This is a genomic window from Arthrobacter sp. NPDC056691 (genome assembly GCF_042791415.1).
Lineage (GTDB): Bacteria > Actinomycetota > Actinomycetes > Actinomycetales > Micrococcaceae > Arthrobacter.
Genome location: NZ_JBHTXX010000021.1, coordinates 1 through 57,671, shown reverse-complemented (window position 1 = coordinate 57,671; position 57,671 = coordinate 1). Strand labels below are relative to the sequence as shown.

General features: G+C 65.6%; 49 protein-coding genes (1 of these 49 running past the window's edge). 27 read left to right on the top strand and 22 right to left on the bottom strand.

All coding sequences use genetic code 11. The features are described 5' to 3' along the window. Positions 1 to 526, bottom strand: the beginning of a protein-coding gene (locus tag ACFRAU_RS16450; protein WP_378000724.1) for a flavin monoamine oxidase family protein. The gene continues 902 nt to the left of window position 1, outside the view; only the first 526 of its 1,428 coding nucleotides appear in the window; its start codon is at positions 524 to 526; its stop codon lies off the left edge, out of view. Between the two features lie 145 nt (positions 527 to 671). Between ACFRAU_RS16450 and ACFRAU_RS16445 the strand changes: the two genes are divergently transcribed. After that, positions 672 to 1,379, top strand: coding sequence for a TetR/AcrR family transcriptional regulator (locus ACFRAU_RS16445; RefSeq protein ID WP_378000723.1), 708 nt, complete (start codon positions 672 to 674; stop codon positions 1,377 to 1,379). A gap of 72 nt (positions 1,380 to 1,451) precedes the next feature. Then, positions 1,452 to 3,032: a hypothetical protein gene (locus ACFRAU_RS16440; protein WP_378000722.1), complete on the top strand. Its 1,581-nt coding sequence runs from the start codon at positions 1,452 to 1,454 to the stop codon at positions 3,030 to 3,032. A 5-nt stretch (positions 3,033 to 3,037) separates the two neighbouring features. Here ACFRAU_RS16440 and ACFRAU_RS16435 read toward each other — a convergent pair whose 3' ends face one another. Continuing rightward, positions 3,038 to 5,305, bottom strand: coding sequence for a putative bifunctional diguanylate cyclase/phosphodiesterase (locus ACFRAU_RS16435; protein WP_378000721.1), 2,268 nt, complete (start codon positions 5,303 to 5,305; stop codon positions 3,038 to 3,040). Between the two features lie 335 nt (positions 5,306 to 5,640). Here ACFRAU_RS16435 and ACFRAU_RS16430 point away from each other — a divergent pair, with 335 nt between their 5' ends. Continuing rightward, positions 5,641 to 5,871, top strand: coding sequence for a hypothetical protein (locus ACFRAU_RS16430; RefSeq protein WP_378000720.1), 231 nt, complete (start codon positions 5,641 to 5,643; stop codon positions 5,869 to 5,871). 93 nt (positions 5,872 to 5,964) lie between these two features. Here the strand turns inward: ACFRAU_RS16430 and ACFRAU_RS16425 are convergent, their stop codons facing one another. The 5 genes from ACFRAU_RS16425 to ACFRAU_RS16405 form a co-directional block, all read right to left on the bottom strand. After that, the gene (locus ACFRAU_RS16425; RefSeq protein WP_378000719.1) at positions 5,965 to 7,083 is read right to left on the bottom strand and encodes an NAD(P)/FAD-dependent oxidoreductase; all 1,119 of its coding nucleotides are present in this window, start codon (positions 7,081 to 7,083) and stop codon (positions 5,965 to 5,967) included. 74 nt (positions 7,084 to 7,157) lie between these two features. Next, entirely contained in the window at positions 7,158 to 8,201 is a 1,044-nt protein-coding gene (locus ACFRAU_RS16420; RefSeq protein WP_378000718.1) for a Gfo/Idh/MocA family oxidoreductase, read from the bottom strand. Then, the gene (locus ACFRAU_RS16415; RefSeq protein ID WP_378000717.1) at positions 8,201 to 8,992 is read right to left on the bottom strand and encodes an amino acid ABC transporter ATP-binding protein; all 792 of its coding nucleotides are present in this window, start codon (positions 8,990 to 8,992) and stop codon (positions 8,201 to 8,203) included. The genes ACFRAU_RS16420 and ACFRAU_RS16415 overlap by 1 nt, the downstream gene beginning before the upstream one ends. Continuing rightward, positions 8,989 to 9,777, bottom strand: coding sequence for an amino acid ABC transporter permease (locus ACFRAU_RS16410; RefSeq protein WP_378000716.1), 789 nt, complete (start codon positions 9,775 to 9,777; stop codon positions 8,989 to 8,991). Before ACFRAU_RS16410 ends, ACFRAU_RS16415 begins: the two co-directional genes overlap by 4 nt. Before the next feature lie 105 nt (positions 9,778 to 9,882). Beyond that, positions 9,883 to 10,749, bottom strand: coding sequence for an ABC transporter substrate-binding protein (locus ACFRAU_RS16405; protein ID WP_378000715.1), 867 nt, complete (start codon positions 10,747 to 10,749; stop codon positions 9,883 to 9,885). Between the two features lie 178 nt (positions 10,750 to 10,927). On the opposite strand from ACFRAU_RS16405, the gene ACFRAU_RS16400 reads away from it, so the two are divergent. Beyond that, entirely contained in the window at positions 10,928 to 12,082 is a 1,155-nt protein-coding gene (locus ACFRAU_RS16400; protein WP_378000714.1) for a LacI family DNA-binding transcriptional regulator, read from the top strand. Here the strand turns inward: ACFRAU_RS16400 and treS are convergent. Both treS and ACFRAU_RS16390 read right to left on the bottom strand, forming a co-directional pair. Further along, a complete protein-coding gene (treS, locus tag ACFRAU_RS16395; RefSeq protein WP_378000756.1) occupies positions 12,022 to 14,229 on the bottom strand; it encodes a maltose alpha-D-glucosyltransferase in 2,208 nt (735 codons plus the stop codon). The genes ACFRAU_RS16400 and treS overlap by 61 nt on opposite strands. Before the next feature lie 432 nt (positions 14,230 to 14,661). Next, a complete protein-coding gene (locus ACFRAU_RS16390; RefSeq protein ID WP_378000713.1) occupies positions 14,662 to 14,985 on the bottom strand; it encodes a hypothetical protein in 324 nt (107 codons plus the stop codon). Positions 14,986 to 15,521: 536 nt separating this feature from the next. Here ACFRAU_RS16390 and ACFRAU_RS16385 point away from each other — a divergent pair. Next, positions 15,522 to 15,761: a DUF4041 domain-containing protein gene (locus ACFRAU_RS16385; protein ID WP_378000712.1), complete on the top strand. Its 240-nt coding sequence runs from the start codon at positions 15,522 to 15,524 to the stop codon at positions 15,759 to 15,761. Here ACFRAU_RS16385 and ACFRAU_RS16380 read toward each other — a convergent pair. Next, positions 15,742 to 15,936 (bottom strand): hypothetical protein, encoded by a 195-nt coding sequence (locus tag ACFRAU_RS16380; RefSeq protein ID WP_378000711.1) that lies wholly within the window; start codon positions 15,934 to 15,936, stop codon positions 15,742 to 15,744. The two genes, ACFRAU_RS16385 and ACFRAU_RS16380, sit on opposite strands and share 20 nt — an antisense overlap. Here ACFRAU_RS16380 and ACFRAU_RS16375 point away from each other — a divergent pair. Continuing rightward, positions 15,931 to 16,761 (top strand): FCD domain-containing protein, encoded by an 831-nt coding sequence (locus ACFRAU_RS16375; RefSeq protein ID WP_378000710.1) that lies wholly within the window; start codon positions 15,931 to 15,933, stop codon positions 16,759 to 16,761. The genes ACFRAU_RS16380 and ACFRAU_RS16375 overlap by 6 nt on opposite strands. A gap of 495 nt (positions 16,762 to 17,256) precedes the next feature. On the opposite strand, the gene ACFRAU_RS16370 is transcribed toward ACFRAU_RS16375, so the two are convergent. Next, entirely contained in the window at positions 17,257 to 17,649 is a 393-nt protein-coding gene (locus ACFRAU_RS16370) for a putative quinol monooxygenase (protein WP_378000709.1), read from the bottom strand. A 375-nt stretch (positions 17,650 to 18,024) separates the two neighbouring features. Between ACFRAU_RS16370 and ACFRAU_RS16365 the strand changes: the two genes are divergently transcribed. Next, positions 18,025 to 18,930, top strand: a complete 906-nt coding sequence (locus ACFRAU_RS16365; RefSeq protein WP_378000708.1) for an NAD(P)-dependent oxidoreductase — start codon at positions 18,025 to 18,027, stop codon at positions 18,928 to 18,930. Positions 18,931 to 19,093: 163 nt separating this feature from the next. Here ACFRAU_RS16365 and ACFRAU_RS16360 read toward each other — a convergent pair whose 3' ends face one another. Next, positions 19,094 to 19,819: a FadR/GntR family transcriptional regulator gene (locus ACFRAU_RS16360; protein WP_378000707.1), complete on the bottom strand. Its 726-nt coding sequence runs from the start codon at positions 19,817 to 19,819 to the stop codon at positions 19,094 to 19,096. Between the two features lie 105 nt (positions 19,820 to 19,924). Further along, positions 19,925 to 21,145 carry a mandelate racemase/muconate lactonizing enzyme family protein gene (locus tag ACFRAU_RS16355; RefSeq protein ID WP_378000706.1) on the bottom strand — a complete coding sequence of 407 codons (1,221 nt, stop codon included), beginning with the start codon at positions 21,143 to 21,145 and terminating at the stop codon, positions 19,925 to 19,927. 188 nt (positions 21,146 to 21,333) lie between these two features. On the opposite strand from ACFRAU_RS16355, the gene ACFRAU_RS16350 reads away from it, so the two are divergent. The 3 genes from ACFRAU_RS16350 to ACFRAU_RS16340 all read left to right on the top strand — a co-directional run bounded on the left by ACFRAU_RS16350 (position 21,334) and on the right by ACFRAU_RS16340 (position 25,429). After that, on the top strand, positions 21,334 to 22,692 hold the full coding sequence (locus ACFRAU_RS16350) for an MFS transporter (protein WP_378000705.1): 1,359 nt from the start codon (positions 21,334 to 21,336) through the stop codon (positions 22,690 to 22,692). A gap of 368 nt (positions 22,693 to 23,060) precedes the next feature. Next, positions 23,061 to 24,230 (top strand): mandelate racemase/muconate lactonizing enzyme family protein, encoded by a 1,170-nt coding sequence (locus ACFRAU_RS16345; protein ID WP_378000704.1) that lies wholly within the window; start codon positions 23,061 to 23,063, stop codon positions 24,228 to 24,230. A gap of 215 nt (positions 24,231 to 24,445) precedes the next feature. Beyond that, positions 24,446 to 25,429: an acyl-CoA thioesterase gene (locus tag ACFRAU_RS16340; protein WP_378000703.1), complete on the top strand. Its 984-nt coding sequence runs from the start codon at positions 24,446 to 24,448 to the stop codon at positions 25,427 to 25,429. Between the two features lie 624 nt (positions 25,430 to 26,053). Here the strand turns inward: ACFRAU_RS16340 and ACFRAU_RS16335 are convergent. Together ACFRAU_RS16335 and ACFRAU_RS16330 are read right to left on the bottom strand one after the other, a co-directional pair. Beyond that, positions 26,054 to 26,944, bottom strand: a complete 891-nt coding sequence (locus ACFRAU_RS16335) for an aldose 1-epimerase family protein (protein ID WP_378000702.1) — start codon at positions 26,942 to 26,944, stop codon at positions 26,054 to 26,056. Between the two features lie 62 nt (positions 26,945 to 27,006). Beyond that, on the bottom strand, positions 27,007 to 27,882 hold the full coding sequence (locus tag ACFRAU_RS16330; protein WP_378000701.1) for an SDR family NAD(P)-dependent oxidoreductase: 876 nt from the start codon (positions 27,880 to 27,882) through the stop codon (positions 27,007 to 27,009). A 532-nt stretch (positions 27,883 to 28,414) separates the two neighbouring features. Between ACFRAU_RS16330 and ACFRAU_RS16325 the strand changes: the two genes are divergently transcribed. From ACFRAU_RS16325 to ACFRAU_RS16295, 7 genes are all read left to right on the top strand, one after another. Beyond that, positions 28,415 to 29,806, top strand: coding sequence for a sugar porter family MFS transporter (locus ACFRAU_RS16325; protein ID WP_378000700.1), 1,392 nt, complete (start codon positions 28,415 to 28,417; stop codon positions 29,804 to 29,806). A gap of 159 nt (positions 29,807 to 29,965) precedes the next feature. Next, a complete protein-coding gene (locus ACFRAU_RS16320) occupies positions 29,966 to 30,775 on the top strand; it encodes a fumarylacetoacetate hydrolase family protein (RefSeq protein WP_378000699.1) in 810 nt (269 codons plus the stop codon). Positions 30,776 to 30,986: 211 nt separating this feature from the next. After that, on the top strand, positions 30,987 to 31,778 hold the full coding sequence (locus ACFRAU_RS16315) for an IclR family transcriptional regulator (RefSeq protein ID WP_378000698.1): 792 nt from the start codon (positions 30,987 to 30,989) through the stop codon (positions 31,776 to 31,778). 240 nt (positions 31,779 to 32,018) lie between these two features. Further along, the gene (locus ACFRAU_RS16310) at positions 32,019 to 32,783 is read left to right on the top strand and encodes a ribonuclease activity regulator RraA (protein WP_378000697.1); all 765 of its coding nucleotides are present in this window, start codon (positions 32,019 to 32,021) and stop codon (positions 32,781 to 32,783) included. Further along, complete coding sequence (locus ACFRAU_RS16305) at positions 32,780 to 33,283, top strand: nuclear transport factor 2 family protein (protein ID WP_378000696.1); 504 nt, start codon at positions 32,780 to 32,782, stop codon at positions 33,281 to 33,283. Before ACFRAU_RS16310 ends, ACFRAU_RS16305 begins: the two co-directional genes overlap by 4 nt. Positions 33,284 to 33,353: 70 nt before the next feature. Beyond that, the gene (locus tag ACFRAU_RS16300; protein ID WP_378000695.1) at positions 33,354 to 33,857 is read left to right on the top strand and encodes a nuclear transport factor 2 family protein; all 504 of its coding nucleotides are present in this window, start codon (positions 33,354 to 33,356) and stop codon (positions 33,855 to 33,857) included. 262 nt (positions 33,858 to 34,119) lie between these two features. Next, on the top strand, positions 34,120 to 35,730 hold the full coding sequence (locus tag ACFRAU_RS16295) for an aldehyde dehydrogenase (NADP(+)) (RefSeq protein WP_378000694.1): 1,611 nt from the start codon (positions 34,120 to 34,122) through the stop codon (positions 35,728 to 35,730). A 524-nt stretch (positions 35,731 to 36,254) separates the two neighbouring features. Here ACFRAU_RS16295 and ACFRAU_RS16290 read toward each other — a convergent pair. The 6 genes from ACFRAU_RS16290 to ACFRAU_RS16265 form a co-directional block, all read right to left on the bottom strand. Beyond that, entirely contained in the window at positions 36,255 to 36,530 is a 276-nt protein-coding gene (locus tag ACFRAU_RS16290) for a hypothetical protein (protein ID WP_378000693.1), read from the bottom strand. A gap of 176 nt (positions 36,531 to 36,706) precedes the next feature. Beyond that, positions 36,707 to 37,039, bottom strand: coding sequence for a hypothetical protein (locus tag ACFRAU_RS16285; protein WP_378000692.1), 333 nt, complete (start codon positions 37,037 to 37,039; stop codon positions 36,707 to 36,709). Between the two features lie 89 nt (positions 37,040 to 37,128). Further along, on the bottom strand, positions 37,129 to 37,533 hold the full coding sequence (locus ACFRAU_RS16280) for a universal stress protein (RefSeq protein ID WP_378000691.1): 405 nt from the start codon (positions 37,531 to 37,533) through the stop codon (positions 37,129 to 37,131). Beyond that, positions 37,530 to 39,062 (bottom strand): tripartite tricarboxylate transporter permease, encoded by a 1,533-nt coding sequence (locus ACFRAU_RS16275; protein ID WP_378000690.1) that lies wholly within the window; start codon positions 39,060 to 39,062, stop codon positions 37,530 to 37,532. The genes ACFRAU_RS16280 and ACFRAU_RS16275 overlap by 4 nt, the downstream gene beginning before the upstream one ends. A gap of 9 nt (positions 39,063 to 39,071) precedes the next feature. After that, the gene (locus ACFRAU_RS16270) at positions 39,072 to 39,659 is read right to left on the bottom strand and encodes a tripartite tricarboxylate transporter TctB family protein (RefSeq protein ID WP_378000689.1); all 588 of its coding nucleotides are present in this window, start codon (positions 39,657 to 39,659) and stop codon (positions 39,072 to 39,074) included. 5 nt (positions 39,660 to 39,664) lie between these two features. Then, on the bottom strand, positions 39,665 to 40,666 hold the full coding sequence (locus tag ACFRAU_RS16265; RefSeq protein WP_377994816.1) for a Bug family tripartite tricarboxylate transporter substrate binding protein: 1,002 nt from the start codon (positions 40,664 to 40,666) through the stop codon (positions 39,665 to 39,667). A gap of 143 nt (positions 40,667 to 40,809) precedes the next feature. Here ACFRAU_RS16265 and ACFRAU_RS16260 point away from each other — a divergent pair, with 143 nt between their 5' ends. The 7 genes from ACFRAU_RS16260 to ACFRAU_RS16230 all read left to right on the top strand — a co-directional run bounded on the left by ACFRAU_RS16260 (position 40,810) and on the right by ACFRAU_RS16230 (position 50,214). After that, a complete protein-coding gene (locus tag ACFRAU_RS16260) occupies positions 40,810 to 41,697 on the top strand; it encodes a LysR family transcriptional regulator (RefSeq protein ID WP_377994881.1) in 888 nt (295 codons plus the stop codon). Between the two features lie 143 nt (positions 41,698 to 41,840). After that, complete coding sequence (gene kdgD, locus ACFRAU_RS16255; protein ID WP_378000688.1) at positions 41,841 to 42,755, top strand: 5-dehydro-4-deoxyglucarate dehydratase; 915 nt, start codon at positions 41,841 to 41,843, stop codon at positions 42,753 to 42,755. A gap of 48 nt (positions 42,756 to 42,803) precedes the next feature. After that, a complete protein-coding gene (locus tag ACFRAU_RS16250; RefSeq protein ID WP_378000687.1) occupies positions 42,804 to 44,417 on the top strand; it encodes an aldehyde dehydrogenase (NADP(+)) in 1,614 nt (537 codons plus the stop codon). Then, complete coding sequence (locus tag ACFRAU_RS16245) at positions 44,414 to 45,742, top strand: enolase C-terminal domain-like protein (protein ID WP_378000686.1); 1,329 nt, start codon at positions 44,414 to 44,416, stop codon at positions 45,740 to 45,742. Before ACFRAU_RS16250 ends, ACFRAU_RS16245 begins: the two co-directional genes overlap by 4 nt. Positions 45,743 to 45,828: 86 nt before the next feature. After that, on the top strand, positions 45,829 to 46,749 hold the full coding sequence (locus tag ACFRAU_RS16240) for an AEC family transporter (RefSeq protein WP_378000685.1): 921 nt from the start codon (positions 45,829 to 45,831) through the stop codon (positions 46,747 to 46,749). Between the two features lie 70 nt (positions 46,750 to 46,819). Further along, positions 46,820 to 47,377, top strand: a complete 558-nt coding sequence (locus ACFRAU_RS16235; RefSeq protein WP_378000684.1) for a hypothetical protein — start codon at positions 46,820 to 46,822, stop codon at positions 47,375 to 47,377. Then, complete coding sequence (locus tag ACFRAU_RS16230) at positions 47,374 to 50,214, top strand: ATP-binding cassette domain-containing protein (RefSeq protein ID WP_378000683.1); 2,841 nt, start codon at positions 47,374 to 47,376, stop codon at positions 50,212 to 50,214. The genes ACFRAU_RS16235 and ACFRAU_RS16230 overlap by 4 nt, the downstream gene beginning before the upstream one ends. A gap of 35 nt (positions 50,215 to 50,249) precedes the next feature. Here the strand turns inward: ACFRAU_RS16230 and metH are convergent, their stop codons facing one another. Further along, positions 50,250 to 53,900, bottom strand: coding sequence for a methionine synthase (gene metH, locus ACFRAU_RS16225; RefSeq protein WP_378000682.1), 3,651 nt, complete (start codon positions 53,898 to 53,900; stop codon positions 50,250 to 50,252). A 126-nt stretch (positions 53,901 to 54,026) separates the two neighbouring features. Between metH and ACFRAU_RS16220 the strand changes: the two genes are divergently transcribed. From ACFRAU_RS16220 to ACFRAU_RS16210, 3 genes are all read left to right on the top strand, one after another. Next, positions 54,027 to 55,154 (top strand): mandelate racemase/muconate lactonizing enzyme family protein, encoded by a 1,128-nt coding sequence (locus ACFRAU_RS16220; RefSeq protein WP_378000681.1) that lies wholly within the window; start codon positions 54,027 to 54,029, stop codon positions 55,152 to 55,154. 10 nt (positions 55,155 to 55,164) lie between these two features. After that, positions 55,165 to 55,860, top strand: coding sequence for a FadR/GntR family transcriptional regulator (locus ACFRAU_RS16215; protein WP_378000680.1), 696 nt, complete (start codon positions 55,165 to 55,167; stop codon positions 55,858 to 55,860). 169 nt (positions 55,861 to 56,029) lie between these two features. Continuing rightward, positions 56,030 to 57,385, top strand: coding sequence for an MFS transporter (locus ACFRAU_RS16210; protein ID WP_378000679.1), 1,356 nt, complete (start codon positions 56,030 to 56,032; stop codon positions 57,383 to 57,385). Positions 57,386 to 57,671: the final 286 nt, after the last annotated feature.

The following is a 57,671-nucleotide window of genomic DNA, read 5'->3' as shown; positions in this document are numbered from 1 at the left end:
TGGTGAGCATGCCGCCGGCGATGAACAGCCCGATGTTGTTGCAGGCTTCCTCGTCCGCGGAATTCCGGCGCAGCCAGTGGTGGAAGGAGACGGTGTCCAACTCCCGCGCCTTGGGGTGCGCCCAGGGTTCGGTGGCGCCGATCTGTGCCGCCAGTTCGTCCAGCAGGGCGGTGAGCTTGTCCATCTCGGCAGCCGTGGTGGCGCTGACCGGGAACGTGTCCCCCGTGTAGCGGACCGGCGCGCCGTCCGCCCCGATGTAGACGGACTCGCCCTCGCGGTAGCGGGAGTAGGTGTCCAGGCCAAGCTCGTCCAGCAGGGCCAGCAGTGCGGTCTGGTCCGGCGATACCCACTGGCCGCCGATCTCGAGCATGGCACCGTCCACCGTGTCGGTCCACGTCCGGCCGCCGACGCGGTCACGGGCTTCGAGTACGGCGACCGTCAGGCCCGCCTTTTTCAGTTCGCGGGCAGCGGTGAGGCCGGAGGGGCCGGCGCCGACGATCACTACGTCGCGGTCAAGATTCAGCATGATGTCCTTTCTCTGTGGCCGCGCGAGTGATGCGAACCACTAAATGAATGCCATTCATTTATAAGAACTATAGAGCCTTTGAAGAGGGAGCGGAAGAGGCTGATGGAATAATGCGAAAGGACGTCCAACCGCAGAAAGGTCAGCCATGCCGGCAACACCAGCCGCAGCAACAGCCGGTTCAGCAACGGCTGGCTCAGCAACAGACCGACAGGGCAGCCGGCGCCGCGCCGGGCGCCCCGTGGGAGGCGTGCTGGACAAGGGCGGCATTACGGAAGCCGCGCTGCGGCTCATTGAAAAGAAGGGGTACGACGGCCTCACCATGGCCGCACTGGCCCGCTTACTGAACGTGGCGCCGTCGGCCCTCTACAACCACGTGAAATCCAAGCGGGACGTTCTTCTGCTGGTGGAGGACCATCTGGCATCACTCGTGGATGTCTCGGCCTTCGGCGGCGGACCATGGGAGGACGCCGTGCGGAAGTGGGCGTGGAGCTACCGCGACGTTTTCTCCCAGCACACCCCGCTGATACCGGTCATTGCCGTGCTGCCCGTGACCGACGCGCCGCAGACCCTGGCCATGTACGAGACGGTCAGCGCCGGCTTCCGCGACGCCGGCTTTCCCGAGGAACGGATCGTCTCGTCCATCGTCGCGCTGGAATCCTTCATCTTCGGCTCGGCCTATGACGTCACGGCGCCGGCGGACATCTTCGACCCCGGGACCATGGCGGAAGCGACGCCCAGCTTCACGGGCGCCGTCCGGAGCCTGGCCGAGCAGGGCCACGAACGGCCGGCCGACGTCGCCTTCTGCCTTGGCCTGGAGGCACTGATCAGCGGGCTGGGCGGCCTGCGGGACTGATCAGCGATATGCTCGTGTCCGGATGGCGTCCGCGGGGGGATGCGGCCGCCGCCGTAGGCAAAGGTCTCCGCCGTGGCTGTTCTGAAAGTCCTTGTCGCCGCCCTTCTCGCACTGGCCGTTCCGGCGGGGGCTGTGGCCTTGGCCACGCGGGCGAACGCGTCAGCGCAGGTCTACAACCCCTGCGCCAGGCTCAGCGCCGGGCAGACGAAATTTTCCGGTTTCGGGGCGAACAGGGTCACGTTCGCCACGGCCACCACGCGCAACACCAGCCTGCTCACCATCACCGGCTGCGTCCGTTCCGGCAGCCGCTACGTCCAGGAGTGGCAGGACTGGGGCTACGGCGGACAGTACGGGTTCGCGGCGCAGAACCGGGAATGGGAGGACACCTACCGGTCGCCCACCGGCTCCTTCAGCTTCACGGAGGCCCTGGGACGCAGCAATCCCGGCACCGCGCTGAAGTACTACAGGATCAACGCCCGGTCCCGCTGGGGCGGTGAATGGAACCGGAACTACAACCGGTACTTTGAAGGCGCCGGCGGCGACGCCGACGAGAACCTCTGGACCTTCATGAACCAGGGCTATTACGAGCAGGCCGCCGTCATCAACTACAACCGGCCGCCGGATTCCAAGACCGTCCTCGGCGCCTCGTACGCCATTTTCTTCCACGCCGGCCGCGCCCCCAGCGCCGGGTGCGTCTCCACGAGCCTGGCCACGGTCACGCGCCTGCTTCGGACCAGCCGGCCGGGAGACCGGATCATCATGGGCGCGGTGGATGACGTGTTCACGCCGTATTCGAGCAACCCGTTCGGCGCCATCACTGCCAAGTACGCCCGGACCGGCGGACCTGCCAGCTGGCTGGGCAACCCAGCCTCCCGGGAGGTGACCGGGCTGCGCAGCGGCGGGGCGTACCAGGTGTTCCGCGGCGGATCCATCTACTGGTCAGCTGCCGGCGGTGCGCACACGATCGGCGGCGCGATCCGCAGCAAATGGGCTGCCGGCGGCGCGCAGAACGGCAGGCTTGGCTACCCGACGTCGGATGAAGGGCGCGGACTCAGGAACGGCGGCGCCTACCAAGGCTTCCAGGGCGGCCGGATCCACTGGTCCCCAGCGACAGGGGCGCACATCACGCAGGGCGGAATCCTCGCCGCCTGGGCCGGGTCAGGCTACGAGCGCGGCGTGCTCGGGTACCCGACGTCGGATGAGTACGCCTTCAGCGGCGGCGCGGCACAGAACTTCCAGGGCGGCACCATCACGTGGACCGCCCAGGCCGGGGCGCGGATTGTTGCCGGCGCCATCGGCGCCAAGTTCAACTCTGCCCGCACCCTTGGGCATGCCACCACAAATGAACTCGCCACCCGGCTCGGCGGGCGCTACCAGGGTTTCCGGAACGGATACCTCGTCTGGTCCCGCGCAACGGGTGCGCACCTCTCCTCCGGTTCACACCGCACCGCCTGGCTGAACAGCGGCGCTGAAGCGGGACCGCTCGGTTTCCCCACTACCGACCCCCTTCCGGCCTCGGCGGGGGGCACCGCAACGGGCACCGTCCAGAACTACCAGCACGGACGGATTGCCATCGCCCCGGACGGTACCGTGACCGTCACACTGGACACCCCGCCGTCGTCCATTCCGTCTGCATCGCCGGCTGCTGGCTGAGCACGTCACGCGGAGGGCAGCCCGCTGTCCAGTCGGGCTGGCGAGAGCCATTCGTCCAGCTCGGCCGCCGGCACGGGGCGAAGGATGTGGAAGCCCTGCGCCTGGTCGCATCCGTAACCACCGAGCTGCTCCAGGGCCGGCCTGTCCTCCACGCCTTCGGCCACGACGATCAGGCCGAGGCTGTGCGCGAGGTTGATGGTGGAGGCCACCAGGGCTGCGGCCCGCGGGCAGTGGGTCATCGGGGCTATGAAGGAGCGGTCCAGTTTCAGCTCGTTGATGGGCAGGTCGCGCAGGTAGGCCAGGGAGCTGTATCCCGTGCCAAAGTCGTCGATGGCAATCTGGATTCCGCTGTCCTGCAGCCGGGACAGGATGTCCCTGGCGCGGCTGCGGTCCGGCATCATGAAGTCCTCGGTGATCTCCACCATCAGGGCGGACTCGGTCAGGTTCCGCGCACTGACCATCGTGGCGATCCGTTCGGGCAGTTCCGCGTCTATCAGCGTGCTGGCTGAGAGGTTGACCGCCACCGTCATCGGACGGCCCTGGCGGTGCCAGCTGGCGGCCTGGTCGAGGGCCAGGGTGAGCACCCTGCTGTTCAGGTCGTTCATGAGCCCCGCTTCCTCGGTGAGCAGAAGGAAGGAGTCGGGTGCGAGCAGCCCGCGCCGGGGGTGGTTCCAGCGGACAAGGGCCTCCACGCCCTTCACGTCGCCTGTCACCGCGTCCACCTTCGGCTGGTAATGCAGCACCAACTGGTCCTCGGCCAGGGCGGCGCGCAACTCCTGCAGCATCCGCAGCCTCTCCTCCCCCGGGTTCTGGTCCTCGCTGGCGTACACGTGGTGCCCGCTGCGCGATGTCTTCGCCCGGTACATGGCCGTGTCCGCCTTGCGCAGCAGCGTCTTCAGGTCCTCACCCTGTTCCGGGAACAAAGCGATGCCGACGCTGATGCCCACCTGCACGGCAATGCCCTTCAGGGTCAGCGGCTCACTCAGGGCGGCGCGCAGCCGGTCAGCGATCCGGACAGCCTCGTCCTGGCCGGTGTCGAGGAGGAGAATGGCAAACTCGTCTCCGCCCAGCCGGGCAATCAGGTCCCCCGGACGCAGGCAGCGGCGGAGCCGTTCACTGACCTGGATCAGCAGCCTGTCGCCCACGTCGTGGCCCAGGCTGTCATTGATCTCCTTGAACCGGTCGGCGTCCAGCAGCAGAAAGGCGCACTCCATTCCCGGCCTTGCGCTGAGCAACTCGGGGGCATCGGCGTACAGCGCGCGCCGGTTCGGCAGCCCCGTCAGCTCGTCCGTCCGCGACTGGCGCCGCACCTCAGCGAGCGTGACAAGCTTGCGGAAGGCCAGCTGGGTGCGGATACCCGCGGACAACAGCGTTGCGGCGGCAAGGGCGACGGCGAGTCCCGGCACGGGAATGCCTGTGCCCACGATCAGCACCCCGGCCCCTGCGGCCGTGGCAACCATCGGAACGGCCGGCGTCCACGAGCCTTCGCTGGCACCCTCGGCCCTTTCCTCCTGCCGGGCGAAACCGTCGGCCCAGGCTGCGATGAGGCAGAGTCCTGCCGTCCATCCTGCATCGAGTGGCGTGCCCAGCTGATAGGTGTCGTTGGCCAGCCTGAAAGCGTAGAAGGCATCGGCCACTGCGAACACGATAAGTCCCAGCATCAGGGTTGCCCCGCTGCGGGCCGTGGCAAGGCCAGGCACCGCTGCCATTCCTGCGGTCACCGCCAGGACGATGAGATCCAACAATGGGTAGGCAATGGCCACTGCCGTCGCCAGCGTGGGAAAGGAACTGGCCGCCGACAGCAACGGGGCGAGCAGGACAACCAGGACCGATGCGGCGCCGAGGGAGCCGACGACGGCGTCCAGCAGCACCGAACTTGCCAGCCTCTGGCGCAGGGAGAGCAGGTAGGCGAACAGTCCGCCAAGCACCAGCGGGTAAAACAGCAGGTAGCTAGCATCCGCAGGAGACGGGAAGGGCAGCGCAGTGCCCTCCGAGAGAGCGATAACGTAGAAGGTGCTCCCGGTTGTGTATGCGGTCAGGGCCATTGCCACCAAAACAAGCGGCAGCCGTGCTTTCGCCCGGAAGGCAGCCAGCCAGGCCACGGCAACCGGAGCCCACCCTGCCGGCACTCCAAGCCAGACGTCGACGCGCGGCAGGAGTCCCTCTTCATGAAGCATCAGGGCCGCCAGATACAGGCCCAACAGCACCCACATGCTCCACAGCAGGCCCCGCGAGCCCTGTCTCCCGCGTGGAAGATCAGCCTTTCGGCTCATGCCTGTCTTCATCCGCCCCCCAGCATCAGATGCGCCCAGCAGCTTGCTTGCCCGTCAATGAACCACAGGGGTCCGCCGGAGGCGAGGCACCGAACTAATTTCTCAATGGCGCCCTGGCCGTTTCGGGCACAGAACAACCGCATATGACACGAATCGTACGGCAAATTGAGATTCCATCCGAGAGCGGAATCACCACTCGGGTTCAGCCAGGGCTGCGCGAAGGGGCGCAGGTTGTTTATTCGAGCCTGTCTCCCGAGGCACAGCCCTCCTATACTCGATGCACCGGCGAATCACTGCAGAAGCAGGGACGGTAGTTTGGAAAGGTCGCGGTCACCGTGGTCAGGAATCCATTCAGGCATGCCTCGCACGGACACGGAGAGGAGCCGAAACCGGCCGTCCACCGATCATCGTGGCTCCAGCGCGAAGACGCCGGCATCAGCCACGGCAAGAGCAGCCTGTTCTTCATCGCCCACGAATCGCCGCCGCCGCCAACGGTGACCTGCATCCAGGGACACGAGGTCCTGCCCGGAGAAACGAGCTGCAGCCACGGCCATCCGGTCGGCTAAGTGATTCCGGACCCCAGACACCGGAGGTTTGGCCACCGAAGCCCGCACCGCCGTTCATGACGGAGGTGCGGGGCTTCCGTATTCAAGTGTTGGTCAGGAGAACCGGGCCGGGCGGAACGTGGCCAGCATGGGGTGCCCGTCGCCGGTCAGGATCTCACCGGCGAGGAGTTCCCCGACCACCAGGCCCAGCGTGGCACCGGAGTGGGTGAAGGCCACGAAGCAGCCGGGCACCTGGCCAAGCTCGCCCAGCACCGGTTCCCCGTCGCCAGGAATGGGCTTGTAGCCGATCTTCCAGCTCGCGGGCTTGAGCTCGGGGTTGCCGGCAATGAGCTTGGATGCCTCGTCGGCGAGTTCCTGGACCACCTCGTCGGGGATGCCGAACGAACCGTCGGCATGTTCGCTGATGCTTTCTTCGTACCAGTCGTGGTCCAGGGCGAACGTGTTTCCCGGGTTGGGGCGCACGGCGGCGCGCGGGGTGTTCATCACGGCCTTGACGTCGTGCTCCACCGGCTTGGTCAGCACCAGCATGGATACCGGGGAACCGTTGGGGATGTCCACGCCCAGGGGAGCGACGACGGCGGGTGTCGCCGCGCCGCACGCCACCAGCACCGCATCGGCGTCGTATGTTTCCCCCGCCGCCGTCACGACGCCTACGGCCCGGCCGCCGTCAACCACCACGGAGGATTTGCCGGTGTTCAGCACCAGCTGGCCGCCGCGCTCGTGGAACTCCTCCATCAGGAACTCCACCAGATCCGGCAGGCTGACCCAGCCCTCACCCGGGTTGAAGATGGCGTTTTCCGGAACGGCCCCCGCGTCGATGCCGGGCGTGGCCGCGGCAATCTCTGCCGGTGCCAGCAGCTTGGAGTCATAGCCGATGGACTTTTCGTAGGTGTGCCGCGCCTCGGTGACCTCGCGCTGGCCGGCAGCGTTCCACATCAGCCCGCCGCCGAACTGCAGCCACTCCCGGCTGGGGTCGGCAGCGAAAAGCGTGCGGTACCGGTCCACGCCGGCGAGACGGAGCTGGTGGTAGGGCGTGGACCGTTCACCCGCGGAGTTGAGCCAAGAGAGCGAACGTCCGGTGGCTTCGCTGGCGAGGCCGCGTTCGGTCAACAGAGTCACGGATGCGCCTTGGCGGAGCAGGTGGACAGCAGTGGAGACGCCCAGAATGCCGCCGCCGATGATGGCGACGTGCTTGGTGGCGGTGGAGGACATGGTTCTCCCTTTCATAGGTTTTGGAAAACGTTTGATGAGCGGCAGGCACTGGGCCCTGAAGTCCGGACCGGCAGTCAGGCCAGTGCGTGGATGCCTTCGATTACTTTGAGGACCTCCAGCGGTTCTGCCGGGTCGACGGGCAGCGGCCCCTCCCCGCGGAGGGCGGCGGCGAGCTGCACGTAAAACTCCGGGTAGGCACCCCGTTCTGCGGGGACGGGCGCTGCGGCGCCGTCGACCCCCAGCAGCCCCCAGGCCTCCTGGGGATCGACGCCGTAGGCAGGGTCCGACGGCGTCATGCCGGCTGCGAGGGCCGGCTCTTGGCCGTCCAGGCCCCATTTCGTGTAACCGGCTTCGGAGCCGAGGACGTGGAAACGCGGTCCCACCTGGGCCGCCGTGCCGTTCATCCACAGCCTGGTCCGGACGCCGGAGCCATGAAGCAGGGAGACGAAGGCTTCTGTGTCTGCGGCTTCGGGATCGGGTCCGCGGTTGACCGTCTCCCCGTAGCTCTTTTCCACCGGCCCGAACAGCTGGATGGCCTGGTCGATCAGGTGCGCGCCCAGGTCGTGCAGGATGCCGCCGCCCTGGGCGAGGGAGACGCTGTCGCGCCAGTTCCCGAAGCCCTCGGGCCGCCACCATTCGAACCGTGATTCGAAAGTTCGCACCTCACCCAGGGCCTGCTGCCGAAGCAGCTTCTGCAGGGTCAGGAAGTCGGCGTCCCACCGGCGGTTCTGGAACACCGTGAGCTGCACGCCGCCGTCGGACGCAAGTGCGATCAGTTCCGCGCCCTGGGCGGAGGTCGGCACGAAGGGCTTGTCCACCACCACGTGGAGGCCGTGCGCAATGGCTGCGGCCGCCAGGTCGAAGTGGGTATGCGGCGGCGTGCCCAGGATGACGAGGTCGAGGTCCGAGGACAGCGCAAACATCTCCTCCGGAGTGGGAACGACCCGCGCCTGCGGGTAGAGCCTGGCCGCCTCGGCGGCCCGTATCGGGTCCGCCGTCACGATCACGTCCAGTGAGTAGCCCGGATCCGACGCGATCAGCGGCGTGTGGAAAACCTTCCCGGAAATTCCAAAGCCGACGACGGCGGCCCGGATGCGTGCCGCTGTAGCCTTGCCCATCACAGCACCTCCGAGAGGAAGCGCTGGAGGCGTTCGCTGCGCGGGTTGTCGAACAGCTCGGCCGGGGTGCCGGCTTCCACCACTTCACCCTCGTCCATGAACACGACCTGGTCGGCGACTTTGCGGGCGAAGCCCATCTCGTGGGTGACCACCAGCATGGTCATGCCGCGTTGGCCCAGGCCCGCCATGAGGTTCAGGACGCCTTTGACCAGTTCCGGGTCCAGTGCGCTGGTGGCTTCGTCGAAGAGCATCACTTCCGGTTCCATGGCCAGGGCGCGGGCGATGGCGACGCGCTGCTGCTGGCCGCCGGACAGGTCCCGGGGCCGGTGGTCGGCGCGTTCCGCGAGGCCTACCTCGGCGAGGCCGCGGCGGGCGCGTTTCCGGGCTTCGGCCTTGGGCATGCCCTTCACGCTCCACAGGGCCAGTGCCACGTTTTCCAGTGCGGTGTGGTCCGGGAAGAGGTTGAAGTGTTGGAACACCATGCCGATCCGGGCGCGCAGGATGTCCGGTTTGACCTGGAGGGCGCTTTCGCCGGCCAGGAGCACGTCACCCCTCTTGGGTTCGTGCAGCCGGTTGACGCCACGCAGCAGCGTGGACTTGCCCGAGCCCGAGGGCCCGATGATGCAGGTGGTCGTGCCGGGTGCGACAGCGAGGCTGACGTTGCGGAGGACCTCGATGTCCCCGTAGGCCATGGTCAGGTTCTTCAGCTCCAGGCTGGAGCCGTGGAAGGTGTGGCTTTCCGGGGCGGTCTTGTTGGCGCTTGCGCTGGTGCTGCTGCTTGCGAGGTTCATGTGTTGCTCCCGGTGGTGAGCGGCGAGGCCGCGTCGAGTTCCTTGACTTCCTTCAGGCCGCTGGTGGGCGCGGTGGGCCGGCGGCGGCCGGTGCGGAACCTGTTGTCGAAGTAGTTGACGAGGTGGGTCAGGGGCACCGTGATCACCAGGTAGAAGATGCCGGCCATGACCAGTGGCGAGAGGTTTCCGGACAGCACCGCGGCGTCCTGGCCTACGCGGAAGAGTTCGCGTTCGCTGACCAGGAGGCCAAGGAAGTAGACCAGCGAGGAGTCCTTGACGATGGCGATGAACTGGTTCACCAGGGCCGGCAGGACCCGGCGGACGCCCTGCGGGACCACCACCAGGGCCATGGATTTGGCGTAGCTCATGCCCAGGGCCCGGCACGCCTCGCCCTGGCCCTTGTCCACGCTCAGGATGCCGGCGCGGAAGATTTCTCCGATGTAGGCACTGGCGATGAGGCTCAGTGCGATGATTCCCAGCGGGTACGGCGAGGGTCCGAAGATTGATTGGCTGAGCCGGGCGAAGCCCTGGCCGATCAGCAGGATGGTGAGGATGGCGGGCAGGCCGCGGAAGAGGTCGGTGTAGATCCGGGCCGGAACGCGCAGCCACCTGGACCGGGAGATGCCCATGACCGCCACCACCATGCCCAGCACAACACCAAGGATGGTGGCGGCGACGGAGATGATCAGGGTGTTGAGAAGGCCAACCCCGAGGAGTTGCGGCAGCACCTCGCCCATCGCTTGAAAGTCGAAGAAGGTGCGGCTGATGATGTTGAGCCAGTCCATTGAGTGCTCTCAGACGTTAGTTGATTTAGTTCGAGTTCCGGGCGGGTGGTTCCCGTGCCGGGCGGGCCGGGGTGCGGCCCGCCCGGTCTGGATCCGGTGGTCCGGCTACTTGCTTGCGGTCGGGGCCGGGGTTGCGGTCTGCTCCGCCTTGGGCAGGTACTGCTCAGGCATCGGCGAACCGGGGAACCACTTCTGGTAGAGCTTCTTCCAGGTGCCGTCCTCCATGGCCGCCGCCAGGCCCTTGTTGAGGGCCTCCTTGAAGGCCGTCTTGCTCTTGGCCAGGGCGAAGCCTGCGGGGGCGTCGAAGGACGGGATGTCCGCGGCGCTGACCAGGCCGTACTGCTTTTCGTAGGACTTGGCAGCCTCATAGTCAAGGAAGTGGGCGTCCACGGATCCGCTGTTCACGGCGGAGATGGCCGAGTTGTTGTCCGGGAAGCGGACCAGGTTGGCCGAGCCGAAGTTCTTGACGGCGTACGCTTCCTGAAGCGTTCCCTGGACGACGCCCAGGCGCTTGCCGGCTACACCGTCGGCGTCCTTGATCCCCGAGGCCTTGGTGGTGATGAGCGTCAGGTAGCCGGCAAGGTAACCCTCGGAGAAGTCGACCGTTTCCTTGCGCTTGTCCGTGATGCCGATGGCGGCCACACCGACGTCGAACTGGCCGTTGGCCACCGCCGGAAGGATCGCGGAGAAGTCCTGACCGGTGAAGACCACTTTGTCTACGCCGGCGCGGTGGGCCACGTCCTTGAAGAGCTCCACGTCGAAGCCGGTGAAGTTACCCTGTGCGTCCGTGAAGGTGTACGGCTTGGCGTCGCCCAGGCTGGCCACCCGGACGGTGCCTGGCTCAATCAGGCCGTACGGGTTCGCGGCGGAAGCCGAGCTGGCCGGCGTGGAGCCGCCGCAGCCGGAGAGTGCCAGGATAGCCGCCAGGGCTGCCGCAGCCACCGCTGCCGGGCGGAAGTTTAGTTTGATCACAGCGTTGTCCAATCGTGGGAGGGAAGGCGGTGCTGTCAGGGGCCGCCGAATGTCTTTGGCCGATGGGGGTCTTGCTGAGTCCGGTCTCAGTCTCTACGATTGAGACCGGACTCACATCGATTGCTAGAAATGTAGCGGAACTCACAGTCCGCGTCAACAGCCCTTCTGAAAGGTGAACATGAGCAGTGACGGAGCAAGACGGCGGGACGTAACGGTCGCCGACGTCGCAAAAGCTGCCCAGGTCTCCAAGGCCCAGGCGGCGCGCGCGTTGGGCAACTACGGGGCCGTCAGCGATGACGTCCGCGAACGGGTCCTCGCGGCGGCGGAAGAGCTGGAGTACCGGCCCAACGAACTGGCGCGCAGCATGAACACCGGGAAATCACACACCATCGGCGTTGTGGTGGGCGACATCGAGAACCCGCACTTCGGCCTGGCCACCAGGGGAATCACGGACACCGCCAAAAAGAGCGGGTTCAACGTCATACTGGTCAACACGGACGAGAACACCGCGGCCGAAGTGGACGCTGTCCGCGTGCTGCTCGACAAGCGGGTCGATGGCCTGATCGTCGCTCCGGCGTCGTCGATGGAGACGCAGCATCTGCGGCGGGTCCGCGAATCCGGCCGGCCGCTGGTGCTGCTGGACCGCTCGGCGGGCGGCCTCGACGCGGAGACTGTCGCGGTCGACATGGCCGCCATCTCGTACGAATCCACCCGGTACCTGCTCGACGCCGGGCACCGCAGGGTCGCCTTCATCTCGACAGTTCGCACGGACGCCCGATATACCGCGGGAATGCGGCTTGATTCATCGCAGATCTCGGACCGCCTGGAAGGGATGCGGCGGGCCTTTGCCGACGCGGGACGCGAGTTCCCGGAGGATCTGGTGCGGCTCAACGCCGGCGATGCCGGCTCCATCCGGAACCTCACACGCGAGGTGCTGCTGGGTGCTGACCCCGCCACCGCCGTCGTGGCTTCCGACGGCCTGATTGCCCTCAGCGTGGTGGAAGCCATCCAGGAGCTGGGCCTGCAGATCCCGGACGAGGTGTCGTTCCTGATGTACGACGACTTCGCATGGACCCGACTGACCACGCCACCCCTGACGGTGGTGGCGCAGCCCGTCTACGAGATGGGGGCGGCGGCGGCGAGCGCCCTGATCCGGCAGATCGAGGGGCGCCCGCCACTGGCCCCGGCACCGGAGTTCAATGCGGTGCTGGTCCGCCGGGGCTCGGTGGGCGCCGCCCCGGGCGGCGCCGGCGCGTTAGGTGCGGGACCGGCTCACTCGGCGTCGCCGTCGTCGTCCTTCTCGCCCTCCTTCAGGAGCAGCGCCGTGCCCTGATAGGCGCCCAGCTCCAGGAAGAAGCTGTGCAGGTCATCGACCTGCCCCACGGCCTCGCCGCTGAAGAGATCGTGGACGCTGCTGCCGGGCACCAGGTGGGTGGACTGGATGCTGCCCGCGATGTCCTGGCCGGAGAAGTTGAGCACGGTGGCCTGGAGGTTCCCGTCCCCCAGCCGGTTGACCATGACCAGCAGGCCGCGCTGGGAAACCTCCGGCACGTCCAACAGGGCGCTGGTGGCGATCCCGCTCTGTTCCCGCACGGCAAGGATTTTCTGCAGCCGCCGGGCGAAGGAATCCGGGTCCTTGAGCTGGTCCGGCAACGGGCCGTAGAGGCTGCGGGCACGCGGCATGCCGGAGGATGAAGCCGTCGCCTCCGGGCTGGTGCCCATGATGTCGTGTGCGCCGCGGTTGATCCAGCGGGTGTCGCCCTGCGCGGTGAGCTCCCGCACTTTCTGGCGGTCCAGGGCGGCCACGCCGGTGAGGTCCCAGCCGGAGAGGGCAAAGACGCCGGGCTGCAGGGCGTTGTACATGGACAGCAGGATGTGGACGTCCAGGACCTGCGCCTGCTGTTCGCCGGTGAGGTTCTCCGGGTCCTGGATGCCGAGGGCCGCCATGATGAAGCTCGCCGTCGTGCAGGCGATGCCGTTGGTGGTGAACAGCGCGTTGTACGGAGTGTCCGGACCCGTCAGCCGCTCCCGCAGGGTTTGCTGGACGTGCTCGGCAAGCTCGGCTCCCGTGAGTTCCTGGCCGTTGAGTTCGAACACGTCGTCCTTGTGGCCCGCGGCGAAATGGACCAGTTCATAGGTCAGTTCGTCGTGGTTCTGGAGGGCGTGGACCAGTGATGCCTGGTCGACGCCGATGTCCATGGCCAGCCGCAGTGTCAGGCGCAGGAATTCGGTATCGGCAGTCACCAGCGCGTAGTGGTAAGCCGGCCTGGTCACGAAGTCGTAGGAAAGATCCGGGCCCGCCTCCGACGTGGCCTTGATGTCGTCTATGGTCAGGTTCAGCTCCTGGAACGAGAACCCGCCCACCTTGCGGATCATTGACCCGATCAGCTGGTTGGCCGCCTCGGACAGCGGGTGCCCTTCGGACCAGCCCGGCTGTTCCTCGGCGCTCTTCTCCACACCCAGGAATCCGTTCGCGTCCAGCCGGAGTGCGCCCGTGCCCAGGTCGAGGAGCGAATGTAGGGCGTCGCCGACCACCAGGCGCATACCCGCGAAGGTCGGGTCCAGCCAGTTGATGGACGGCTGGCCGGCCTTGAAGTAGTGCAGGTAGACCCAGCGGCGGGTCTTGCCGGCCGTGTCCACGATGGGCCGGGTGGCGCTCCAGTTGGTCTCCTTGACGCCCGGTTCATAGAAGATCACGCGCTGCAGGCGGCCGATGATGTAGCCGGCCTTTTGCAGCGCCCGCTCGGCGTCCGGGCTGATATTCACCGAATCTTCACCCGCGGGGACGTCGGGCAGCAGGTGCCAGTCCTCTTCCGGGATGTCGATCATGTGGTAGATGCCGGGATAGTCGCGGAAGTTCATCTCGGCGAGCCTGAAGTCGGCCCCCTTGCCGGTGTGGCCAGGAACGATGTCATCGATCACGGTGCCGTCATGGTCGGCGGCCACCTCGCACATCTTGCGGAATTCGTCCTCGGTGCCGAACACCGGGTCGATGGCCATGCTGATGCGGTCGAAGTGCCCGTCCACGCTCGGCGTCTGGGACCAGCCGCTGATGCCGCCGGCGAGCTTGACGGGGCCGGTGTGCAGGCCCCGGATCCCGATCTCCCGGAACGCGTCCCACAACTCAGGATCCCCCAGGGCCGAGAGGAAGGACTGGCCCGGGCGGGTGATGAAGGACAGTGGGTAGGCGGTGAACCAGACGGGTGCGCGTTCCACGGCGGCCCGCGGGTTGGGGTGGGCATACGAGTTCTGCCACATGCTGGCCTGCCCGGAGAGCTGCCGCGCCATCACGTTCGCGTCCCCCAGCATCGCCTGGTTCCGCAGCCACTCGACGTAGGCGGCGTTGCGCCCGTCGAACTCGAGCGATGGGCGGTCGGCGAAGAACTGACGACGGCGGGCGATGGGCCTCAGCGCCTTGGGACGGGCCGGATAGAACTGCTCATCGTAGGTGATGTCGCCTGCTTCGGTAGCCTCGGGCACTTCGCCGACTTCCGGTGCTTCCGCCGCGGGCGCTTCGGGCGCACCGTCCACCGGCGCTTCGGGCGCTTCGTCCGCTGAGCCGGTCGCTTCGACGGCGGAGGAGCCGGTCAGGCCGGCCGGGGCCGGATCGAATCCGTCGGGCGCCACGGCCAGATCGTCGTCTGCTGAAACGCTCTTGTTGAAGCTTGCTTCCCGCACAGATTGCTCCTTTATCGGTGGTTCCTGCGTGGCACCTTCCCGAGGTGTTCTTCAGTCTTCCCGTACCCCGGCGCCTTGAGAGTATTCATTTGTCGGCTTAGCCCACCGTATGTCGAGTGCCGCAGGAATAGCGACTATTTGACATCGCGGTTCTCCCCCGCGGGCGGGGCGGGCAGCACCTACTGGGGCGCCTGAGGCGCCGGCGTGCGGAAACGGCCCCGGACTCTGCGCCGCCTATGCGCTGAGGCTCCAGTGGACCCGGATTGCCTCTGCAATTGGGCCGGCGGTGACGTCCACGCGGAAAGCAACGGGCGCCGTCCCTGTCTCTTCGACTATCGCGTCGCGGTACACGCGGCCGCAGGCGGGACAGAGGGTGTGGAGGTCCTCATCCGCGGGCCATTCCGCCAGGCCAGCGGGGACGGCGGTGTTTGCTCCGGCGTGAACGGGGACGCCATCTGAGTTTGCCTGGATCAGTCCGTCCTGGCTGACGGTGTTGCCGCACACGCAGGTGATGGTGGTGACATCATGACCGGTGACGACGGCGGTTTCAGCGTCCACAATGAGCTCCCCGGTACTGGAGGCGACTTTCTGCTATTAGCATATGCCCGCCGAAACGTACGGTCGCCTATGTATTGACGAACGGCCCGGGCACGCCTTTCGTAGAAAGGCATGCCCGGTTGTAGTTCCTTACATTTCCGGGGCCTGACAGTAACGGCCAGCGGGTTGCCGTTGGGAGGGCCCTGATGTGAGTTCCGGTCCCCGGCCTGGTCGTCGAGCATGGTGATGCGTCGGCCGTCCACCTCGGCCCTCTCAGGCATGATCACTGCTCGAGTTCGACCAGATAGAGGCCAGCCGGGACGAGCTGCGCCGTATAGCGGAGAACGAGCGCCAGGAGTGGGCGGCCGAAAGCCAGCGCCTGCAGGGACAGTTGCATTCCCTGCGCGCCGAACTTGCTCAGGCAGAAGGCCAGCTGGTGAGTTCCCGCGCTTCAGCCGCTTTGCAGGAGGTCGGGGTCTTCGACTTCGAGCATCCCGCACAGCACTCCGCGCACCTGGTCGCGAGGCTGGCTGCGCTACGTGCCCAGTACAAGGAAAATGGCCCGAGCCAAGCAGGCCATCCATGCCACCTCCAACTTCACGTTCAACAACTCCCCAAAGCAGGGCGAGAAGTTCGTGAACCAGATGTCCACCATCGTGCTGCGCGCCTACAACGCCGAAGCCGAAAACTGTGCAAAAACCGAAGCCGCCAATCTGGCCACCGCAACCTCCCGCCTCACGAAAGCCAAAGCGCAGATCGAACGCCATGGCACCATGATCAAACCTGCGCGTCGATGAGCACTGCCATCACCTGCACCTCCAGGAAATGGCTCTCGCCGCCGAACACCTTCAGGCCCTGGCAGCGGAGAAAGAAATTGAGCGAGCCCGCCGCGAAGACCTGCGCAAGCAGAAGAAGGCCGAAGCCGAGCTGGCCGCTGCGCGACAGAAGCTCGCCAAAGAACGTGCCATGCACCAGGCGACCCTTGACGCGGTCATCGCGAACGGCGACCTCGAAGGCGCCGAACGCATGCGGGCGAAAATTGCTGAAGACGAACTCGCTCTGCAAGACGTCGAACGGCGCGCGGCGAACATCCGTGCTGGCTACGTGTACGTTATTTTCAACATTGGCGCCTTCGGAGAGAACATGGTCAAAATCGGCATGTCCCGGCGTCTGGAACCTATGGACCGGGTCAACGAACTCGGCGACGCCTCCGTGCCATTCCGCTTCGACATGCACGCCCCCGGCCGGCACCTCGCGGAAACCGAACTGTCTGACATGCTCAAGATCAGTCGAGGCACCCTCCGGGAAGCAATGCGTCAGCTGGAGCAGGAGGGCCTGCTGTCTTCGGGGCTGCGGGGCCGGCTTTCCGTCCGCCACCTGGACGCCAAGGAAATCCGGGACATCTTCTCTGTGCGGGCGGCCCTGGAATCCTTGGCCGCACGCACCCTATGCGAACTGCCCGACCGACGACACGCCATTCGAACTCTCCGCACCGCCACCGCCGCCATGGAAGCCGCAACCCACGGCACCATGGAGGAACGGGTCGAAACCGATATGGACTTCCACCGCACCATGTGCCGCCTCGCCGGCAACGAGACCCTGCTGCACTCGTGGGAATCCCTGGAAGGATCCATCCGGATGTCCATCATGTTCGCCGGACTCGAAAAGGGCGTCCGGAACATGAGCGTGGACCGGCACAACGACATCGTCGCCGCCATCGAAACCGGCGACGCCACCCTGGCCCGCAACACTATCCGCGAACACATGGACTCCGCCGCCGACAACCTCGTGGCTTAGGACGGCCGCTCCGATCGTCAGGCACCTGACCATTCAGGCTCGCTCGGTCCCCCGGGGACTCATCTGCCCGGAGCTGACTTACGTGACTCTTCACCCCTCACACGGCGGATCCTCTCACAGCACTCAGCTGTTGGATCCCGCTCGTCTCAGACTGCGACAAAAAATTTCTCTTGACCGGTAAGGAGGGCACGCATGTGCGAACGATCACTCCCCAAGATTCCCTTCGACTTTGCAGTACTCAATTGGGGCGCGCTCCGGCAAGGCGACCCTATCCTCTTCGAATTCGCGGGAGGCCAGCAGACATCCGCCATCGTGGATGAAGTGTTTCACCAAGGCAACATCCTGTGGATCTGGCCCCGGCAGTCCAGCTCCAGGCAGCTGATCCACATGTTGGAAGTGGCACAGATAAGGTGCCGTACCGCCGACTTCAGTGCCGCTCGGATCGCCGGTTTGCTGAAGGCACCGCGGTCTACGCCGCCGAACGCCTAATGCGTATCAATCGTGGCAGTTTGACGCTGAAGTCATAGTGGGGAGTGGGCGACTTCTTGAAGCTCGTGGTTGTCCCTTTGGTGAGTTGACGGCCAGCTCCCCCAGCTTTGACCAGCCGTCCACTTTGACGTTTATGATGTCCGGCGTCGCGGTGAGATAGGCAGGCAGTTTCTCGGTGGCGTCCTTGAAGTGCTCTGATTGCACGTGCGTTGCGCCGGACTCGTCGTCCCGGAAGGCCTCGATCAAGACGTAGGTGTGCGGTTCTTCGAGCGAGCGGGACCACTCGAAGAACAGGCACCCCTCTTCTGCGTTGGTGGCATCGGTGAAGTCCTTCGAGATTTGTGGCCACGAATCGGCGTGCTCCGGCTTGACGGGGAATTTTGCGGTGATGAAGATCAATTTTCGGGTTCCTTTGCTGGCCTACCGCGTGGCGCGGTCTGGTCGGGTGAGGTGGTGGTCAGGCGGTCTGTACGGGCTGGTTCGAGTCTTCCGTTGCTGGTACACCTGACGGTTTGACGAGAAGGGTCTGGAGCCGGCCGCCGAGAACGGCCGAGGCCCATCCCAGTCCGGCGCCGATGGTGAGTGACAGCACGGTTGGCCAGAGTGAGATTTCTGTGCCGAACAGTGCAGCGGTGCCGGCGAAGGCTGCATCGCAATTACCACGATGCTCGCAAAAGTGCCGGAATAGACTAAGCCATCGAATCGATCATCATCGGAGCTGTCGTTGCTCTTGCCTGCAAAGCTGCAGCTCCAACCCCTTAAAGGACTCTTACGGTGCCATCTGAAACCCCTCATATCGCCATACACGGCGAGCAATTGCCATACCTGGTCGGAGCCGTCTCTGCTGGTGGCGGGAGCATAGTCCGTATCGAGGACCAACCCGAGGGACTCGTGCTCGATCACGGCAACGACAAGGCTGCCCTGCAAGGCGTACTCGATGCCACTCCGTCAATACGCTGGGTACAGCTGCCGTCGGCTGGCATTGAGGCTTATGCTTCCGCCATGACCGCGCATCCGGACAAGATGTGGACAAGCGCGAAGGGCGCTTACGCCAAACCGGTCGCCGAGCATGCCCTGGCCCTAACACTCGCTCTTCTGAGGAACCTGCCCGAAAGGGTATCGGCCGCGAGCTGGGGCGAGCCGGCAGGAACAAGCCTGCATGGCCTGACCGCCACAATCATCGGCGCAGGAGGAATCGGGATGGAAATACTCCGGCTCTTTAAAACCTTCGACATGGAGGTTGACGTCGTCCGTCGAAGCCGGCTGCCGGTGCCCGGCGCTCGACGCACTACGACTACCAAAGACCTGCGAGAGCTGCTGCCGCAGGCCGACGTAGTCGTGCTTGCAGCAGCCCTGACCGATGGCTCCCGGAATCTCATCGGCAAAAATGAGCTGCGTGCCATGAAACGCGAATCAATCTTGGTGAATATTGCAAGGGGTGGCCTGATCGACACTGCGGCCCTCACCGAGGCCCTTGCCAGTGGAAGCATCAAGGGAGCCGGTCTCGACGTCACCGACCCCGAGCCGCTGCCAGCAGGGCACCCTCTGTGGCACGAACCCAGAGCAATCATCACGCCCCACACTGCCGACACTCTTGAAATGGTCCGCCCCTCCTTGCCGCGCGGGTCCGCACCAATGTTCGCCGCTTCCGTGGTGGCCATGAACTTGAAGGCCTTGTAGACCCCGAAGCAGGATACTGACACCAGGGGGTTGGCACTGTCTGGGTCAGGCTGACGAAAGAACTTGTGCCGGCAGCGTGGAAGGCAAGATGCCTGAGGAAGCCCGCAATGGAGGCCGGTGCGAACGGAGCACGCAGAAAGCTCCGAATTTGTCGGCGGGACGATTAGATCTTTCGAGTAAGGCGATTGCGTGAGTTGGACAGGTGCAGTCGCATGGCGGCGCGGGCGGAATCCACGTCGCCGTCGGCGATGGCCTCGGCAATGGCTGCATGTTCCCGGCAGATGACCTCATCGGGGCCAACGGTTCCGGCCATGTCCGGAGAAGTGAGGCGGTGCGCAGGGTAGGCGATGATACCCGGCCCCAGGGAATCGAGCAGTTCGCCATAGAAGCGGTTGCCGGTTGCCCGCGCCACGCGCCGGTGGAAGTCAAAATCCGCTTCCAACAGCTGACGGGTCTGTGCAGGGACGCTCCGCATGGCCGCTGCAGCCCTCACAATGCCGTCGGCTTCAGCATCCGATCGCTGAGCTGCCGCAAGCCCGGCGGCTTCCACCTCAACGCCCAACCGGAATCCGATAAGTTCGGCAACGTCCTGGGGCGTGTTAACTGTGGACATGTCCATCCCGGCCCTGCGTTCGGCCGGGACCATCAGCACGAACGATCCCTTGCCTTGGTGGGTTTCCACCAGCCCCGCCGCCTGCATCCGGGACACTGCTTCGCGGACTACGGTCCTGCTGACACCAAAGCGCTCCATCAACGTGCTCTCGGACGGTATCTTCATTCCGGGCATCAGCGAACCCGACCGTATGTCGTCCATGAGTGCTTCCATGAGCTGCTGGGCGAGGTTGAAACCGGGTTTCGCGGTGAGGGCGCTCTTTGTGGTCCCTGGCAATTCATCACTCCAAAACAAGATTGGGGGTGCACTTCGGTGCACCCCCAATCTAGCCTGCTTCCTGGTGGACAATGCAGGAGCTAGCGTTGCCGTATACAGTCCGGCTTAGCTGGCACTGCCAAAGCTGATCTGGTCCGTGGTCCAGACGCGTGCCTGCTCACTCAGTGAGAAGCCCAGGCCTGGCCGTGCCGGAACGATCATCCTGCCGCCCCGGATCTCAAGCTTCTCGTTGAACAGGGGCTCCAGCCATTCGAAATGCTCCACCCAGGGGTCGATCTCGTAGGCGGCCGACAGATGTAGATGGATCTCCATGGCAAAGTGCGGGGCCATGCGGATCCCAGCCTCCCCGCCCAGGGCCATGATCTTCAGGAACGGGGTAATGCCGCCCACGCGCGGGGCATCCGGCTGCATGAAATCCACGGAGCCGGCCTTGATGAGTGCCCGGTGCTCGGCGGCGCTGGTCAGCATCTCTCCGGTAGCGATCGGTGTGGCCAGTTCGCGGGCAAGCGCGGCGTGGCCCTCAGCGTCATAGGCGTCCAGCGGCTCTTCGATCCAGGTGAGGTCGAATTCCTCCAACTGCCGGCCCACCCGGATTGCGGTGCTCCGGTTCCACTGCTGATTGGCGTCAACCATCATCGGAAACTGATCGCCCAACAGCTCACGCATTGCACGCACCCGGCGGATGTCCACGGAAGTGTCCGGCTGTCCTACCTTGATCTTGATTCCGCCGATGCCGCGCTCCCGGGAGGCTTCGGCGTTGGCCAGAATCTCTTCCACGGACATCGACAGGTAGCCGCCGGAGGTGTTGTAGCACTGGACCGAATCCCGGTGCGCACCCAGGAGCTTGGCCAGCGGAAGCCCCGCGCGCTTGGCCTTCAAGTCCCACAGGGCGATGTCAATGGCCGCGATGGCCTGGGTGGACAGGCCGCTGCGGCCCACTGAGGCGCCCGCCCAGACGAGCTTGGTCCACAGGCGCTGGATGTCGCTGGGATCTTCCCCGAGCAGTTCGGGTGCAATTTCCTTGGCGTGGGCGAACAGTCCCTGCCCTCCGGCGCGCTTGGAATAGCTGTAGCCGACGCCTGACAGGCCGGACTCCGTGCGGATTTCGGCGAAAAGGAACGCGATCTCGGTCAATGGCTTCTGGCGGCCCGTAAGGACCTTGGCATCGCTGATCGGTGCGGCCAGCGGAAGGAAGGCCAGAGACAAATCAACGCCGGTGATCCTGTCAGTGGTCGCTTCGCCCGGCAGGAGACCAGCGAAGTGCTGCTCGTTGACGCTGGTGGTTTCGGTGGCATTGGTAAGGGTTAGGAAAGAGCTGGTGCCCATGTGAAGTGTCCTCTCTGACTCTCATCGGTCAACTCATCGTATGAGTTGGAAACTTATATGACAAGTCTTGCTTTGTGACTCAGATCATGACTACTCTGCTGGGGAGCCATCCCGTTTGGGGGATTTCAATCCCTATGAATGGGATTATTTCAGGTCATTCCGGACAACGATGTTGAGGAGCACCAGTCATGTCAACCACCGAAACCGCGAACCCGAGTCCCCCAAGCAAGAAGCAAGTCGTCCGGGCCGTTATCGCGTCCACCGTCGGCACCGCCGTCGAGTGGTATGACTTCATTTTGTTCGGGACCGCATCAGCACTTGTGTTCAATGGGCTGTTCTTCCCCGACCTTGACCCCATGCTCGGTACGGTCGCCGCGTTTGCAACCAATGCCGTCGGGTTCCTCGTCCGCCCTCTGGGGGGATTCATTTTCGGCACCTTGGGCGACCGGTTCGGCCGCCGCTCGATACTGATCTTCACACTGATCATGATGGGCCTGGCCACCACCGCCATGGGGCTGCTCCCCACCTACAACCAAGTGGGACTCCTGGCGCCGATACTGCTGCTCGGCCTCCGCATGATCCAAGGCCTCGGTGCCGGGGCCGAATTCGCCGGAGCCGTCATCATGGTTGCAGAGTTCGCGCCGCCAAAGCACAGGACCCTACTGACGAGCCTCCCGGGGTGGGGCAACGCCATCGGCCTCGTCCTGGGCGCGGCAATCTTCTCCTTCCTCACGGCAGTCCTCAATGACGAGCAGCTGCACGCCTGGGGCTGGAGGATCCCGTTCCTCCTGGGCGCAGTCGGCATCCTGGTCGGCTTGTGGGTGCGGCTCGGGGTCATGGAAAGCCCGGAATTCGTCGCAATGCGGAAAAGTGGCAACGCTGAGAAGCGTCAGCCGATGAAGGAAGTGTTCAAGAAGCACCCCAAGAGCTTCCTCACCTCGATGGCAGCCGTCGTCGCCGAAAACGGGACCAGCTACCTGGTGAAGACCTTCATCATCACCTACATCGCATCGTTCCTGCTTTTGGACAAGAATCTTGGGCTCAACGCCATTCTCGTGGCCTCCACAATCAGCCTGGCCACAACCCCCGTCTTCGGATACCTCGGGGACCGGTTTGGTGTCACCCGCGTCTACCTGTGTGCAACGGCCTTTATCTTCGTGTTCGCCGTCCCCTTCTTCTGGCTCATCGGTACCGGATCCACCTTCCTGATCTACGCCGCGATCATCCTGATGTACAACTTTGGAGTCAGGGCCCTCGGCGCGAACCAGGGAGCGCTGCTGTCGGGCTTGTTTCCGACGCGCGTCCGATACAGCGGCGTGGCATCTTCCCGCGAGGTCGCAGCGGCCCTGTCGGGCGGCCTTTCACCGGTCATCGGTACCGCGCTACTGGCCTGGACGGGCCAATACTGGCCCGTTGCCCTCTACGTCATGGGCCTGTGCGCCATTACGTTCCTAGCCACTAGGCATGGGGTCAAGAGTGTGGAAGGCAACAGCTTCAACTCGCTCGATGACGCTGAACTCGATGCCGAGGCATCACTGAAGGCATAGCCGCCGGTGCCCCCACCAGCAATCCAGTCGCCGGAAAGGTGACGGCCTCTTGGAAGTGCCGCGCTTTCAAGGCCCCGCTGATTCCCTCAGGCGACAGCGGGGCCTTGCCGTATCCCACGATCGGACGCGCGACACGCTGTCGGCAGGGACTCCAGCCGGACAGCGACCAGGAGATGCGGCATCCCTGTTCTGCCATCTCCGTTTCACTCAACTATCCCATTAATCGGGAACTGGTAGCATTTTTCGGGACGGTGAAGTATCTTGCTGCTAAGGCGCAGTTCAGAATGAATGGTTCGCGGGTGCCGTCTCGGCTGGAGTGCATAACGCCCTGTGCAGCCATTAGTCCTGTTTCCCCGAAGGAAGAAAGAATGATGATCCTGGACCAGCATGTTGAGATGACCGAACCGGCAGCCCTGCCTTATGGCTCATCGACCATTACAGGTGTTGAAATCTACGAACTCGACATCCCTTTTGACGACGGCAGCCGCGGGTACGGAGCCCGTTCCGGCCGATGGAACCAGTTCGACAGCATCATTGTGCGGGTCACGACAGCTGACGGTATCAGCGGCTGGGGTGAATGCTTTGCCTATGGTTGCCGTTCCGCCGTCGCCGAGGCCTTTCGCACCATGGTCGTCCCCCTCGTCGTGGGACAGGACGCCGCCGACGTCCCGGGTCTGATGCGGCAGGTGCAGCAGAAACTCCACCTGTTCGGCCGCTACGGCATCGTCATGTTCGCAATCTCAGGTGTCGACATCGCCCTGTGGGACAGGAAAGCACGGTCCGCAGGAGTGCCCCTCGGGGCGCTGCTCAGTGGGCGTAAGCGCTCCGAGGTCCCCGCTTACGCCAGCCTCGTGCACTACGGCCAGGCGGACGTCGTCCGGGACCGGGCACGGCACGCCGTTGAGGGCGGACACACATCCGTGAAGATGCACGAAACGGCACTGGAGATCATCCGCGCCGGACGCGAAGGCGCCGGGACCGAACTGACCGTTGACGCGAACTGTGCATGGAACCTGGAGGAGGCACGTCAGCTGGTGCCTGAGTTCGAAGCCCTCGGCATTGATTGGCTCGAAGAACCCATATATCCCCCGGAGGACTTCGAAACACTGGCCCAACTGGCCGCGGACACCACCATCCCGATCTCCGCGGGCGAGAACGCCTGCACCCGCTACGAGTTCCGCAAGATGATGCAGGCCAATTGCGTCCGGCACCCTCAACCCTCCGTGACCAAGATCGGCGGCATCAGCGAATTCATGGCCGTCCTGCAGGAAGCCGAGGAGCGCGGTGTGGTCTGCATGCCACATTCGCCCTATTTCGGCCCGGGATACTGGGCAACACTCCAGCTGCTCTCGGCCGTTCCCGGCAACCCCCAGCTCGAGTACCTCTATGTCGAACCCGAAGCCTTTCCGGGCCTGGGAACGCCAACCCCGCACGAGGGCCATGTCCGCATCCCGGATGCGCCGGGAACCGGCTTTGAACCTGATTGGAAGGTCCTGAAGGCGTACACCCCGGCTGAGCGGCCCGGCACCAACCACTAATTGACAAGACCGCAGGAAAAACGTGGATCACGTTCGCGTCCCATAGCACCCTCCAGCGCTGCCGCTTCCGAGATGACGTCGCCAGCACCGCTCTACCGAACACCGCCTGAGACCGGCGCTCATCCCGGGCCCGTCCTTTAGGCGCCCCGCACATAAGACAGCTCCCGGTGGTTGCCGGGAACTTCCAAGGAACGGATACAACGATTTCTGCCACGATGACGGAAAGCTCACCCGCAGTCGGCAACGACAGGTTGACCCTACGTTTCCTCACATCACCCCAAGACATGGACCATGATGGGGGCCAGGTGCAAGCAGGCCGGGTCCTTGAATGGATCGACCGTGCCGGCTACTCCTGCGCCGTCGCGTGGAGCGGCAGTTACTGCGTCACCGCCTACGTCGGCAACGTTCACTACGACGGGACTATAGGCCCCGGCGACGTCGTTGAAGTCGATGCCAGAATCATCCACACCGGCAAGTCCAGCATCCACGTTCTGGTCTCAGTACACGCACGATCCCTGAGAGAAGCCGAATACAGCCGCGCCATGCACTGCATCCTCGTCTTCGTCGCAGTGGACGAGCAAGGCAAAGCCCACCGGGTCAGGCCGTGGCACCCCGCCACTGAGGATGACTCCGCCAGACAGCGGCTTGCCTTAGAGCGCATCCCCGTGCGCATGCGGATCAAAGAGGCCATGCTGGCAGAGCACTACTCCCTTCAGGGAACAACACCCCGGAGCCCACTTCGCTTCCTCGCCGGTTCCGACATCGCCAACTGGGCAGGAAACGCCCACGGTGGAACCGTCATGCGCTGGATCGACGAAGCCGCGGAAGCCTGCACGGCGCTCCTCAGCCCTAACGGAGCACGGGCAAGGTATTCCGGCGGTATTCACTTCCACCATCCGATTCGCATCGGACAGATCGTGGAAGTTGACGCCAGAGCCATTCTGGTCGCCGGGCAAGACATCCATATCAGCGTCCTGGTACGTTCCGCACCTCCGCAGCACCCGGAACAGCTATCCCTCACGACCCGCTGCATGATGATCTTTACAGCAGACGGTGGCCCCACAGGCTTGCAATCCATCCACGAACGCACCGCCGAAGACCGCCGACTGGCCGCTCACGCACGGGAAATCGCCAGCATGAGGAGCGAGCTCACAACGATCAGCGATCACCTCATCCGCGCGGGGGCAACCGTCCCGTGAGAACGCCAGCCCCGCTCAGAGGTTCGCTTTGGGAGACACCTGGCGAACTGGAAGCGGTGCCAGAAGGTCAAAACGGCACTCCCGACTCGGCTTAGGGCTTCATGCAAGCGGCGGTCGGCCACGCCACACAGGCGTATCCACTTGCCCGTGCGATCGTGGCTCACAGACGCCGGCCCTTTGCATGGAGCGGTTCTTTGGGTCCACAGTCTCCTGCGCTTATCCCGGTCGACGGCGTTGCCATTGTACGGTAATGGCATCGTGCAGGGTACTGCGTTCCGCTTCGCCGGGCTCCTGCGCGTCCGTCGTCAGGCCGTCCGCGAGGGCCGTACGCCCAGGCCTACCTGTAGGCAACCACCGCCGCAACTCAGCCAGCACCCCAGCGTTCATGGCCGTTCTGGTCATGGCGTCGGGGGACGCGATCCATGGGATCAGACCCCCCGTAAGACTGCTCGCCACGTCCAGAACGCTTCGGCGAGCGTTAGTCGGTTTCCGGACCGCAGCAAAAGTGGCAGTGGGGCTCACATGCCAGGAGGTCGGCCACCTCGACCAACTTGGGCCTGACCCGGGCGCCGGATTTCGCATCCCCAGCGTGTTCCTGGCGGCGCTGATTTTCAATGAGGCCGTTCAGCATGGTGTCTCGATCTCCATCCTGTAGGCGTAGGTTCGGGTTTCATCAGGGAGCAGATGCTCCAGGTCTGCCCGGTTCCCTTCATCGCCCCTCCAATCACCGGGAGCCGGCAGGCCGCGCCATGGTTCGATGCAGAGGAAACCGCCTTCGTTGGGCGACCACAGCGCCAGCTGTCGGAAGCCGGTCCAGCTCAGGTGGATGGCGCGTCCGCTGGGGGACCGATATTGCACCGAGGAACTGCGGACCGTCTCAAGAATGATGGCGCCATCGGCGAACCTGCCGGGTGCGAGCTGGATTGCCCCGGCGGCAAGGGATGCATCTGCGAAGGATTCGGGCAGCAGGAGATTGTCCCGGGTTCTGCGGGTGGGGTGGGGCTCCGGCTGGTCGAAAATGAGCGTGTGCTCGTCGGCAGCGGTTTGGGGCTCCAGGGGCCAGTTGAAGGCCGGGTGTGAGCCGATGCCGAAGGGCGCGGTCTCCTTCCCGCGGTTATGCACCCGGAAGCTAATAAGCACACCTTTATCCGTCAGGTGGTAGTCGACCTCCAGCCGAAAACGGAACGGGTACTGTCCCCGTGTAGCGGGCGAATCCTCCAAGGCGAACGTGACGTGGTCACGTCCCTGGTCCGTGACTTCGAAGGCGAGATCCCGTGCGAAGCCGTGATGGCCCAGAGGATATTCCTGGCCGTTCACCCTGATCAGATCGTCCGGGTGCCGGCAGATTGCCGGGAATAGTACCGGGGCGTGCCTGGGCCAGGCAGGTCCGGCCTGCCAAAGGTATTCGTGCCCGTCCGGCCCGGTCAGGGATTGAAGTTCGGCTCCGCGAAGGGCGGCTGTCAGTTTGATGCCGTCCCGTGACAGCTCGATCTGCCTGTGCATCAGGGTAGGCATCGGGGCACACCCTGAACGGTCGGCCCGACGCACTCCTCGGTCTTCATTAACGCTCCTGCCTGCTACAGACTGTGCAGGGAGACAGGGAAGTCCGTGTAGGACCCTGGGTTGGCCGGGGGGTGGGGTTCCACCTGGGGTGCCCGTGCCTGTGCCGCCATTCCGCCGTCGATATTGAAGACCTGGCCGGTGATGTAGTCGGACTCGCTGGAACTGAGGAAAACGACGGCCTGGGCGACGTCGAGCGGGGTTCCCTGGCGGCCGAGCGGGATTTGTGCGTGCTGCAGGTTTCCGGAGTCCCAGTCCATGCGCCCGCCCTGGACGTTGATGGAGCCGGGCCGGATCGCGTTGGCACGGATGCCCCAGGGCGCAAGGTCCACGGCAATGGCGCGAGTAAAGGACTCCATGGCCCCCTTGACGGCGTCGTACGGGATTTGTTCGCGGTGTGCCCGGGCGGCGCCATGGGAGCTGATGTTCACGATGCTTCCGGGAAGACCCTCCGAAGCCAGCCGACGCGCCATGCGCTGTGAGCACGCGAAGAACATGGTCGTGTTCGCCGAAATGAATCGCTGCCACTGGGTGGGCTCGACGCCGAGAAACGGCTGGAAACAGGATTCGCTGATCCGGGTGTAGGCGTTGTTGACGAGCACGTCGACAGGTCCGAGTGCAGACTCGATCTCCGCGAAGAGCCGGTCCACATCCTGGATGTCCGTCAGGTCACCTGCAGCAGGGTGGGCCCTACCACCCGCCTCGATGATCCGCTTGCACAGTTCCTTTGCCCCGGCCGAGTCAATATCGGCCACAGCAACGGCTGCGCCCTCTTCCGCCAAGCGCAGCGCGATGGCTGCGCCGATGTTGTGTGCCGCTCCGGTAACCAGAGCGACCCTGCCCTCCAGCCGGCCCTGTGAGGCCAGCGGGCCCCGCTGTTCATTGCTGTTCATGCATGACGTCCTTGTCTGTGTGACCCCAAGCTGATGATGCTCATGAGGGGTGACCGGGCTCTAATTATCCATGAAAGGTACACCGCCTGTCCCGATCAACGCAATGTTATCCCAGCGAACGGGAAAAATTTGCAATCCTGAGAATTGCCGCTTGGGCCGCCGGTGCCGATGGAACGCGTACTCTCTGCGTATCAGCGGTCGACTGGCTGGGCGGGCGGCACGAACCAAAGCCGCGGCGCGCTGTCCCGGATAGGCCCGGGCATCAAAAGGGGGTCGCGCTTTGGACTGGTTCCCTACGGATTGCGCACGCATCTCGATCGAAACCAATCCACGCCCCGAATACCAAGGCCTTCTCATCCCGATAATCGGGACGAGTTCCGCTTATCTGGAACTTTGGGTTGTGATCCGAGTAACAGTGCGCTACCTTTGAATCAGAGAATCCCATTCACCATTGGATTGTCCCATTTATCGGGACGGTGAGGATTCAAATCGGATATGAACAGTGGTGTTCACGTCTTTTAGGAAGGTTCTTATGACAATCTCAGCCCACAAGCTCGGAACGGACCGCAGCCTCGGTCCGGTCCCCAAGCCTGGTTTGATCTATTTCTTCGGCGCCTTGGGCGGCATTCTCTTCGGTTACGAAACCGGCATCATCGCCGGAGCCCTTTCGTATATCCATGCCACTCCCGGATTTTCCGGGAGCGCCCTGAGCACCGGCATGATCGTGGGCGGCATCTCGATTGGTGCCATCATCGGGGCCGTCACTGCCGGCCGCCTGTCCGACCGCATCGGCCGGCGCCGAGTCATTCTTATTCTGGGCATCATCTTCATCGTGGGTTCCCTGGCCTGTTCCGTAGTACCCAACGACGGGCTGCTGATTGCCGGACGCATTTTCCTGGGGCTCGGCGTGGGCGGTTCCTCGGCGCTCGTTCCGGTCTACCTGTCCGAAATGGCCCCCGCTAAGGCACGCGGCCGCCTGGCAGGGCTGAACCAGCTGATGATTGTCACCGGCCTGCTGCTGGGCTACGGTGTCAACTTCCTCCTGGCAGGCTCAGGCGACTGGCGCCTGATGCTCGCCAGCGGTGCGCTGCCGGCAGTACTCCTCGTGGCAGGGCTTCCGTTCCTGCCCGAGAGCCCCCGCTGGCTGATGACCAAAGGACGCCGCGACGAGGCGGCCCGCCTGCTGTACGCCACCCGGTCCGCTGAGGAAGCAGCTGCCGACATCGAAGCCATCACGCGGGTAGAGGCTCAGAGTTCACGCTGGGAGCTACTGGCGAAGTGGGTTCGCCCCGCCGTCATCGTCGGCATTGGCGTCCCCATCCTCTGCCAGGCAACAGGCGTCAACATGGTCACGTACTATGCGCCCACAATCTTCGACAGCCTGAAACTGCCGCACGAAAACGCGCTGCTCTTCACCATCATTCTGGGCACCATCAAGGTGATCTCCGTGGTCATCGGCCTCCAGTTCATTGACCGCGTAGGCCGCAAGAAACTGCTGGTCGGCGGAAGCGCCTGCATGGCTGTGTGCATGGCCTGGATGGCCTTCGAGGCAAGCAAGGGCGACCAGATCAACCCCCTATCGATGCTCGTGGCCATGTCGGTCATGTTCGTCAGCTACTCCCTCACCTGGGGGCCGGTGAACTGGGTCGTACTCGGCGAGATCTTCCCCCTCCGCGTCCGTGGTGCTGCGATGGGCATGGCAAGCATGGTTACCTGGTTCGCCACCCTCGCCATCACCCTCGGATTCCCTCTGCTGCGAGAGGCCCTTGGCCTGGCGGGAACGATGCAACTCTTCGTCGTATGCAACATCCTCGGATTCCTGTTCTCCCTCAAGTTCGTCCGGGAAACCAAGGGCCGCAGCCTCGAGCAGATCGAACAGGACCTCCACGATCGCCACAACGCCAAGGTCGCTGCATCTGCATAGCACTAAAGGCGAAGGGGAAGGTGCTGGAGCGGCGCAACCGCACCAGCACCTTTCCGTTGTCGATACGGGCAGCAGCTGAATCGACGTTCGGACAGAAGCGCCTCGGGCGCGTTGATACGGGCAATATGCCAAGGGCCGGGACAACGGGAAGGAAATGCCATGAGGTACGCGCATATTGAACACGAGGGCCGGCGATATGCGGCCGTGGAAGCAGACGGAGGCTGGGCCGAGCTCGACGGGGATCTGGCGCAGGTTTTCGCCGGGCGGCAGGTCACAGCGAAGAAAGAAGCCGCGGCCGTCAAGAAGCCACGATTCCTGGCACCTTACGCAGGAGGCACGATCTTCGGTATCGGACTGAACTACCGGCAGACCATCGAGGAGATGGGTTTTCCCTTGCCGACGGAACCCTACCTGTTCCCCAAGCTCGCCAATAGTGTCACCGGTCCCGACGCACCCGTGGTCGCCGATCCGGAAGTCAGCCGCGAAGTCGACTGGGAGGGAGAGCTCGCAGTCATTATCGGCCGGCCGGCGTTCAGGGTCCCGGCCGAGGACGCCATGGACTACGTCTGGGGATACACGGCAGCCAATGACGTCTCGGCGCGCGACGTTCAGCGCGCAGACCCACAATGGGTGCGCGGCAAGGGACTGGACACCTTCTGTCCCTTGGGCCCCGTGGCCGTCACGCGTGACGAAATTCCAGATCCCCACGACATCCGCATCCGTACTTGGGTGGATGGCGAACTGGTGCAGGACGGCAACACCTCTGACATGCTCTTCCGCATCCCGACGCTGATCGAGTACCTCAGCAGATACTTCACCCTGCAGCCAGGGGACATCATCCTGACCGGAACCCCCTCGGGATGCGGCGGTTTCATGGATCCCCCCCGCTTTGTCCGGCCAGGCAGCGACATGCGAGTTGAAGTCTCGGACGTCGGAACGCTCCACAACCAGGTCGTCGCCGCGCCTTGAGACATAACAGATGCTCGGCGGCCGCACCCGGCTCGCATCCCGGATTCGGGTGACTCAGCGCGAGCTCTCTTTCCTGCAGTCAGACGGGCTCGCGCACCACAGCGCCCCCTGGACTGCCCGCGGCCGGTTGGCAGCTGGCTTTACGAGTCCCGATGATCGGGACTATGATCGCATTATCGGCATACGCCGGGATGACGGAAGAGGAGCGCGCATGGCAGCCACCACGGTGGGCAAGGGGTCGTTGGACCGCGGACTGGAGTTATTTAACCATCTGGCGCAAACCGGAGAATCATCGACTGCGGACCTCATCAAGGCGATGGGCATGAGCCGCAGTGCCATGTACCGACTGGTCGAGCGTCTGCAGGAGGACCAGTACATTGTCCAAACTCCGGCAGGACAGTGGAGGCTGGGTCCCTCCATCGCCCGGCTCGCGATGGCAGCCGTGCAATCGGTCGAGGTGATGGATGTCGCGCCAGACCTATTGCGCGCCCTGGCCCAGCAAACGCGCGAGAGCGTCAGCCTTGGCGTGCTCAGCGGCCACGAAATCGTATTCGTGTACCGCGAGCTCGGACCCCAATCGGTCAGGGTTAGTGCGGAACTGGGCGCCCGCCGGCCGCTCCATGCCACGTCCATCGGCAAGGCCTACCTTTCCGGCATGGCGGAACGGGAGCGGTCCGCCCTTCTGCGCCAACTCCAGTTCCGCTCCTTCACGCCTCACACGATCACGTCAAGGACCGACCTGGAAGAGGATCTGAACCGTTCCCTGGACCGCGGATGGACCGAGGAGCACCAGGAATTTGACCTTTCGAGCACGTGCTGCGGTGCCCCGATTTTTGACCACACCGGTCAGGTCGTCGCCGCAATCAGCGTGGCAGGACCAGCTGACCGGATGCAGGTCCAAACGGCAACCATCGGCCCCCTGGCATCAGCCACTGCGGCCGCCATTTCCCGGCGTCTGGGATATGAGCCCCGTCATGCCGCCCTGCAGGCCAACGCCGGATGAGCAGCTAACGGGTCGTTACACGCTCTGGCGAGGGCGCAGCGTGAGCCGCGTGCAGGTTTCTCAGGAACCCGCACGCGGCTCCTGCTTTTAAAAGTCCCGCTGCCATGATTCCCCAGTGCAATCCGCGCTACTTGGACACTTCACACCCGCCTGGTCTGGCACGGTGACTGAAAAGATGCCATACTTTCAATAAGCGGGATATAGTCCCGATAAACGGGACATAGCGAAAGCGAGCAACTCATGTCAGAAATCAGCCAGCAGGCGCCCCTGGGGGATGAAGTATTCGAGCTCCTGGGTCGCTCGAGCACCTCGACCCTTGCAACGCAGCTCTACAAGAAGGGGATCCGGCAGCCGTTCCTCGTTGGCCTGAGTCCTGTGGGTGACAAGTTCGAGGGCTTCGTGGGCGAGGCCTACACGATGCGTTTCATTCCGGCGCGTGAAGACATCGACCCGCTCGATGACCCGTACCGCACAGGCAACGTCCTCCAGTGGGAAGCCGTTGAGCAGGTCGGCCGCCGGCAAGTCATCGTGGTCGACAGCCGTGGCGACACCAGCGCCGCTTCGGCAGGGGACATGCTCATCACCCGTGCCATGAAGCGCGGCGCAGCGGGGTTCGTCACCGACGGAGCGTTCCGCGACGGGCACGCGATTGCCGAACTCGGTTTTCCGGCCTATGCCAAGTGCATCACCGCCACGACCCGGCCGGCCTCGTTCCACGTTGCCGAACTGCAGGTCCCGATCGGATGCGCCGGCGTCGCGGTCTACCCCGGAGATATCCTCGTGGGCGACCGGGACGGGATCATCGTCGTTCCCCGCGCCCTCGCGGCGGAGCTGGCAGCACCCGCCGCCGAGCAGGAGGCTCTGGAGCAGTACCTCCACAACCGCGTCCGCGCCGGTGAGTCCCTGTGGGGCGTGTACCCGCCGGACGAGCACACCCTGAACGACTACCGGGCCTGGCAACGGGAACAAAACCACAATAACGAGACCGAAAGGGTGAACGCATGACCCGCTTCGCCGACCTTCCCAGGCACGAAAAGCGCCGCCGGATGGAGGAAACCATCCGCACGTACTTCGATGGCTGCAACGAAGCAGACATAGACAAGATGGCCTCCCAGTTCACGGACGACGCCGTCCACTACTTTCCCCCCGGGCTCGAAGGCCCCTGGACCGGAAACCGGACCATCGCCGAAAACTGGCGCAGGCTCGTCATGACCATCGGCTCCGCCTGGTCCATCGAAAGGCTGATTGCCGAGCCCGAGTCCCTGCAGGCCATCATCGAATGGACCCACTGGAAGACCGTCAAAGGCGGCTACTTGCGCGGCGACGAGTGGTACAAGTTCGATCCCGAGAGCGGGAAGATTACCGAGATCCGCGCCGCCTACGCCTCGGCCCCGGACGGACGCGACGCACTCACGATGCAAGGCTACGACTACGAGGCTAACAACTACCACATGGCACCTCCCGTGCCCCGGCCCCACTCCGACGCCCTCGCGGCAGCCCAGTAGCAAGCGAGGGCCTCTTCAACGGGGTAAGTAGCAAACACTTCATCGAACAAGACACCGAAAGGGTGCAGGCATGACACGCTTTGCGGAACTCCCGCGCGAGGAACAGCGACGCCGGATAGAGACAACCATCCGGACGTATTTCGACGGCTGCAACGAAGCCGACGTTGAGAAGATGATCGCCCAGTTTACCGACGACGCCGTTCACTATTTCCCCCCCGGCCTCGACGGCCCCTGGATCGGCAGCCGGACCATCGCCGAGAACTGGCGCCGACTCACCATGACCATCGACTCCGCCTGGTCCATCGAGCGGCTCATCGGTGAGCCGGAAACGTTCCAGGCCGCCATCGAATTCACTCACTGGAAACCCGCCCGCAACGGCTACGTCCGGGGATCTGAGTGGTACAAAATCGATCCGGAAACCGGCAAAATCACCGAGATCCGCGCCTTCTACTCCTCGGCTCCGGACAGCCGCGGTGCAAACACGCTCGAGGGTTATGACTACGAGGCCAACGGCTACCACATGGCACCGCCGGTCAATCGCCCGCATCCTGGTGCCATCGCGCTTCCGGCCTAAAAACATGCTCGCGCCCGGCTGCGACGAGCCAGCCGAGCGCGGGGGCGGACCGCACCTGCAGCCCAGCCCGCATTCCCCTTTGGGTGTTCTCCACCTTCAACGGCTTTCAGGCCCCTATCGTTGCCGGCTTGGCCGATGGGCAGAAGGCACTTTCGATGACACGTCCATCTAGCCCGTATAACCACCCAGAATCGTCAGGTCTGTCGGCGAAGGCGGAATTTCGCCGCGTCGACTCCTTACTAAAAAGAACAGGAGAACCATCGTGACCCTCACCGGACATTGCCTGATCGCCGGACAGACCGTTGCCGGCGAAGGCAAGACCACCTTCGCCTTCAACCCGGCCAGCAACGAACAGCTCGAACCCGCCTACACCCTGCTCACCGCGGAGCAGCTCAAGGCGGCCACGTCCGCGGCCGCCGAGGCCTTCGCGTCCTTCAGCACCCTTGACCCCGAAACCCACGCCGCGTTCCTGGACGCGATCGCGGACAACATCGAAGCCATCGGCGACGAACTGATCGTCCGCGCCGGCCAGGAAACCGGCCTGCCCGCGGCCCGGCTGACCGGCGAACGCGCCCGCACCACCGGCCAGCTCCGCCTCTTCGCCAACGTGGTCCGCCAGGGCGACTTCCGCGGCGTCCGCATCGACCCGGCCCTCCCGGACCGCACCCCACTGCCGCGCGCCGACATCCGCCAGCGCCAGATCCCCCTCGGCCCCGTCGCCGTCTTCGGCGCCAGCAACTTCCCGCTGGCCTTCTCGACGGCGGGAGGAGACACCGCCTCAGCCCTCGCCGCCGGCTGCCCCGTCGTCTTCAAAGCCCACAACGCCCACCCCGGAACCAGCGAACTCGTCGGCCAGGCCATCACCAAAGCCGTCACCGACGCCGGCCTGCACCCGGGCGTCTTCTCCCTCATCTACGGCCCCGGCGCCAGCATCGGCCAGGCCCTCGTCGCCGACCCGGCCATCAAGGCCGTCGGCTTCACCGGTTCCCAGTCCGCCGGTGTCGCCCTGATGCGCACCGCCGCCGCACGCCCCGAACCCATCCCGGTCTACGCGGAAATGTCCTCGCTCAACCCGGTCTTCGTCTTCCCCGGCGCCCTCAAGGGGGACATCGACGCGCTGGCGCAGCAGTACGTCACCGCCGTGACCGGCAGCTCAGGCCAGCTCTGCACCTCCCCCGGCCTGCTGTTCGCCCCCGCCGGTGAGGCGGGCGACAAACTCGCCGCCGCCGTCGGCCGCGCCGTCGCCGCCTGCGCCGGACAGACCATGCTCACCGCAGGCATCGCCGGCTCCTGGAACGCGGGCACGGAGGCGCTCGGCGCCGCCGAGAACGTCACCGTCGTCGGCACCGGAACCCCCGGCCCCACCCAAAACGCCCCGGCACCGGCGATCTACGGCACCGGCATCCGCGACTTCATCACCAACGAAGTTCTGCACGCGGAGATCTTCGGCGCCGCGTCCCTGGTGATCCGCTACTCCTCCGCCGAGGAACTGATCGAGGCCACCCACCGGATCGAAGGGCAGCTCACCGCTTCCCTGCAGCTCACCGAAGAGGACTACCCGACGGCGGCACAACTGATCCCCGCACTCGAACAGAAAGTCGGACGCATCATTGTGAACGGCTGGCCCACCGGCGTCGAAGTCGGCCACGCCATGGTCCACGGCGGCCCCTTCCCCGCCACCTCCGACACCCGCACCACCTCCGTCGGCACCCTTGCCATCAACCGCTTCCTCCGCCCCGTCGCCTACCAGAACCTCCCCCAGGAACTCCTCCCGGCAGCCCTCCAGGACACCAACCCCTGGCACCTGAACCGCCGCATCGACGGCACAGTTACCGCTGCTGACGAAGACGAGACGGCAGCAAGCTACGCCTAACCGCTGCCACTGCAACCCGCGTCGGTTACTGTCGCCCCTCGTACGCCAGACGCGAAAGGTAGTGGACCGTGGCACTTTGACCACCGGCGGCGGGAGGAGTCGTTCCTCCGCAACATCCCGCCGCCGGTTCCACGTGCCCGCCGACGCCCTGAACAGAGAAAATTCTTTGGGGGTCAGTAGCCGTTGTTGGCATCGACAGTCCTTCGAGGGGCAGCAACCCGCCGCCGAAGTGTCGGACCTTAATTTCGACACGCTGCGGCAGGGGGTGGGCGCCGCCTTGCTGAACTACAGCCCAACCTGACGTCAGGCACGAAGCCGAATGGCGTCAGAATAGGGTCCGGATTCCTCTTTTCTGACAAGGGCTTCGGGAACTCTTAGATCGCAACCTGACACAGACACCGCATCCAACGATGAGCCGATCACAGGCGGGCCCGAACCACCCCCGGCGGCTACCACTACACCGAACTGTGCCGCAGCACGGAAAAGCCCCGGACCTGAAAGATCCGGGGCTGCGCAGGGTCCTGTTACCGCTCGATGCTGACGGTGAGATCCAGGTGGATGTCGGTGCCGGCGGCCAGGCGTTCCTGGAGGTAACGGGCAAGGCTCGCGTCGCTTGCGGTGTGAACGCCTTGCGGGATCGCTCCACGGAGCAGAGCCTTGGTGTTGGTGGACTTAACCATGTCCAGCGGCGCCCACCCACGGTGGGTGGACGTGAGGCGCTCCAGGTCGGTGCGGAAGGAGCGCCGGTGGTCGTCGCGGACCGTGGCGCACATGGTGAATGGGATGAAAGCAGTAGGCAAAGATGTCCTCTCAAGAGGCAGCCGGTGGTCGGCGCCCATATAGAACAAGGTCCGTTTGGCCGCTGTTATTCCGTTTCGGCAGGTTATGAGTCCGACGTCACGGCGGAGTGATCCCGACCCGCCAGCAACAAACGCCCGACGCCGGATCCGTCACCATAGCGGGTGGAAACGGTGCCCTAGCGGCGGGCCCTGTCCGCGGCGGCCTTCCGGAAAACCGTCAGCCCGTCCTTCTGGTGGATCATCGCCCGGCCCTTGCCGTCTTCCTGGATGATCCAGAAAACGCTGCCATCCAGCGCCACCATGTCAACGCGCCCGCTGGCCATGACCCGCCGGTCGCGGCACACAGTAACCTCGTCCGAACGCGAAAGCTTGCACCAGTTGGGGACCGGCTCGAGGGGGATGGGGCGGGCCTGCCCGCCGGCGGCGATAGGCGGCTTGCGCAGGCGGTACTGGCGGGGCGCTGCGATCGGCGTGGCTGCGCTCGGCGTGGGTGCCATCAAAGTGGACATGGGTCTTTACCTTTAGAAGAGTATGGCTAAGGCGGGCCGGAATCCTGTTCGGGTGCCGGCCCGCCTCTTACCAAGCGGTGGTTCTGGAACTAAAACTGGCCGCCGTCGGCCTTCACGGCCAAAACGGGACGGTCAGCCTGCATGAGGATGCGCTGCGCGTGGCTGCCAAGGATGAACTTGCCCACCTGCGTGCGGTGCCGCAGCCCGATGACGATCAGGGAGGCGTTTTCATCCCGGGCGACGTCGAGGAACTCATCCGCCAGATCATGCTGGTAAGGCGGCTGGATCACCCGGGCCGTCACGCCTGCGTCCGCCGCCTGCTGGGCGGCCTTGGCCAGGACATCGTCCGGCGCCACGGACTTGTCCACCAGGGCGCCTTCACGGGCGGAGTTGACGATCACCAGATCCTTGTTGCGGAGGCGGGCCTCCGCAATGCCGGCCGCCAGGGCGGCCTCCCCCGCCGGGGTGGGGACGAATCCAACGATGATGCTCATACCTTCTCCTTGATTTCAGTGGCGGCGGTTCCCGCGGGGACGGGGGCCTTGCGCTTGGCCAGCGCTGAGCGGATGCCCGGAAGCACGGCCACGGCGACGAACACGATGAGGAGCGTGGCGGAAATGGGCCGGCTGAAGAAGCCCATTGGGTCGCCGCCAAACACCAGCAGCGCGCGGCGCAGGGAGCTTTCCAGCAGGGAACCCAACACGAAGGCCAGCACCAGCGGCCCCGGTTCGAAACCGAACTTCTTCATCAGGTAGCCCACGATCCCGAAGACCACCACGAGCGTTACGTCGAACATGCTGTTGTTGATCGTGTACGCGCCGAGCAGGGTGATCAGCGCCGTGATGGGCGCCAGGATCGCGGCGCGGACGCGGAGGATCTTCACGAAGATCCCCACCAGCGGCAGGCTCATGATCAGCAGCAGGATGTTGCCGATGTACATGGAGTTCACCACGCCCCAGAACAGTCCCGGGTCCTGCTCCACGAGCTGCGGGCCGGGGGTGACGCCCTGAATCAGCAGTGCGCCGAACATCAGCGCCATGGTGGCGTTGGCCGGGATGCCGAGGGTCAGCAGCGGAATGAACGACGACGTCGCCGCGGCGTTGTTGGCGGTTTCCGGCCCGGCCACGCCCTCCGGCGCACCCTTGCCGAAGCGCTCCGGCTGTTTGGCCCGCTTCTTCTCCATGGCGTACGAGGCCATCGAGGCGATCGTGGCACCGCCGCCGGGCAGGATGCCCAGGAAGAAGCCGAGGACCGAACCGCGTCCGATCGCGCCGGACGCCTGCTTGAGGTCGCCCCGGGAGGGCCAGACATTTGCGACGGCGGAGGGGGCCTTTGCGGCGCGGTGGCGCTCCTCGAGGTTGTACATGATCTCGCCGAGGCCGAAGATACCCATGGCGATCGGCACGAAGTCGATGCCGTCCGCCAGCTCCAGGCTGCCGAAGGTGAACCGGTTTTCACCGGTGAAGATGTCCCGGCCAACGGTGGCCAGCAACAGTCCGATCGCGGCGGCGATGAGTGCCTTGGTCTTGGAACCGCTGCTGATGGTGGCCACCAGCAGGATGCCCAGCAGCGCCAGCGCGGTGTATTCGGCGGGACCGAAGTCCAGCGCGAAGCTCGCCACGATCGGGGCCAGGAACGTCAGGCCGACGATGGACGCGGTGCCGCCGATGAACGAGCCGATGGATGCCAGGCCGAGGGCCGTGCCGGCCCGTCCCTGCTTGGCCATCTGGTAGCCGTCGAAGACCGTCACCACCGAGGACGCCTCGCCAGGCAGCCGCAGCAGCACCGAGGTGATGGTGCCGCCGTACTGGGCGCCGTAGAAAATGCCGGCCAGCATGATGATGGCGGTGACGGGCTCAACGTTGTAGGTCAGCGGCAGCAGGATGGCGATGGTCGCCGCGGGCCCCAGGCCGGGCAATACGCCGATCAGCATGCCGATAACGACGCCGATCAGGCAGTACAGGAGGTTCATTGGCTCCAGGACGACTGCAAATCCGTTGATCACGGGATTCAGGAAATCCACGGTGGTCTCCTAGAAGAGGTGGGGGATGGAAGTGTTGAGCGCCGTCACGAAGATGCCGTAGAAGGCTGCCACGACGACGGCGCTCACCAGCAGCGTGGAACGCCAGGTTTCGCCGCCGAGGAAGCGCATCCAGATGATGCACAGCACCAGGGCCGGCAGTTCGAAGCCGGCGACCGGCATGAGGGCCACCATGGCGGCCAGGGTGACCAGCCCGGTCAGCGGCGCCACGGACATGCGGGTGAACTTCTCCGCGTCCCGGTTGTGCCTGCCCATGATCAGCTGGAACAGTCCGAGGACCACCATGACGCAGCTGATCATGAACGGCCACAGGCCAGGCTGCGGGGCTGCCGGTGTGCCCAGGCCCATGGCCACGGACAGGACCACGGCCCCGACGCCGACGCCGATGACCACCAGGGAGGATCCCACGTTGGCCAGCGCACCGGCGGCCGGGGGCTTTTCTTCCTCCCACTGGGCCGCCAGCTGTTCCGGGGTCAGATCGTCGGGCTCGCCGACGGGAAGGTCATTGGTGCCGTTCCCGGCGGAGGAAACTGCGTTGGAGCTGTTCCCTCCGCCGGATACCGGTGATGCTGCCTGCATTGGAATCACTTGTTCCCGGCGAGGCTGATGCTGTACTTCTCCACCAGGGCCTTGTACTTGGCTGCGTAGTCCTTCCACTGGGTGACTACTTCCGCACCGGAGATTTCCTTCGGAGTCAGCATGTTCTTCTTGTTGAACTCCTTGTATGAGTCCGACTTCAGGGTGTCCTGGATGGCGGCGAGGAGCTTGTCCTTGACCTCCTTGGGAGTCCCCTTCGGGGCGGCGACGGCACGGTACTGGGCGACCGGAACGTCGTAGCCCGATTCCTTGGCGGTGGGCGTGTCCGGCAGGAAGGAGTTGCGCTCCTCAGAGAAGACCAGCAGCGGGGATACCTTGCCGGCCTGGATCTGCGGCATGGCCTCGCCGAGCTGGATGGTGGCCAGTTCCACCTGGTTGCCCAGGACGGCGGTCAGCGCGGGCTTGCCGCTGTCGAAGGGAACGTCGGTGCCCTTGACGTTGGCCTGCTTGAAGAGCACGGTCTGGGCGAGCTGGCTGCCGGTGCCGACGCCGGTGGTGCCGTAGGTGACGTTGCGGCCGGCCGAGGTCACGTCCTTGATGGACTTGAAGCCGGACTTTTCGCTGGCCACCAGCACATAGTCGTCCTGGGACAGGCCGGTGATGATGTCGAAGTCATCGATGTTCACTGCTTCGTCCTGGGTCACGGCCAGCGGCGTGATGGTGATCAGGGAGGCGGTGAGCAGCAGCAGGTTCTGGCCGTCGGCCGGTTTGCCCGCCACTTCCTTGCTGGCCAGTGCGCCGTTGGCACCGGGCTTGTTCACGACGGGAATCGGGGCGCCGAGGGTTTTGGCAGCACCTTCGGAGACGGCGCGCGCAATGAGGTCGGTGCTGCCGCCGGGTGCCTGGCCCACGGTGAGGGTGACCGGGCCGTTGGGGTACTTCGATGAATCGCTGCTGCCGCCGGCAACGTTGCCGCATGCGGTCATGGCCAGCAGGGTGATGGCCGACGCCGCTCCGAGAACGGCGCGGCGGGTGGGGAAGTGCATCATTGAAACTCCTCGTTTGCACTGCGGGCTGCCTCAGCCCCCAGGTGTGTGTGAACCGGGTCACTGCCAGTTCGCTAGGTCGAGTGTAGGGACGCGTTATGATGCATGTCTAAGCCCAAATATGCATCGAGTAATACCGGGAGAGCATCACGTTTACCTTCGACCAGCTGACCGGCTTCATCGCAGTCGCCGAGGAACTGCACTTCGGCCGGGCCGCCGAACGCCTCAACATGACCCAGCCGCCACTGAGCCGCCAGATCCAGAAACTGGAGAAGACTGTGGGGGCCGAACTCCTCGAGCGGGACAACCGCCGGGTTGAGCTGACCGCCGCCGGACGCGCGTTCCTTGACGAGGCCCGCAGGCTCATGGCGCTGGCCAGCCGGGCACCCGTGACGGCGCGGCGCATTGCCTCCGGCCGGCAGGGCCATCTCCGCATCGGCTTCACGGCCGCCAGCGGATTCAGCATCCTGGGCCCGCTGCTGGAGGAGATCGGCGCAATCGTGCCCGATGTGGACATCGACCTCCAGGAGTTGGTCACGGGCGAACAGATCCAGGGCCTGCTTACCGGCGAACTGGACCTCGGCCTGGCGCGTCCACCCTTCGACACTGAAGTTTTCGACTCCCACCTGCTGTACCGCGAGTCGATGGTGCTGGCGGTTCCGGCATCACACCCCCTCGCGGACCTCAAGCGGGACATCCAAAACGAGGACCTCAAGGACGAGCCGCTCATCATGCATTCCCCCACGCAGGCCAGGTACTTCTACGACCTCGTGGTCCGGCTGCACGCCATCCGGCATGAAAACGTGGTGCACACCGTCAGCCAGATCCTCACCATGGTCTCGCTGGTGGCCGCCAAGCGGGGGGTGGCCTTCGTACCCCACTCGGCAACAGCGCTGGGCATCCGGGGTGTTTCGTTCCTGCGTCTGGCCAGCGGTGAAGAGGAACCCGTGGAGCTGCATGCCATCTGGAACAGGGACGCCAAAAACCCGGCTCTGGTGCGGCTGCTGCGCGACCTGGAGTTTGCGGCCAACTGAGCGCTTCCGGCTTCGGCTGGCTCAATGCGCCCAGGGTATCAATAGATACAAAAATGCACTTGGACAGGCATGGACGGGCCTCCCTAATCTGAAAAGGAACCACACCACCCCGCCGCTCCCGGCACCGACTCCAAGGACATCCCGTGGCAAAACTTTCACCCCAGGAACTCGCCAACACCCTCAAGGACGGGCTGCTGTCCTTCCCCGTAACCTCCTTCGATGCAGAGCTGCAGTTCGACGAGGAAAACTACCGCAAGCACCTTGCATGGCAGGCCAGCTACCCCGTTGCCGGCCTCTTCGCCGCCGGCGGCACGGGTGAGGGCTTCTCGCTCACCCCGTCCGAGTCGGCCCGCGTGGTCCGTGCCGCCGTCGAGGAAGTGGGCAACACCGTCCCCGTCCTGGCCTCCGCCGGCGGCTCCACCGCCCAGGCCATCGAAAACGCCAAGGCCGCGGAGGCCGCCGGCGCCGAGGGCATCCTGCTCCTGCCGCCGTACCTGACCGAAGCGGACCAGGGCGGCCTGATCGATCACGTCAGCGCCGTGTGCAGCGCCACCTCGCTCGGCGTCATCATCTACAACCGCGCCAACGCCATCTACAAGGACACCACGGTGGCCACCCTGGCCGACCGCCACGAGAACCTGATCGGCTTCAAGGACGGCGTGGGCGATCTCGAGCACGACGCGCGTGTCTACGCCAAGCTCGGCGACCGCCTGTTCTACCTGGGCGGCCTCCCCACCGCAGAGACCTTCGCACTGCCGCTCCTGCAGCTGGGCATGAGCACCTACTCCAGCGCCATGTACAACTTCGTTCCGCAGTTCGCGCTGGACTTCTACCAGGACGTCCGCAACCAGGACCGCGCGGCGGTCAACCAGAAACTCAACGACTTCGTCATCCCCTACCTGGACATCCGCGACCGCGTGAAGGGCTACGCCGTCTCCATCGTCAAGGGCGGCCTCGACGCGATCGGCCGTTCCGCCGGCGGCGTCCGTCCCCCGCTGCAGAACATGGCCGAAAAGGACCTGGCCGACCTCAAGGCACTCATCGCCAAGGTCTCCTAGTTGCCGGCCGCTTAGCCAACCCCCCAACTTTTACCCAGGAGAACCATCGTGACCCTCACCGGACATTCCCTGATCGCCGGACAGACCGTTGCCGGCGAAGGCAAGACCACCTTCGCCTTCAACCCGGCCAGCAACGAACAGCTCGAACCCGCCTACACCCTGCTCACCGGGGAACAACTGAAGGGGGCCACTGCCGCTGCCGCCGAGGCCTTCGCGTCCTTCAGCACCCTTGACCCCGAAACCCACGCCGCGTTCCTGGACGCGATCGCGGACAACATCGAAGCCATCGGCGACGAACTGATCGTCCGCGCCGGCCAGGAAACCGGCCTGCCCGCGGCCCGGCTGACCGGCGAACGCGCCCGCACCACCGGCCAGCTCCGCCTCTTCGCCAACGTGGTCCGCCAGGGCGACTTCCGCGGCGTCCGCATCGACCCGGCCCTCCCGGACCGCACCCCTCTGCCGCGCGCCGACATCCGCCAGCGCCAGATCCCCCTCGGCCCCGTCGCCGTCTTCGGCGCCAGCAACTTCCCGCTGGCCTTCTCGACGGCGGGAGGAGACACCGCCTCAGCCCTCGCCGCCGGCTGCCCCGTCGTCTTCAAAGCCCACAACGCCCACCCCGGCACGAGCGAACTCGTCGGCCAGGCCATCACCAAAGCCGTCACCGACGCCGGCCTGCACCCGGGCGTCTTCTCCCTCATCTACGGCCCCGGCGCCAGCATCGGCCAGGCCCTCGTCGCCGACCCGGCCATCAAGGCCGTCGGCTTCACCGGTTCCCAGTCCGCCGGTGTCGCCCTGATGCGCACCGCCGCCGCACGCCCCGAACCCATCCCGGTCTACGCGGAAATGTCCTCGCTCAACCCGGTCTTCGTCTTCCCCGGCGCCCTCAAGGGGGACATCGACGCCCTGGCGCAGCAGTACGTCACCGCCGTGACCGGCAGCTCAGGACAGCTCTGCACCTCCCCCGGCCTGCTGTTCGCCCCGGCCGGTGAGGCGGGCGACAAACTCGCCGCCGCCGTCGGCCGCGCCGTCGCCGCCTGCGCCGGACAGACCATGCTCACCGCAGGCATCGCCGGCTCCTGGAACGCGGGCACGGAGGCGCTCGGCGCCGCCGAGAACGTCACCGTCGTCGGCACCGGAACCCCCGGCCCCACCCAGAACGCCCCGGCACCGGCGATCTACGGCACCGGCATCCGCGACTTCATCACCAACGAAGTTCTGCACGCGGAGATCTTCGGCGCCGCGTCCCTGGTGATCCGCTACTCCTCCGCCGAGGAACTGATCGAGGCCACCCACCGGATCGAAGGGCAGCTCACCGCTTCCCTGCAGCTCACCGAAGAGGACTACCCGACGGCGGCACAACTGATCCCCGCACTCGAACAGAAAGTCGGACGCATCATTGTGAACGGCTGGCCCACCGGCGTCGAAGTCGGCCACGCCATGGTCCACGGCGGCCCCTTCCCCGCCACCTCCGACACCCGCACCACCTCCGTCGGCACCCTGGCCATCAACCGCTTCCTCCGCCCCGTCGCCTACCAGAACCTCCCCCAGGAACTGCTGCCCGCGCCCCTGCGGGACACCAACCCCTGGCAGCTGAACCGCCGCATCGACGGTACGGTCATCGCCGCTGACGCCGCTGCAGAGAAAGAGGAGGTCAACGCATGACCGCCCAGCCCACAATCTCCCGCGTGGAAGTAGTCCAGGTTGCCGGCTACGACAGCATGCTGATGAACCTCAGCGGCGCGCACGGGCCGTTCTTCACCCGGAACGTGGTCATCGTGACCGACTCCGACGGCCGCACCGGCCTCGGCGAGGTCCCCGGCGGCGAGAAGATCCGCACCACCATCGAGGAAGCCGGCGCGCTGATCGCCGGCAAGCCGGTGGCACGCTACCGCTCGCTGCTCCGCGAAATCGCCGCGGAGTTCGCCGACCGCGACGCCGGGGGCCGTGGCCTGCAGACCTTCGACCTTCGCACCACCGTCCACGCAGTCACCGCCGTCGAATCCGCACTGCTGGACCTGCACGGCCAGTTCCTCGGCGTCCCCGTGGCCGAACTGCTCGGCGACGGCCAGCAGCGCACCTCCGTGCCGATGCTCGGCTACCTGTTCTTCGTCGGTGACCACAAGCGGACAGGTCTTCCGTACCTCGTGGAGGACGCGCCGTCGGACCGCTGGGAAGAACTGCGGCGCCAGGAGGCCATGACCCCCGAGGCCGTGGTTGCCCTGGCCGAAGCCGCGCAGGAGCGCTACGGCTTCAGCGACTTCAAGCTCAAGGGCGGTGTGCTGTCCGGCGACGACGAAGTGGACGTGGTCACGGCGCTGGCGAAGCGCTTCCCCGCTGCCCGCGTCACCCTGGACCCGAACGGCGGCTGGCTGCTCGAGGAGGCCATCCGGCTGGGCAAGCGGATGCAGGGCGTCGTGGCCTACGCCGAGGACCCCTGCGGCGCTGAAGGCCGCTTCTCCGGACGCGAGGTCATGGCCGAGTTCCGCCGGGCCACCGGGCTGAAGACCGCCACCAACATGATCGCCACGGACTGGCGCGAAATGGCGCATGCCATCCGCAGCAACGCCGTCGATATCCCGCTGGCGGACCCGCACTTCTGGACCATGCACGGTTCGGTCCGCGTAGCGCAGCTGTGCAACGAGTTCGGCCTGACCTGGGGCTCGCACTCAAACAACCACTTCGACATCTCGCTGGCCATGTTCACGCACACCGGCGCGGCAGCACCCGGCGAGATCACCGCGCTGGACACGCACTGGATCTGGCAGGACGGCCAGGGCCTGACCAAGAACCCGCTGCAGATCAAGGGCGGCGCCATCGAGGTTCCTGCTGCGCCCGGACTCGGCATCGAGCTGGACCGCGATGCGCTGGACAAGGCGCACCAGCTGTACCTGGAGCATGGCCTCGATGCCCGCGACGACAGCATCGGCATGCAGTACTACATCGACGGCTGGTCCTTCGACCCGAAGCGCCCCTGCCTGGTCCGGTAAGCCTGGTCCGGTAGACACGGGCCGGTAGGCCCGGTCCGGTAACGTCGATAATCTTCCCAACATACAGATACATAGAAGGGTAAAGCGTGGGCGGCGTTGTCTCCGGAATACTTATCGTTTCTGCAGTCATCGCCGTCGGTTACCTCGCTGCCAGATTCCGCATTCTGGGTCCCGAGGTCCAGGGTGCGCTGACCCGCACAGCGTTCTACATCACCAACCCTGCCCTGCTTTACACGGTGGTGGCCGGCTCCGATATCCGGGCCGCCCTCGGAACGGACGCCCCGCTGGCGCTGCTTTCAGCAGCGGCAGTGGGGCTTCTTTACTGGCTGCTGAGCTTCCTGTTCTTCCGCCGCCCGGCCGCGGAGACCGCCGTCGGCGCGATGGCCAGCAGTTACGCCAACGCCAACAACATCGGGATCCCGGTCTCGCTGTACGCCGTCGGCACGGCACAGCATGTGGCGCCCGTGCTCCTGGTGCAGCTCCTGGTCATGGCCCCGTTCTACCTCACGCTTCTGGGGCTGTTCTCCGGCGCCCGGATCTCGTGGAGGAAGGTGCTGCTCCAGCCGCTGTCCAACCCCATGATCATTGCCTCCGCGCTTGGCGTCGTCGTTGCCCTGACGGGCTGGCAGGAACCGGACCTGCTGGAAAAGCCCATCGACATGCTGGCCGGCGGCGCTGTCCCCATGGTGCTTCTCGCCTTTGGCCTGTCGCTGGCGGGGAGGGCGCCGCTGCAGAAGGACGACGGCCGGACCGAGACGCTCGTAGCCACGTCCCTGAAGATCGCCGGCATGCCTTTGGTTGTCTGGTTGCTGGGGCGCTTTGTGTTCGGGCTGGAGGGGCAGCACCTGCTGGCAAGCGTGATCATGGGGACGCTGCCCACCGCGCAGAACGTCTTTCTCTTCGCCTCCCCCTACGGCCGGGGCATGACGGTGGCCCGCGACGTGATCCTCTGCACCACCATCCTGTGCGTGGGGGCGCTGCTGATTGTGGCGTGGGCTGCGGGGTAGGTAAGGGCGCATGACGTCACACAACGCGACAGCAACCGGATCCGGACAGGCAACGACCTACCCTTGACAGGTGACTTTGACTCAGATCCGCACCGCCGCCGCGAGCTCACTCGCCGCCGCAGCCCTCCTGTTTACCCTCGCCGCCTGTTCCACCCCGGCCGCCACCCAGCCAACTACCTCTGCACCGGCTTCGCCGGCAACGGCTTCCTCCAGCGCCGCCGCCGGGCCCTGCGCCGGGGTGAAGGTCATTCTCGATTCGGGCGCCCTGAAGCAGGCTGCCGCTGATGCGTCGGTTTGCGTGCCTGTGGACGGGCCGACTCTCGCTTCCAAAGTGCTCGACGAGGCAAAGGTGAAAACCGAGGGCACGGACGCCTATCCCAAGGAACTGGTGTGCCGCGTGAACGGTGTGCCCGCCGCGGACCTCGACATCGTCCACAAGGACGGCACGTACCGCGAGGAATGCAAGAAGATGCCCGCTGCCTTCGCCTACTGGTCCCTCTGGGTTAAGCCGGCCTCCGGTGCCTGGGCCTACGCGCAGGAAGGCCTCGCCACCCTGAAGGTCGGCCCGGGACAGAGCCTGGAACTGCTGTACACGGTCGACGGCGCACCGGCCGCACCGGCGGCATGACCTTTCGACCCGCGCCGTTTCGCGCAGGGACGGCTCTCGCCGTCGTCTTCATCGCGGCGCGGGTCATCTACCGCATCCTTTTCAACGGGGCGGGCATCGGTGACACGGTTCTGCTCAACATACCGGCGTTCCCGTTGCCTGCCCCGTACGCCCATGTGGTCCTCTTCGGCCCAGTAACAACTCAAGGCCTGTGGGAGGCGGTCCTGTCCGCCCTGCCGATCGCCGGCACGATCTTCGGCTTCGGTCTCCTCAACGCCTGGGTGGACGTGGCCCGCGGCTTCGTTCTCCTGGCCCGTGGCGGCCCCATGCAGGGCATGGCGCGGATGCTTGTAGTGGCCTGGGCGGCACTTCCGGCGCTTTCCGACGCCGTGGCCTCCGTGCGGCTGGCTTTCCGGTTGCGGGGCGAACGCTTCGGACCCCGCGCGCTTGTTCCCGTGCTGGAGCGCACCCTCGAGCACGCCGGGCGGGTGGCCGCGGCCCTGGAGCTGCGCGGTTTCGGGAGCCGGGCGGCACACCAACCCGGCCGCGATATCCAAGCACCGCTTCTCGTCCGGGACGCACAATTCCGCATCGGCGAGGCGCGGGTGCGGGTCGCCGGGTTCACGCCGCCGGGAGGGTCAATCGCGGTCATTACCGGGCCGACGGGTTCCGGCAAGTCCACCATCCTGCGGGGTATCGCGGGCCTGCTCTCACACGTTGACGGCGGTGGAATTTCCGGCACGGTGCGCGTCGCCGGGACGGACCGTGCCACCACGCCGCCGCGCGATACGGCCCGCCTCATCGGCGTCGTATTGCAGAATCCGCGCGCCGCATTCGCCACCACCCGGGTCCGCGACGAGATCGCCCTCGCACTCGAACTGCGCGGTGTGGCATCCGGCATCGCCAAGGCCCAGGTGTCAGACGTCGCAGCGCGTATCGGGGTCTCGGCCTTGCTGGACCGGAACCTCAGCACCCTCTCGGCGGGTGAGGCAACGCTCGTGGCCATCGCCGCCGCCGTCGTGGAACATCCGGCCGTGCTCCTGGTTGACGAGCCCCTGGCCGACCTTGATACCGCGGCACGCGGACATGTCATCGCCGTGCTGGCCGCCCTCGCCCGCGAAGCGGGTGTCTGCGTCATCGTGGCGGAGCACCGGGCGGAGTCGCTCGTGCCCGTTGCCGACACGTGGTGGACCATCGACGACGGCGCCCTGGTGCCCGGCGTCGCACCCTCCGCTTCGGCCCCGGTCACTGTCCGGCCAACACTCGAGCCGGCGGGGCATGCGCCCGTGCTGACGGCGACAAAGCTCTCGGTGCACCGCGGGGGCAAGCCACTGGTGCGGGATGCTTCCCTGACCCTGCACCGCGGTGAAGTGGTGGCCCTGGTGGGGCCAAACGGGGCCGGGAAGTCGTCCCTGCTCGTGGCACTCGCGCTCGGTGAAGGAACGGTTGGTGCAGGAACGGTCGGTGAAGGAACGGTCGACGGCGGCACGGTCGACGGCGGCCGGGTCGCCCTCGTTCCGGACGCCTCCGATGACCTCTTCACCAGGGACACCGTCGCGGCAGAGCTCCGCGCGGCGGACCGACGCCAGGCGCGCCGAAAGCGCGGTGGACAGCTTGCCCACGGCGCCACCGAGTCACGCCTTGCCCGCCTGCGGGGAGACGCGGGGATGCCCATCGGACACGAGCATCCCCGGGACCTCTCTGCAGGGGAGCGCAGGATCCTTGCCATCGCGCTGCAGACCGCCGACAACCCACAGGTGCTCCTGATCGATGAGCCCACCCGCGGACTCGATCCCGCGGCGCGCGCAGCAGTCTCGGCAGCGCTGCGGGCCGCAGCGGAGGCCGGCACGGCGGTTCTGATCGCCACGCACGACCTTGATTTTGCCGACGGCCTCGGCGCCCGGATCCTCCCGATGCGTGACGGCGTCGCGCCTTCAGCCCTGCTGACCCATGAGCCCGGGCCGTTCGTGCCGTCTCCTCCTCGGACGGGTGCCGGACCAAGGCCGCGGGTCATCGAACAAACAGACTCCCCCGAGGCTCAAAGACGGCGCCACATCCGGATGCCGCGGGCTGCGGAGCTCACGGTTCTCGCCGCTGCAAACCTTCTGGCTCTCGCAGCGTTCTGCTGGCCGTTGCTCGCGGCGGCCCTTCCGGAAGATGCCGCCGCGGCTGTCCCCTACGCGGCGCTGGCCATCGCCCCGATCGCCGCCGTCGCCGTCGCCGTGTCCATGGACGGGTCGGTCCGCTCGGCGCACACGGTGGCGCTGCTCGGCGTCCTGGCCGCCGTCGGTTCGGCGGTGCGGGTGGCGAGCACCGGCGTCGGGGGCGTGGAAGCGGTCTTTATTCTGCTGATCCTGGCCGGCCGCGCGTTCGGTGCCCGTTTCGGCATGCTTCTCGGTGCCGCCACCATCGCCCTCTCCAGCGCCTTGTGGGGTGGCATCGGGCCCTGGAGCCCGTTCCAGATATTCGCCTGTGCGTGGGTGGGCGCCGGGGCTGGCCTGCTCCCCCGCCGGGTGCGCGGGAGAGCCGAGCTGTGGATGCTGTGCGGCTACGGCGCCCTGGCAGCCTACCTGTTCGGCCTGCTGACCAACCTATGGTTCTGGCCCTTCGCGGTGGGCGCCGGCACCGGCATTTCCTACGTTCCCGGAGCTCCGCTGGGCACCAACCTCAGCAGTTTCCTGCTCTACTCCCTCCTGACCTCGACGGCCGGATGGGACACCTTGCGTGCCGCCACCACGATCATCGGAATCGCTGTGGTGGGGCGCGCCATTCTCGCTGCACTGCGGCGAGTGAAGCCGGTCTCCAGCGCGGGCGGACAGGCCGAACAGGCCCAATCCACCCAGACCGTATCCATCTAAGCCCTATCCATCTGAGACCAGAGACCGGCGCCAACTCACACCTTGAAGTACTTCGCCTCCGGGTGGTGGAAGACGAACGCGTCGGTGGACTGTTCGGGGTGCAGCATCAGCTCATCGCTCAGGACCACGCCCATCCGCTCGGGATGCAGCAGTTCCACCACCTTGCGGCGGTCCTCCATGTCCGGGCACGCGGGGTAGCCGAGCGAGAACCGCGCACCGCGGTAGTCGAGCTTGAACAGGCCGGCCTTCTCCTTCGGCTCCTCGGCCGCGAAACCCAGCTCCGAGCGGATCCGTGCGTGCCAGAACTCCGCCAGTGCCTCGGTGAGCTGCATGACCAGGCCGTTGAGCTCGTAGTAGTCGCGGTAGTGGTCGCCGGCGAACAGCTTGGCAGTCACCTCATCGACATTGCCGCCGGCGGTGACCAGTTGCACCGGCAGGACGTCGATCCGCCCCGATTCGCGAGACCGAACGAAGTCGGCGAGGCACAGGTGCCGGTCGCGGCGCTGGCGCGGGAAGTCGAAACGCAGCCGCTCGGTGCCCAGCGGACCGCCTGATCCGCCGTCGGGGGCGAGCAGGCCCGCGGTGCCGAGGACGCCGTCGCGGTCCTCCCCGTGGTGCAGCACCACCACCTGTTCGCCTTCGGAGACCACCGGGAAGTAGCCGTACGCAACGGACGCGTCGAGCATTCCCTCGCCGAGGATACGGTCCATCCAGTACCGCAGGCGCGGCCGGCCCTCGCGTTCCACCAGTTCCTCATACGAGGCGCCGTCGTCGCCGCGGCCGGGCTTGAGCCCCCACTGCCCCATGAAGGTGGCGCGCTCGTCGAGGAATGCACCGAAGTCGTGGAGCGAGACGCCGCGCACAATGCGCGTGCCCCAGAACGGCGGCGACGGCACGTGGTTGTCGGCGGCGACGTCGGAACGCCCGGGCATTGCCTCCGGCTCGGTCACCTTGAACTTCGGGCCTCCTTTATGGATCCGCTTCTTCAGCGCGGGCAGTCCGACCTCCGCGGCGTCAGCGCCGCGGGCGACCTGCACCAGCGGCTCCATAAGCGACAGGCCCTCGAAGGCGTCCTTCGCGTAGCGGACCTCTCCCTCGAACTGACCCGCCAGGTCCTGCTCCACGTAGGCTCGGGTCAGCGCCGCGCCGCCGAGGATGATCGGCCACTTCTTCGCCAGGCCACGGGACTGCAGTTCCTCGAGGTTCTCCTTCATCACCACGGTGGACTTCACCAGCAGGCCGGACATGCCGATCACGTCCGCGTCGTGTTCCTCGGCCGCGGCGATGATGTCGGCGATCGGCTGCTTGATGCCGAGGTTGATCACCTTGTAGCCGTTGTTGGTGAGGATGATGTCCACCAGGTTCTTGCCGATGTCGTGCACATCGCCGCGCACGGTGGCGATCACCATGGTGCCCTTGCCCGAGGAATCCGACTTCTCCATGTGCGGCTCGAGCAGGGCCACCGCGGTCTTCATCACCTCGGCGGACTGCAGCACGAAGGGCAGCTGCATCTCGCCCGCGCCGAAACGCTCGCCCACCACCTTCATGCCCTCGAGCAGGTAGTCGTTGATGATGCCGAGCGGGGTCAGCCCCTCGGCGCGGGCCAGGTCCAGGTCCTCTTCAAGGCCCTTTCCTTCGCCGTCGATGATGCGCCGCTCCAGGCGTGCGCCGGTGGGCAGCGCCGCAAGTTCCGCCGCGCGCTGGTCCTTCAGCGCTGCGGTGTCAACGCCGGCGAACAGGTCCAGCATGCTGGCCAGGGGGTCGTACGTGAGGTTGCCGTCGCCGTCGTATTCGCGGCGGTCCCAGACGAGGTCCAACGCGACCTTGCGCTGGTCCTCCGGGAGGGAGGCGAGTGGCACGATCTTGGCCGCGTCGATGATGCCGCTGGTCAGGCCGGCCTGCACGGCCTCGTGCAGGAACACCGAGTTCAGGACGATGCGCGCTGCCGGGTTCAGGCCAAAGGACACGTTCGAGACGCCGAGGGTGGTTTGGATACCGGGATACTTCGTGGTGATCTGGCGGATGGCTTCGATGGTTTCGATGGCGTCCCGGCGGGTTTCCTCCTGGCCGGTGGCGATGGGGAAGGTCAGGGCGTCGACGATGATGTCCTCCACGCGCATCCCCCATTCGCCCACCAGGGCGTCGACGAGGCGCGAGGCGATGGCCACCTTGCCGTCGGTGGTGCGTGCCTGGCCCTGCTCGTCGATGGTTAAGGCGATCACGGCAGTGCCGTGTTCCTTCACGAGCGGCATGATGCGCGCGAAGCGGCTGTTGGGGCCGTCGCCGTCCTCGTAGTTAACGGAGTTGACCACAGGCCGTCCGCCGATGTGTTCGAGCCCGGCCTGCAGTACCGGCGGTTCGGTGGAGTCAATGACGAGCGGGAGCGTGGAGGCCGACGCGAAACGCGAGACGACCTCCTTGATGTCGGCCACGCCGTCGCGCCCCACGTAGTCAATGCACACATCGAGCAGGTGCGCGCCGACGCGGACCTGCTCGCGCGCGATGTCGACGCAGTCGTCCCAGCGCTCCTCGAGCATCGCCTGGCGGAACGCCTTCGAACCGTTCGCGTTGGTCCGCTCGCCAATGGCGAGGTACGCAGACTCCTGGTCGAAATTCACGTGATGGTAAAGGGAAGCGATGCCGGCTTCACGCTCGGTGGGTACGCGGCCGCCGTCGGCGCCTCTCCCGCCGCTGGTGACGGCGGCGCTGGTGCGGAAGGGCGCAAGACGCTCGACGACGGCGGCCATGTGCTCCGGCGTCGTACCGCAACATCCGCCCACCAGGCCCAGGCCGAATTCCCGCACGAACTGCTCATGCGCGGTGGCGAGTTCGGTGGGTGAGAGCGGGTAGTGCGCACCGTTGGCACCAAGGACGGGCAGGCCTGCGTTGGGCATGCAGGCGATCGCGACGGAGGACTGCTTGGAGAGGTGGCGCAGGTGCTCGCTCATCTCGTCCGGCCCGGTGGCGCAGTTCAGGCCGATGGCATCGACGCCGAGGGGTTCGAGGGCGGTGAGTGCGGCGCCGATCTCGGAGCCCATCAGCATGGTCCCGGTGGTTTCGACGGTCACCTCGACGAAGATCGGGAGCCGGGCGCCGCGGGCCACGATGGCCTGCTTACAGCCGTTGACCGCGGCTTTGGTCTGCAGGAGGTCCTGGCTGGTTTCGATGAGGAAGGCGTCCGCTCCGCCGTCGATGAGGCCTTCGGCCTGCAGCGCGAAGGTCTGCTTGAGGTAGTCGTAGGTGGTGTGCCCTAGGCTGGGGAGCTTGGTGCCCGGCCCCATCGAGCCCAGCACCCAGCGCATCCGTCCGTCAGCTTTTTCTGCCGCCTCGGCGCGGTCCCGGGCGATCTCCGCGCCCTTCCGGGCGAGCTCTTCAATCCGGTCGTCGATGCCGTAGTCGGAAAGGTTCGACCAGTTCGCCCCGAAGGTGTTGGTTTCGACAGCGTCGATGCCCACCGCGAAGTACGCGTCATGAATGTCCGCGAGGACATCCGGGCGCGTGACATTGAGGATCTCGTTGCAGCCTTCCAGCCCCAGGAAATCGGCTTCGAGGGACAGTTCCCGGTCCTGCAGCATGGTGCCCATGGCCCCATCGGCAATGACCACCCGTTGGTTCACCGCATCCAGCAGCGACTGGGAGCGGGCGGGACGGGGGACGGAGTCGATATCAAGCGCAAAACGAGGCATAGGAACAGACTACGGGCGGGGCCCCAACATTGCGCCGTCTTTTCAGGTACTACTTGTATTATAAGTAACCAACTTGTATCCTAAGTGAGCGGGCGATGCTGCCCCTACTTCCCAAGGAGAACACCCATGAGCACCGTCGATCTCATTCGGCACGTCAAACTTTCCACCGCACGCCTTCCGCTGGCCGTCCCGATCAGCGACGCCAAGGTGTTCACCGGCCGCCAGAAGCCCATGACCGAGGTCGTTTTCCTCTTTGCCGAGATCACCACGGAGCAGGGCCACACCGGCCTCGGCTTCAGCTACTCCAAGCGCGCCGGCGGTCCCGCCCAGTACGCCCACGCCAAGGAAGTTGCCGAAGGAATCATCGGCGAGGACCCCAACGACATCAGCAAGCTCTACACCAAGCTGCTCTGGGCCGGAGCCTCCGTGGGGCGCTCTGGCGTCGCCACCCAGGCCCTCGCAGCCATCGACATCGCCCTGTATGACCTCAAGGCCAAGCGCGCCGGGCTGCCCCTGGCCAAGCTCCTGGGCTCCTACCGTGACTCCGTCCAGACCTACAACACCTCCGGCGGCTTCCTGAACGCCACCCTGGACGAGGTGAAGGCCCGCGCCACGCAGTCCGTCGAGGAGGGCATCGGCGGCATCAAGATCAAGGTCGGCCTCCCGGACACCAGGGAGGACCTGCGCCGCGTGGCCGGCATCCGCGAACACATCGGCTGGGACGTGCCCCTCATGGTGGACGCCAACCAGCAGTGGGACCGCGCCACCGCACTGCGCATGGGCCGCCAGCTCGAAGAGTTCAACCTCATCTGGATCGAGGAGCCGCTGGACGCCTACGACTTCGAGGGCCATGCGCACCTCGCCCAGGTCCTGGACACCCCCATCGCCACCGGCGAAATGCTCGCCTCCGTGGCCGAGCACAAGGGCCTCATCGCTGCCAACGGCTGCGACGTCATCCAGCCCGATGCCCCGCGCGTCGGCGGCATCACCCAGTTCCTCCGCCTGGCAGCCCTCGCCGACGAACGCGGCCTGGGCCTGGCCCCGCACTTCGCGATGGAAATCCACCTGCACCTGGCCGCCGCCTACCCGCGCGAACCGTGGGTGGAGCACTTCGACTGGCTGGACCCGCTGTTCAACGAGCGCCTCGAAACCAAGGACGGCCGCATGATCGTTCCGGACCGTCCGGGCCTCGGCGTGAGCCTCAGCGACCAGGCCCGCGCGTGGACCACCGAGACGGTGGAATTCGGCGCGTAACCTTGAATCCATGAGCCGGAACCTGACCGCGGACCTCGCCGCCGATCTTCGCACCCGCATTGTCGACGGCGACATCCAGCCCGGTGAAAAGCTTCCGAGCGAAAACACCCTCATCGGCGAGTTCGGCGTCAGCCGGACGGTGGTCCGGTCCGCCCTCACCCGGCTCCAGGCAGAGGGCCTCGTGGAAACCGAACGTGGGCGGGGAAGCTTCGCGCTGACCCCGCCCACGGCGGGTCCGACGCCGGGCCAGCCCGCCAGGGCTGTGGTCACCGCGGAGGACCGGCTGCACCTGCTGGAATTCCGGATCGGCGTCGAAACCGAAGCAGCGGCGCTGGCAGCCGGAAACCGGACGGAGCGGCAGCTGAACGCCCTGCGGCAGGCACTGGCGGAATTCACTGACAGCGTGGAGCATCCTGCACACGCGATGAAGGCCGACTTTGAGTTCCACAAAGCCGTCGCCGCAGCCTCGGGAAACCCCTTCTACACGGACTGCCTTGCCTCGCTGGGCCAGACCATGATCGCCATGCCGCGCACCCGGCTGATGACCGGCGTCGAGCATTACGCGCGGGACCACTTCGAGCAGGTGGTCCATGAACACGGGTCCATTTTTGCCGCCATCGCAGACAGCGATGGGGCCGCGGCGTCCGCAGCGATGCGCAATCACCTGGCCAACTCCCGGCGCAGGCTCCGGGCGGGCCGCGAGTAAGCGCCATGCGGCAGTAGTTCCCTGCGGGTATCACGCCATGCAATATGCGTGTTGGACGGGCATGAAACCTACTGCTTACAGTTAATGCGTGCTGTGGCGAGGACCACAACGGCCTGCCCCGTCGTCCCCCCAGCGTGATCTTGCTGCTCTATCAAAGAGGATTCCCCCAATGCAGTCTGTAGACACCGCTGTCACGGATCTGGCTTCGGCCGTGAAGAAGTTTTTCCGGCGCCTGCTGCCCGTCATGCTGGTCATGCTCGTGTGCAACCAGCTGAACCGGTCCAACATTGGCTACGCCCAGGACCACCTGCAGGCTGACGTCGGCATCGGTGCCGCGGCCTACGGCTTCGGCGCCGGGCTGTTCTTCATCGCCTATGCCATTTTCGAGCTCCCCAGCAACGTGATGATGGAAAAGTACGGTGCCAAGATCTGGCTGACCCGGATCATGGTCAGCTGGGGCATCGTGTCCTTCCTGATGGCCTTCGTCCAGAACGAGATGATGTTCTACGTCCTGCGGTTCCTGCTGGGTGCGGCGGAAGCAGGCTTCTTCCCTGCCGTCATCTTCTACTTCGCCCGCTGGGTGCCCGCCGGCCAGCGCGGCAAGGCCACCGCCGTCTTCATCGCCGGGTCCTCCGTGGCAGCTGCCCTGTCCGGCCCCATCGCCGGCCTGCTCCTGAGCCTGCACGACGTCCTTGGCCTGCGCGGCTGGCAGTGGCTGTTCGGCTTCGAAGGCGTGCTCTCCGTCGCCGTCGGCATCATCGTGTTCTTCTTCCTCGACGCGAAGATCCAGGATGCCAAGTGGCTCACGGCCGGTGAGAAGTCAGCCCTCACCGCAACGATCGACCAGGAGGACGCCCAGCACACCAGCGCTGACGGCGGCAAGGTCAACCGCTGGAAGATGCTCTTGAACCCGCAGATCCTCCTGCTGTGCGGCATCTACTTCTCGGTGCAGCTCTCCATCTACGCCAACACGTTCTGGCTGCCGACGATCGTCAAGCAGATCCCCGGCACCACGGACCTCAGCGTCGGATTCCTTTCCTCCATCCCGTGGGTGTGCGCCGTCTTCGCCATGTACTTCGCGGCCAAGTGGCAGGACAAGGCGAAGTCCAAGCGCCCACTGCTGGTTGCCGCGCTCCTCGTGGCCGCCGTCGGCACCCTCGCGGCAGCCGTCGCGACCCCGGTCCTAGCCCTGGTGTTCCTCGCGGTCGCAGCAATGGGCTTCAAGAGCGCCTCGCCGCTGTTCTGGACCATCCCGCAGTCGGCCCTGCACCCGCTGGTCCTCGCCCCCGCCATCGCCATCATCAACTCGCTGGGCAACCTCGGCGGCTTCGTGGCGCCGTTCGGGTTCGGCATCATCAAGGAGCAGACCGGCAGCGTGGTGCCCGGCCTGTTCGCCCTCGCCGCGGCGTCAACGGTGGCAGCCATCCTGGTGTACTTCCTCAAGGAGCGGAAGCCCGCCGGCGATGTTACCGAGAAGGCACCGGCGCCAGGCCCAACCCGGATGCAACCGTCAACGGCGAAGTAGGGCCATCCACAGTGATCTGACCGTCCCGCTGAGTTGGGACGGGATATTCGGAGGAGCGCGGGGCGGGTGTCGGAATTCCGGCACCCGCCCCGCGGCGCTTAACCGCCGGTTACCGGTGGCCTCCCAGCTGAAACAACGAAAGAACCCCGGGAAATCATTGATTTCCCGGGGTTCTGATGCGTGCGCGAGGGGGTGTGTGATCTCAGGACATAGGCGACACATGTCCCGGGACATGCACGACAGCTGATACACGACACGTGTCCCGCGACATCGGCGACACCCCGGC

What these genes read in the sequence shown, in the direction of transcription:
- ACFRAU_RS16445 (WP_378000723.1), top strand. Translation starts at nt 672, where the DNA reads ATGCCGGCAACACCAGCCGCAGCAACAGCCGGTTCAGCAACGGCTGGC.
- ACFRAU_RS16435 (WP_378000721.1), bottom strand. Translation starts at nt 5,305, where the DNA reads ATGAGCCGAAAGGCTGATCTTCCACGCGGGAGACAGGGCTCGCGGGGC.
- ACFRAU_RS16425 (WP_378000719.1), bottom strand. Translation starts at nt 7,083, where the DNA reads ATGTCCTCCACCGCCACCAAGCACGTCGCCATCATCGGCGGCGGCATT.
- ACFRAU_RS16420 (WP_378000718.1), bottom strand. Translation starts at nt 8,201, where the DNA reads ATGGGCAAGGCTACAGCGGCACGCATCCGGGCCGCCGTCGTCGGCTTT.
- ACFRAU_RS16415 (WP_378000717.1), bottom strand. Translation starts at nt 8,992, where the DNA reads ATGAACCTCGCAAGCAGCAGCACCAGCGCAAGCGCCAACAAGACCGCC.
- ACFRAU_RS16410 (WP_378000716.1), bottom strand. Translation starts at nt 9,777, where the DNA reads ATGGACTGGCTCAACATCATCAGCCGCACCTTCTTCGACTTTCAAGCG.
- ACFRAU_RS16400 (WP_378000714.1), top strand. Translation starts at nt 10,928, where the DNA reads ATGAGCAGTGACGGAGCAAGACGGCGGGACGTAACGGTCGCCGACGTC.
- ACFRAU_RS16385 (WP_378000712.1), top strand. Translation starts at nt 15,522, where the DNA reads ATGGCCCGAGCCAAGCAGGCCATCCATGCCACCTCCAACTTCACGTTC.
- ACFRAU_RS16375 (WP_378000710.1), top strand. Translation starts at nt 15,931, where the DNA reads ATGCACCAGGCGACCCTTGACGCGGTCATCGCGAACGGCGACCTCGAA.
- ACFRAU_RS16355 (WP_378000706.1), bottom strand. Translation starts at nt 21,145, where the DNA reads ATGGGCACCAGCTCTTTCCTAACCCTTACCAATGCCACCGAAACCACC.
- ACFRAU_RS16350 (WP_378000705.1), top strand. Translation starts at nt 21,334, where the DNA reads ATGTCAACCACCGAAACCGCGAACCCGAGTCCCCCAAGCAAGAAGCAA.
- ACFRAU_RS16345 (WP_378000704.1), top strand. Translation starts at nt 23,061, where the DNA reads ATGATGATCCTGGACCAGCATGTTGAGATGACCGAACCGGCAGCCCTG.
- ACFRAU_RS16340 (WP_378000703.1), top strand. Translation starts at nt 24,446, where the DNA reads ATGACGGAAAGCTCACCCGCAGTCGGCAACGACAGGTTGACCCTACGT.
- ACFRAU_RS16335 (WP_378000702.1), bottom strand. Translation starts at nt 26,944, where the DNA reads ATGCCTACCCTGATGCACAGGCAGATCGAGCTGTCACGGGACGGCATC.
- ACFRAU_RS16330 (WP_378000701.1), bottom strand. Translation starts at nt 27,882, where the DNA reads ATGAACAGCAATGAACAGCGGGGCCCGCTGGCCTCACAGGGCCGGCTG.
- ACFRAU_RS16325 (WP_378000700.1), top strand. Translation starts at nt 28,415, where the DNA reads ATGACAATCTCAGCCCACAAGCTCGGAACGGACCGCAGCCTCGGTCCG.
- ACFRAU_RS16320 (WP_378000699.1), top strand. Translation starts at nt 29,966, where the DNA reads ATGAGGTACGCGCATATTGAACACGAGGGCCGGCGATATGCGGCCGTG.
- ACFRAU_RS16315 (WP_378000698.1), top strand. Translation starts at nt 30,987, where the DNA reads ATGGCAGCCACCACGGTGGGCAAGGGGTCGTTGGACCGCGGACTGGAG.
- ACFRAU_RS16310 (WP_378000697.1), top strand. Translation starts at nt 32,019, where the DNA reads ATGTCAGAAATCAGCCAGCAGGCGCCCCTGGGGGATGAAGTATTCGAG.
- ACFRAU_RS16305 (WP_378000696.1), top strand. Translation starts at nt 32,780, where the DNA reads ATGACCCGCTTCGCCGACCTTCCCAGGCACGAAAAGCGCCGCCGGATG.
- ACFRAU_RS16300 (WP_378000695.1), top strand. Translation starts at nt 33,354, where the DNA reads ATGACACGCTTTGCGGAACTCCCGCGCGAGGAACAGCGACGCCGGATA.
- ACFRAU_RS16285 (WP_378000692.1), bottom strand. Translation starts at nt 37,039, where the DNA reads ATGTCCACTTTGATGGCACCCACGCCGAGCGCAGCCACGCCGATCGCA.
- ACFRAU_RS16280 (WP_378000691.1), bottom strand. Translation starts at nt 37,533, where the DNA reads ATGAGCATCATCGTTGGATTCGTCCCCACCCCGGCGGGGGAGGCCGCC.
- ACFRAU_RS16270 (WP_378000689.1), bottom strand. Translation starts at nt 39,659, where the DNA reads ATGCAGGCAGCATCACCGGTATCCGGCGGAGGGAACAGCTCCAACGCA.
- ACFRAU_RS16265 (WP_377994816.1), bottom strand. Translation starts at nt 40,666, where the DNA reads ATGATGCACTTCCCCACCCGCCGCGCCGTTCTCGGAGCGGCGTCGGCC.
- ACFRAU_RS16245 (WP_378000686.1), top strand. Translation starts at nt 44,414, where the DNA reads ATGACCGCCCAGCCCACAATCTCCCGCGTGGAAGTAGTCCAGGTTGCC.
- ACFRAU_RS16230 (WP_378000683.1), top strand. Translation starts at nt 47,374, where the DNA reads ATGACCTTTCGACCCGCGCCGTTTCGCGCAGGGACGGCTCTCGCCGTC.
- metH (WP_378000682.1), bottom strand. Translation starts at nt 53,900, where the DNA reads ATGCCTCGTTTTGCGCTTGATATCGACTCCGTCCCCCGTCCCGCCCGC.
- ACFRAU_RS16220 (WP_378000681.1), top strand. Translation starts at nt 54,027, where the DNA reads ATGAGCACCGTCGATCTCATTCGGCACGTCAAACTTTCCACCGCACGC.
- ACFRAU_RS16215 (WP_378000680.1), top strand. Translation starts at nt 55,165, where the DNA reads ATGAGCCGGAACCTGACCGCGGACCTCGCCGCCGATCTTCGCACCCGC.
- ACFRAU_RS16210 (WP_378000679.1), top strand. Translation starts at nt 56,030, where the DNA reads ATGCAGTCTGTAGACACCGCTGTCACGGATCTGGCTTCGGCCGTGAAG.